The 57671-nt window shown below is 59.6% G+C and carries 54 protein-coding genes and 1 pseudogene (1 of these 55 running past the window's edge); 43 read left to right on the plus strand and 12 right to left on the minus strand.

Going from position 1 to position 57671, the window contains the following annotated elements; translation table 11 throughout:
• From K9857_RS02710 to K9857_RS02725, 4 genes are all read right to left on the minus strand, one after another.
• Positions 1 to 402 (minus strand): SufE family protein (locus K9857_RS02710; protein WP_224533373.1); only part of this gene is annotated, 402 nt, incomplete at its 3' end.
• Complete coding sequence (locus K9857_RS02715) at positions 399 to 1604, minus strand: aminotransferase class V-fold PLP-dependent enzyme (protein WP_224533374.1); 1206 nt, start codon at positions 1602 to 1604, stop codon at positions 399 to 401. The genes K9857_RS02710 and K9857_RS02715, both read right to left, overlap by 4 nt.
• 162 nt (positions 1605 to 1766) lie before the next feature.
• Positions 1767 to 2801, minus strand: coding sequence for a 2,3,4,5-tetrahydropyridine-2,6-dicarboxylate N-succinyltransferase (dapD, locus tag K9857_RS02720; RefSeq protein WP_224533375.1), 1035 nt, complete (start codon positions 2799 to 2801; stop codon positions 1767 to 1769).
• Positions 2802 to 2832: 31 nt separating this feature from the next.
• Entirely contained in the window at positions 2833 to 3195 is a 363-nt protein-coding gene (locus tag K9857_RS02725; protein ID WP_224533376.1) for an ArsC family reductase, read from the minus strand.
• Between the two features lie 302 nt (positions 3196 to 3497).
• On the opposite strand from K9857_RS02725, the gene K9857_RS02730 reads away from it, so the two are divergent.
• On the plus strand, positions 3498 to 5129 hold the full coding sequence (locus tag K9857_RS02730; RefSeq protein ID WP_224533377.1) for a Na+/H+ antiporter: 1632 nt from the start codon (positions 3498 to 3500) through the stop codon (positions 5127 to 5129).
• A 122-nt stretch (positions 5130 to 5251) separates the two neighbouring features.
• On the opposite strand, the gene dapC is transcribed toward K9857_RS02730, so the two are convergent.
• The 3 genes from dapC to map form a co-directional block, all read right to left on the minus strand.
• Positions 5252 to 6451 (minus strand): succinyldiaminopimelate transaminase, encoded by a 1200-nt coding sequence (gene dapC / locus K9857_RS02735; protein WP_224533378.1) that lies wholly within the window; start codon positions 6449 to 6451, stop codon positions 5252 to 5254.
• A 193-nt stretch (positions 6452 to 6644) separates the two neighbouring features.
• Complete coding sequence (locus tag K9857_RS02740; RefSeq protein WP_224533379.1) at positions 6645 to 9347, minus strand: [protein-PII] uridylyltransferase; 2703 nt, start codon at positions 9345 to 9347, stop codon at positions 6645 to 6647.
• A gap of 39 nt (positions 9348 to 9386) precedes the next feature.
• The gene (gene map / locus K9857_RS02745; protein ID WP_224533438.1) at positions 9387 to 10226 is read right to left on the minus strand and encodes a type I methionyl aminopeptidase; all 840 of its coding nucleotides are present in this window, start codon (positions 10224 to 10226) and stop codon (positions 9387 to 9389) included.
• Positions 10227 to 10543: 317 nt separating this feature from the next.
• Here map and rpsB point away from each other — a divergent pair, with 317 nt between their 5' ends.
• From rpsB to ispD, 23 genes are all read left to right on the plus strand, one after another.
• Positions 10544 to 11281, plus strand: a complete 738-nt coding sequence (gene rpsB, locus K9857_RS02750; protein WP_224533380.1) for a 30S ribosomal protein S2 — start codon at positions 10544 to 10546, stop codon at positions 11279 to 11281.
• Positions 11282 to 11469: 188 nt separating this feature from the next.
• A complete protein-coding gene (gene tsf / locus K9857_RS02755) occupies positions 11470 to 12333 on the plus strand; it encodes a translation elongation factor Ts (RefSeq protein WP_224533381.1) in 864 nt (287 codons plus the stop codon).
• Positions 12334 to 12546: 213 nt separating this feature from the next.
• Positions 12547 to 13290: a UMP kinase gene (gene pyrH / locus K9857_RS02760; RefSeq protein ID WP_224533382.1), complete on the plus strand. Its 744-nt coding sequence runs from the start codon at positions 12547 to 12549 to the stop codon at positions 13288 to 13290.
• The gene (gene frr / locus K9857_RS02765; protein WP_008000041.1) at positions 13287 to 13844 is read left to right on the plus strand and encodes a ribosome recycling factor; all 558 of its coding nucleotides are present in this window, start codon (positions 13287 to 13289) and stop codon (positions 13842 to 13844) included. The genes pyrH and frr overlap by 4 nt, the downstream gene beginning before the upstream one ends.
• A 13-nt stretch (positions 13845 to 13857) precedes the next feature.
• Positions 13858 to 14613, plus strand: a complete 756-nt coding sequence (uppS, locus tag K9857_RS02770; protein WP_175375066.1) for a polyprenyl diphosphate synthase — start codon at positions 13858 to 13860, stop codon at positions 14611 to 14613.
• Positions 14613 to 15419, plus strand: coding sequence for a phosphatidate cytidylyltransferase (locus K9857_RS02775; RefSeq protein ID WP_224533383.1), 807 nt, complete (start codon positions 14613 to 14615; stop codon positions 15417 to 15419). Before uppS ends, K9857_RS02775 begins: the two co-directional genes overlap by 1 nt.
• Positions 15416 to 16606: a 1-deoxy-D-xylulose-5-phosphate reductoisomerase gene (gene ispC, locus K9857_RS02780; protein ID WP_224533384.1), complete on the plus strand. Its 1191-nt coding sequence runs from the start codon at positions 15416 to 15418 to the stop codon at positions 16604 to 16606. The genes K9857_RS02775 and ispC overlap by 4 nt, the downstream gene beginning before the upstream one ends.
• A 53-nt stretch (positions 16607 to 16659) precedes the next feature.
• Positions 16660 to 18012: a sigma E protease regulator RseP gene (rseP, locus tag K9857_RS02785; protein WP_224533385.1), complete on the plus strand. Its 1353-nt coding sequence runs from the start codon at positions 16660 to 16662 to the stop codon at positions 18010 to 18012.
• Positions 18013 to 18084: 72 nt separating this feature from the next.
• Positions 18085 to 20460, plus strand: a complete 2376-nt coding sequence (bamA, locus tag K9857_RS02790; RefSeq protein WP_224533386.1) for an outer membrane protein assembly factor BamA — start codon at positions 18085 to 18087, stop codon at positions 20458 to 20460.
• 45 nt (positions 20461 to 20505) lie between these two features.
• Entirely contained in the window at positions 20506 to 21009 is a 504-nt protein-coding gene (locus K9857_RS02795) for an OmpH family outer membrane protein (RefSeq protein ID WP_007990260.1), read from the plus strand.
• Positions 21010 to 21012: 3 nt separating this feature from the next.
• Positions 21013 to 22068 carry a UDP-3-O-(3-hydroxymyristoyl)glucosamine N-acyltransferase gene (lpxD, locus tag K9857_RS02800; RefSeq protein WP_224533387.1) on the plus strand — a complete coding sequence of 352 codons (1056 nt, stop codon included), beginning with the start codon at positions 21013 to 21015 and terminating at the stop codon, positions 22066 to 22068.
• Positions 22069 to 22176: 108 nt separating this feature from the next.
• On the plus strand, positions 22177 to 22617 hold the full coding sequence (gene fabZ / locus K9857_RS02805) for a 3-hydroxyacyl-ACP dehydratase FabZ (protein ID WP_224533388.1): 441 nt from the start codon (positions 22177 to 22179) through the stop codon (positions 22615 to 22617).
• Positions 22614 to 23390, plus strand: a complete 777-nt coding sequence (lpxA, locus tag K9857_RS02810; protein ID WP_175375060.1) for an acyl-ACP--UDP-N-acetylglucosamine O-acyltransferase — start codon at positions 22614 to 22616, stop codon at positions 23388 to 23390. Before fabZ ends, lpxA begins: the two co-directional genes overlap by 4 nt.
• Positions 23391 to 23392: 2 nt before the next feature.
• The gene (lpxB, locus tag K9857_RS02815; protein WP_224533389.1) at positions 23393 to 24523 is read left to right on the plus strand and encodes a lipid-A-disaccharide synthase; all 1131 of its coding nucleotides are present in this window, start codon (positions 23393 to 23395) and stop codon (positions 24521 to 24523) included.
• Positions 24524 to 24534: 11 nt separating this feature from the next.
• On the plus strand, positions 24535 to 25161 hold the full coding sequence (gene rnhB, locus K9857_RS02820; RefSeq protein WP_224533439.1) for a ribonuclease HII: 627 nt from the start codon (positions 24535 to 24537) through the stop codon (positions 25159 to 25161).
• Between the two features lie 74 nt (positions 25162 to 25235).
• Positions 25236 to 28757 carry a DNA polymerase III subunit alpha gene (dnaE, locus tag K9857_RS02825; RefSeq protein ID WP_224533390.1) on the plus strand — a complete coding sequence of 1174 codons (3522 nt, stop codon included), beginning with the start codon at positions 25236 to 25238 and terminating at the stop codon, positions 28755 to 28757.
• Positions 28758 to 28896: 139 nt separating this feature from the next.
• A complete protein-coding gene (locus tag K9857_RS02830; RefSeq protein ID WP_224533391.1) occupies positions 28897 to 29844 on the plus strand; it encodes an acetyl-CoA carboxylase carboxyltransferase subunit alpha in 948 nt (315 codons plus the stop codon).
• A gap of 133 nt (positions 29845 to 29977) precedes the next feature.
• The gene (tilS, locus tag K9857_RS02835; protein WP_224533392.1) at positions 29978 to 31306 is read left to right on the plus strand and encodes a tRNA lysidine(34) synthetase TilS; all 1329 of its coding nucleotides are present in this window, start codon (positions 29978 to 29980) and stop codon (positions 31304 to 31306) included.
• 274 nt (positions 31307 to 31580) lie between these two features.
• Positions 31581 to 33212: a CTP synthase gene (locus K9857_RS02840; RefSeq protein WP_224533393.1), complete on the plus strand. Its 1632-nt coding sequence runs from the start codon at positions 31581 to 31583 to the stop codon at positions 33210 to 33212.
• 5 nt (positions 33213 to 33217) lie between these two features.
• A complete protein-coding gene (kdsA, locus tag K9857_RS02845) occupies positions 33218 to 34063 on the plus strand; it encodes a 3-deoxy-8-phosphooctulonate synthase (protein ID WP_224533394.1) in 846 nt (281 codons plus the stop codon).
• Positions 34064 to 34219: 156 nt separating this feature from the next.
• Positions 34220 to 35509, plus strand: a complete 1290-nt coding sequence (gene eno / locus K9857_RS02850) for a phosphopyruvate hydratase (protein ID WP_224533395.1) — start codon at positions 34220 to 34222, stop codon at positions 35507 to 35509.
• A 170-nt stretch (positions 35510 to 35679) separates the two neighbouring features.
• Positions 35680 to 35958, plus strand: coding sequence for a cell division protein FtsB (ftsB, locus tag K9857_RS02855; protein ID WP_175375052.1), 279 nt, complete (start codon positions 35680 to 35682; stop codon positions 35956 to 35958).
• Entirely contained in the window at positions 35955 to 36662 is a 708-nt protein-coding gene (ispD, locus tag K9857_RS02860; protein WP_224533396.1) for a 2-C-methyl-D-erythritol 4-phosphate cytidylyltransferase, read from the plus strand. Before ftsB ends, ispD begins: the two co-directional genes overlap by 4 nt.
• On the opposite strand, the gene K9857_RS02865 is transcribed toward ispD, so the two are convergent.
• Positions 36659 to 37558: a LysR substrate-binding domain-containing protein gene (locus tag K9857_RS02865; RefSeq protein ID WP_224533397.1), complete on the minus strand. Its 900-nt coding sequence runs from the start codon at positions 37556 to 37558 to the stop codon at positions 36659 to 36661. The genes ispD and K9857_RS02865 overlap by 4 nt on opposite strands.
• 107 nt (positions 37559 to 37665) lie before the next feature.
• Between K9857_RS02865 and K9857_RS02870 the strand changes: the two genes are divergently transcribed.
• The 8 genes and pseudogenes from K9857_RS02870 (at position 37666) to rpoS (ending at position 44883) form a co-directional block, all read left to right on the plus strand.
• Positions 37666 to 38778: an S-(hydroxymethyl)glutathione dehydrogenase/class III alcohol dehydrogenase gene (locus tag K9857_RS02870; protein WP_047526341.1), complete on the plus strand. Its 1113-nt coding sequence runs from the start codon at positions 37666 to 37668 to the stop codon at positions 38776 to 38778.
• 89 nt (positions 38779 to 38867) lie between these two features.
• Entirely contained in the window at positions 38868 to 39716 is an 849-nt protein-coding gene (gene fghA, locus K9857_RS02875; RefSeq protein ID WP_224533398.1) for an S-formylglutathione hydrolase, read from the plus strand.
• A 41-nt stretch (positions 39717 to 39757) separates the two neighbouring features.
• Positions 39758 to 40231: a 2-C-methyl-D-erythritol 2,4-cyclodiphosphate synthase gene (gene ispF / locus K9857_RS02880; RefSeq protein ID WP_175375047.1), complete on the plus strand. Its 474-nt coding sequence runs from the start codon at positions 39758 to 39760 to the stop codon at positions 40229 to 40231.
• Positions 40228 to 41286: a tRNA pseudouridine(13) synthase TruD gene (gene truD, locus K9857_RS02885; protein ID WP_224533399.1), complete on the plus strand. Its 1059-nt coding sequence runs from the start codon at positions 40228 to 40230 to the stop codon at positions 41284 to 41286. The genes ispF and truD overlap by 4 nt, the downstream gene beginning before the upstream one ends.
• Positions 41274 to 42023, plus strand: a complete 750-nt coding sequence (gene surE, locus K9857_RS02890; RefSeq protein WP_224533400.1) for a 5'/3'-nucleotidase SurE — start codon at positions 41274 to 41276, stop codon at positions 42021 to 42023. The genes truD and surE overlap by 13 nt, the downstream gene beginning before the upstream one ends.
• 41 nt (positions 42024 to 42064) lie before the next feature.
• On the plus strand, positions 42065 to 42700 hold the full coding sequence (locus K9857_RS02895) for a protein-L-isoaspartate(D-aspartate) O-methyltransferase (RefSeq protein ID WP_224533440.1): 636 nt from the start codon (positions 42065 to 42067) through the stop codon (positions 42698 to 42700).
• 212 nt (positions 42701 to 42912) lie between these two features.
• Positions 42913 to 43770 (plus strand): peptidoglycan DD-metalloendopeptidase family protein, encoded by an 858-nt coding sequence (locus K9857_RS02900; protein WP_224533401.1) that lies wholly within the window; start codon positions 42913 to 42915, stop codon positions 43768 to 43770.
• Positions 43771 to 43874: 104 nt separating this feature from the next.
• A pseudogene (rpoS, locus tag K9857_RS02905) lies at positions 43875 to 44883 on the plus strand (RNA polymerase sigma factor RpoS).
• Positions 44884 to 45405: 522 nt separating this feature from the next.
• On the opposite strand, the gene fdxA reads toward rpoS, so the two are convergent.
• Positions 45406 to 45729 carry a ferredoxin FdxA gene (gene fdxA / locus K9857_RS02910; RefSeq protein ID WP_150769711.1) on the minus strand — a complete coding sequence of 108 codons (324 nt, stop codon included), beginning with the start codon at positions 45727 to 45729 and terminating at the stop codon, positions 45406 to 45408.
• A 141-nt stretch (positions 45730 to 45870) separates the two neighbouring features.
• Positions 45871 to 48450: a DNA mismatch repair protein MutS gene (mutS, locus tag K9857_RS02915; RefSeq protein ID WP_224533402.1), complete on the minus strand. Its 2580-nt coding sequence runs from the start codon at positions 48448 to 48450 to the stop codon at positions 45871 to 45873.
• A 210-nt stretch (positions 48451 to 48660) separates the two neighbouring features.
• Between mutS and K9857_RS02920 the strand changes: the two genes are divergently transcribed.
• The 8 genes from K9857_RS02920 (at position 48661) to recX (ending at position 54158) form a co-directional block, all read left to right on the plus strand.
• Positions 48661 to 49395 (plus strand): XRE family transcriptional regulator, encoded by a 735-nt coding sequence (locus tag K9857_RS02920; protein ID WP_175375280.1) that lies wholly within the window; start codon positions 48661 to 48663, stop codon positions 49393 to 49395.
• A 486-nt stretch (positions 49396 to 49881) separates the two neighbouring features.
• The gene (locus K9857_RS02925) at positions 49882 to 50298 is read left to right on the plus strand and encodes a tail fiber assembly protein (RefSeq protein ID WP_224533403.1); all 417 of its coding nucleotides are present in this window, start codon (positions 49882 to 49884) and stop codon (positions 50296 to 50298) included.
• A 143-nt stretch (positions 50299 to 50441) separates the two neighbouring features.
• A complete protein-coding gene (locus tag K9857_RS02930; RefSeq protein ID WP_224533404.1) occupies positions 50442 to 50795 on the plus strand; it encodes a phage holin family protein in 354 nt (117 codons plus the stop codon).
• Between the two features lie 83 nt (positions 50796 to 50878).
• On the plus strand, positions 50879 to 51442 hold the full coding sequence (locus tag K9857_RS02935) for a glycoside hydrolase family 19 protein (RefSeq protein WP_224533405.1): 564 nt from the start codon (positions 50879 to 50881) through the stop codon (positions 51440 to 51442).
• Positions 51424 to 51960 carry a lysis system i-spanin subunit Rz gene (locus tag K9857_RS02940; RefSeq protein WP_224533406.1) on the plus strand — a complete coding sequence of 179 codons (537 nt, stop codon included), beginning with the start codon at positions 51424 to 51426 and terminating at the stop codon, positions 51958 to 51960. The genes K9857_RS02935 and K9857_RS02940 overlap by 19 nt, the downstream gene beginning before the upstream one ends.
• A 79-nt stretch (positions 51961 to 52039) precedes the next feature.
• Complete coding sequence (locus K9857_RS02945) at positions 52040 to 52540, plus strand: CinA family protein (RefSeq protein WP_175375023.1); 501 nt, start codon at positions 52040 to 52042, stop codon at positions 52538 to 52540.
• An 83-nt stretch (positions 52541 to 52623) separates the two neighbouring features.
• A complete protein-coding gene (recA, locus tag K9857_RS02950) occupies positions 52624 to 53682 on the plus strand; it encodes a recombinase RecA (protein WP_224533407.1) in 1059 nt (352 codons plus the stop codon).
• Positions 53683 to 53690: 8 nt separating this feature from the next.
• Positions 53691 to 54158, plus strand: coding sequence for a recombination regulator RecX (gene recX / locus K9857_RS02955; protein ID WP_224533408.1), 468 nt, complete (start codon positions 53691 to 53693; stop codon positions 54156 to 54158).
• Positions 54159 to 54206: 48 nt separating this feature from the next.
• Here the strand turns inward: recX and K9857_RS02960 are convergent, their stop codons facing one another.
• Positions 54207 to 55349: a TIGR00730 family Rossman fold protein gene (locus K9857_RS02960; RefSeq protein ID WP_224533409.1), complete on the minus strand. Its 1143-nt coding sequence runs from the start codon at positions 55347 to 55349 to the stop codon at positions 54207 to 54209.
• 479 nt (positions 55350 to 55828) lie between these two features.
• Here K9857_RS02960 and K9857_RS02965 point away from each other — a divergent pair, with 479 nt between their 5' ends.
• A complete protein-coding gene (locus K9857_RS02965) occupies positions 55829 to 56029 on the plus strand; it encodes a hypothetical protein (RefSeq protein ID WP_175375019.1) in 201 nt (66 codons plus the stop codon).
• Here K9857_RS02965 and K9857_RS02970 read toward each other — a convergent pair whose 3' ends face one another.
• Positions 56030 to 56452: a PA3611 family quorum-sensing-regulated virulence factor gene (locus tag K9857_RS02970; protein WP_224533410.1), complete on the minus strand. Its 423-nt coding sequence runs from the start codon at positions 56450 to 56452 to the stop codon at positions 56030 to 56032. It abuts the gene before it with no gap.
• Positions 56453 to 56641: 189 nt separating this feature from the next.
• On the opposite strand from K9857_RS02970, the gene K9857_RS02975 reads away from it, so the two are divergent.
• Both K9857_RS02975 and erdR read left to right on the plus strand, forming a co-directional pair.
• Positions 56642 to 57385, plus strand: a complete 744-nt coding sequence (locus tag K9857_RS02975) for a tRNA-uridine aminocarboxypropyltransferase (RefSeq protein WP_224533411.1) — start codon at positions 56642 to 56644, stop codon at positions 57383 to 57385.
• A 189-nt stretch (positions 57386 to 57574) separates the two neighbouring features.
• Positions 57575 to 57671, plus strand: partial view of a response regulator transcription factor ErdR gene (gene erdR, locus K9857_RS02980; protein ID WP_224533412.1) — the 5' end (the start) only. The gene runs 554 nt beyond the window's last position; only the first 97 of its 651 coding nucleotides appear in the window; the start codon lies at positions 57575 to 57577; the stop codon falls past the right edge of the window.

Here is a 57671-nt window from a genome sequence, read left to right on the forward strand (position 1 = left end):
AGCGGCCAGTTCGCGCATCCGCTCAAGCACGGCATTCAAGCCATTACTGCGCGACGGCGACAACTGCCGTGACAGCCCAAGCTGCTCGAACCACCCCGGCAAATCCACCTGCTGCAACTCAGCCGCCGACAGCCCATTGACCCGCGCCAGCAGCAACGCCACCAGCCCACGAATCAACCGCGCATCGCTATTGGCCCGAAACTGCCAGTGGCCGTCCTGCAACTCGCCCATCAGCCACACCTGGCTTTCGCAGCCATGCACGCGGTTGGCGTCGACTTTATCCACATCACTCAACGCCGGCAGGCGCTCGCCCCACTGCATCAGCAGGCGCGCCCGTTGCTCCCAGCCCGGCAGGTTCTGAAAGGCTTCCAGCGCAGTCACGGCGTCGGCAGGCAGATTCATCGCAGCAGCTCCAGCGCCTGATCCAGCGCGCTGAAGAAGCGCTCCAGGTCTTCGGAATCGTTGTACAACGCCAGCGAAACCCGAATCGCCCCGGCCAGCTCATAGCTTTTGAGCAGCGGCATGGCGCAGTGGTGACCGGCGCGTACGGCAATGCCTTGCTCGGTCAGCAGATGCGCCAGATCCGAGTTATGCACACCCTCGACGGTAAAACTGGCCAGCGCCACCTGCGGCTTGCCCAGCAGGCGAACGCCGGTGCGTGATTGCAGACCCTTGAGCAGGCAGTCATGCAGCGCCGCTTCATGGGCGGACACGGCGTGTTGATCCAGATTGCTCAGGTAATCCAGGGTCGCGCCCAGGCCGATGACGCTGGAAACCGGCGGAGTGCCCGCCTCGAAACCCAGCGGCGCCGGACGAAAGCGTGCGTCGTGGTAGTTGGCGTCCAGCACCATCTCGCCGCCGAACTGCCAGGGGCGCAGTTGCTGCAGGGCTTCGTTGCGCCCGAACAGCACGCCCAGGCCATCGGGGCCGTAGAGCTTGTGGCTGGAAAACACATAGAAGTCGCAACCCAGCGCCTGCACGTCATGACGGCCATGGACCACGCCCTGGGCACCATCGATGACGGTCAGCGCGCCATGGGCCTTGGCCATCGCCAGCAGCGCGGGCAGCGGTTGCCAGGCACCGATCACGTTGGACAACTGGCTGACCGCCAGCAGACGGGTGCGCGGGCCGATCAATTGGCTCGCTGCGTGGAGGTCGATCACGCCATCGGCATCCAGCGGCAGCACCACCAGTTTCAGGTCGCGACGATGCGCCAATTGCTGCCAGGGCAGCAGGTTGGCGTGATGCTCCAGGGCGCTGATGACAAGTTCATCGCCCGGTTGGAATAGAGATTCCAGGCCATAGGCCAAGAGGTTCAGCGCAGACGTCGCGCCGTGGGTAAAGATGATTTGCCCGCAATCACCGGCATTGAGCCATTGCGCGGCCTTGCGCCGGCTGTCTTCGAACGCCTGGGTGGCGTGGGCGCCGGGCAGGTGTTGCGCGCGATGCACGTTGGCGGCGCCATTGGCGTAGTAATGCGCCAGGGCGTCGAGCAGGGCTTGGGGTTTTTGCGTGGTGGCGGCGTTGTCCAGATAGGTCTGGGCTTGCCGTTGCAGCGCGGCGATGGCCGGAAAGTCGGCGCGCCAGGGGGAGAGAATCATCATGCTATGCAGCCCTGCCGGGTGTGCGCATCACCCTGTACTGTAGGAGCGAGCATGCTCGCGATGGTCGTTAACGATAACGCTGGCAGTCTGGATGCCAGCGGTGTTCTTGAATCCATCGCGAGCATGCTCGCTCCTACAGGTACGGCGGTGATCGCGTGACGCTTAGTTGTGAGCGTGCAGCGCTTCGTTCAGTTCGATGGCCGACTTGTGGGTCTTGCATTCCACGGCGCCGGTTTCCGAATTGCGGCGGAACAGCAGGTCGGTCTGACCGGCCAGTTCGCGAGCCTTGACCACTTTGACCAGCTGGTTGTTCTCGTCCAGCAGCGCCACTTTGGTGCCAGCGGTCACGTACAGGCCCGATTCAACGGTGTTGCGGTCGCCCAGCGGGATGCCGATACCGGCGTTGGCGCCGATCAGGCAGCCTTCGCCGACCTTGATCACGATGTTGCCGCCGCCCGACAGGGTGCCCATGGTCGAGCAGCCGCCGCCCAGGTCCGAACCCTTGCCGACGAAGACGCCCGCCGAAACGCGGCCTTCGATCATGCCCGGGCCTTCGGTGCCGGCGTTGAAGTTGATGAAACCTTCGTGCATCACGGTAGTGCCTTCGCCCACGTAGGCGCCCAGGCGCAGCCGTGCCGCATCAGCGATACGCACGCCGGCCGGAACCACGTAGTCGGTCATTTTCGGGAACTTGTCCACCGAGAACACTTCCAGCAGGTCACCGCGCAGGCGGGCTTCAAGTTGCAGTTCGGCCAATTCGCTCAGGTCTACCGCGCCCTGGCTGGTCCAAGCCACGTTCGGCAGCAGCGGGAAGATGCCGGCCAGGTTCAGGCCGTGCGGCTTGACCAGACGGTGGGACAGCAGGTGCAGCTTGAGGTACGCCTCCGGGGTCGACGACAGCTGGGCGTCTTCGGCCAGCAGGGTGGCGACCAGCGGCTTGTGGCTCTCGGCCAGACGGGTCAGCAGGGCAGCCTGGGCAGCGTCGACGCCTTTGACCACTTCAGCCAGTTGCGCAGCCTGAGCGTTGGTGAATGTGATGGCCTGGTTGCCTTCGCTGTAGCCCAGGATCGGGGCAATGGCGGCGACCAGCTCGGCCGAAGGGTTAAGCAGTGGCTGTGCGTAGAACACTTCCAGCCATGCGCCTTGACGGTTTTGAGTGCCGACACCGAAGGCCAGGCTGAACAGAGTAGTGGACATGTTGATACCTCTAAAAATTTAAACGGGCTGCTTACTTGAGCGCGGCCGCGTAGATATCTGGCTTGAAGCCAATCAGGGTTCGGTCACCGAGATCGAGCACCGGGCGCTTGATCATCGAGGGTTGCGCGAGCATCAGTTCGATGGCTTTCGACTGGTCGAGATCGGCTTTGCGTTCGTCGTCGAGCTTGCGAAAGGTCGTGCCTGCACGGTTCAACACCGTTTCCCAGCCGTGCTCGTTGCACCATTGGGTCAGGTGTTCACGGTCGATGCCGACCGCCTTGTAATCATGAAAGTCATAGCTGACAGCGTGTTCATCGAGCCAGGTGCGCGCCTTCTTCATGGTGTCGCAGGCTTTGATGCCGAAAAGGTGCAACGTTTTGCTTGAAACGGTCAAGGAATCGCCCCCTTTACAGGTGCTGGAGAAAAAAGGTGACGGATTATGCCATGACCGGATGGTTTCGCGGCGCTCCAGGTCGAATTGCCTCCGTTTTACCTGTGGGAGCGGGCTTGCTCGCGAATGCGGTGGATCAGTGAAAAGGATGTTGACTGACACGCCGCCTTCGCGAGCAAGCCCGCTCCCACAGGTAATATGTTGTTACTGGGTTGCCGTGTGCGACATAGGTGCAAGGGGCTTGCGCAGTCTATGCGTCTAATATGGCACTTCAACGCTGTCGATCGTCCGGGGAACTCCGCTTTATGCAAACCGCTTACACCGTCCTGATCCTCTTGATGCTGGTGGGCGTTTCGCGCCTGATCGGACGGGTGGTGCCGCTGCCGTTGCCGCTGGTGCAAATCGCCGCAGGCGCCTTGCTCGCCTGGCCGACGCTGGGGCTGCATGTGGCGCTGGACCCTGAATTGTTTCTATTTCTGTTTCTGCCGCCGCTGCTGTTTTCCGATGGCTGGCGCATGCCCAAGCGCGAGTTCTGGCGACTGCGCGGGCCGATCCTGACGCTGGCGGTGGGGTTGGTGCTGTTTACCGTGGTCGGTGCCGGCTATTTCATTCACTGGCTGTTGCCGAGCATTCCGCTGCCGGTGGCCTTTGCCCTGGCGGCCGTGTTGTCGCCGACCGACGCCGTGGCGGTGTCCGCGATCGCCCAGAACCGCCTGCCCACGCCGCTGATGCACATGTTGCAGGGCGAGGCGTTGATGAACGATGCCTCGGGCCTGGTGACCTTCAAGTTTGCGCTGGTGGCAGCGGTGACCGGCGTGTTCTCCCTGACCAATGCCAGCATGACTTTTGTGTTGGTGGCCGTCGGCGGGCTGGCCATCGGTGTGGCCCTGAGCTGGCTTGTCGGGCGTTTGCGTTTCTGGATGATCGCCCGGGGTTGGGACGATCCGGCCACCCACGTGGTATTCATGTTGCTATTGCCGTTTGCCGCTTACGTGCTGGCAGAGCGCGTGGGCGCATCGGGCATTCTCTCAGCGGTGGCGGCGGGGATGATGCAGAGCTGGCTCGACCTGCTGCCGCGCCAGACCAATACCCGTCTGCTCAATCGCAGCGTCTGGTCATTGCTCGAATTTGCCTTCAATGGCCTGATCTTTCTCCTCCTCGGTTTGCAACTACCCGACATCATTAAAGCGGTAGCCAGCCACGAAGATTCACTGTGGCCGACACTGCTGTATCGCGGCTTCGACGTGCTGGCGATCTTTCTGGTGTTGCTGGTGTTGCGGTTTGTCTGGGTACAAAGCACCTGGCGCCTGTCCATTTTTGTGCGGCGCTGGCGTGGAAAGGAAGACATCACCCAGGTGCCGAACGCGCGCTCCTGCTGGCTGCTGACCGTCGGCGGCGTGCGCGGTGCGGTGACTTTGGCGGGTGTGATGTCGGTGCCGATGCTGATGGGCGCCAGTGCCTTTCCCGAACGTGATCTGCTGATCTTTATCGCTGCCGGGGTGATCCTGCTGTCGTTGATCGCGGCGTGCATCGTCTTGCCGTTGCTGCTGCGCGGCATCGAGACAAGTCCCGACGACAAGCGCCGCAACGAAGTGCGAGAGGCCTGGCGCAAGACGGCGGAGGCGGCGATTCACGCCCTGGAAACCGAAGAGGTCAATCCGCAGGATGCGGCTCAGGCAGCGTTGGCGGCTGAACTCAAGGCACAGATCATGTCCGAGTACCGGCATCAGCTGGACGTGTTCAACGACTCCGCCGAAGCCCAGGCCCTGGCGTTTCAGATGGATCTGCTGGAACGGCGACTGCGGTTGAAGGCGCTACGGGCGCAGCGTCTGGAGTTGTACAGCCTTAGCCGGCATCACCAGATTGGTGATGATGTGTTGCGAGAGGTGTTGGGGGAGCTGGATTTGAGCGAGGCGAAGCTGGGGCAGGTGAAATAACACGTCCCCCTGTAGGAGCGAGCACGCTCGCGATGAACGACAGAACACCGCGGGGTGTCAGGCCGCCAGCGTTATCGTTGGCGACCATCGCGAGCGTGCTCGCTCCTACAGGAGAAGCGGAGTTATTTACGGCGCTGGATGAAGTCGCGGATGCGCTCCGCTGCTTCCACGCACTCCGCCAACGGCGCAACCAGCGCCATACGCACACGCCCGGCACCCGGGTTCACGCCATCGACATCCCGGGACAGGTAGGAGCCCGGCACCACGGTCACGTGCTCCTGTTCGAACAGATCGCGGCAGAAGGCGGCGTCGTCACCGGCCACGTTCGGCCACAGGTAGAAGCTGCCGTCCGGGCGTTGCACGTCCAGCACCGGGCTGAGGATTTCCAGTACCGCATCGAACTTCTCGCGATACAGCGCACGGTTGGCGCGTACATGCACTTCGTCGTTCCACGCGGCAACGCTGGCCAACTGCGTCTGAACCGGCATCGCGCAGCCGTGGTAGGTGCGATAGAGCAGGAAACCCTTGAGGATGTCCGCGTCACCGGCGACAAAGCCCGAACGCAGGCCCGGCAGGTTGGAGCGCTTGGACAGGCTGTGGAACACCACGCAGCGCTTGAAGTCCTTGCGACCCAGTTCCGCGCAGGCGCTGAGCAGGCCCGGCGGCGGGGTTTGTTCGTCGAAATAGAGCTCGCTGTAGCACTCGTCCGCGGCGATCACGAAGTCATGCTCGTCGGCCAGGGCGATCAGCTTTTTCAGGGTCTCGACCGGGATCAGCGCACCGGTCGGGTTGCCCGGCGAGCACAGGAACAGGATCTGGCAGCGTTTCCAGATGTCCGGCGAAACCGCATCGAAATCCGGGTTGAAGCCGTTTTCGTCCAGGCACGGCAGGTAGTGCGGCTGGGCGCCGGCGAGGAACGCCGCACCTTCGTAGATCTGATAGAACGGGTTCGGGCTGACGATCAGCGCGTCGTCACCACGGTTAACCACGGTCTGGGTGAACGCGAACAGTGCTTCGCGGGTGCCGTTGACCGGCAGCACGTTGCGCGCCGGATCGATCCAGCCGCTCGGAACATTGAAACGACGCTCGCACCAGGCAGCGATCGACTCACGCAGCTCCGGAATGCCGAGGGTGGTCGGGTACACCGCCATCTTTTCCAGATTGCTGGCCAAGGCTTCGGCGACGAAAGTCGGCGAGCGGTGTTTCGGCTCGCCGATGGACAGCGCGATCGGACGCTTGTCCGGATTGGGCGTGACGCTGCCGAGCAGGGCGCGGAGTTTCTCGAACGGGTAGGGCTGCAACTGGGACAAAGCGTTGTTCATGGGGGCCTCATTTAAAGCGGGACAGTCTTTGTGGCGAGGGGGCTTGCCCCCGTTCGGCTGCGAAGCGGCCGTGAAACCAGCATGCGAGATGCATCTGATGCACCGCGCTGCCTGGTTTTGGGGCCGCTTCGCGACCCAGCGGGGGCAATCCCCCTCGCCACAGGGATCTGTTCCCACAGGGAGAAATGTTAAGTCAGATACTGATGCGCGACAGTTTGATATCCGGTTCCATATTGACGCTCAGTTGCTCGACGATCGCATCCTGCAGGCGGCTGCACAGCAGCGGGTCGGACAACGGCTGGTTGTTGGCGTCGGTGATGAAGAACACGTCTTCCACGCGTTCGCCCAAGGTGGCGATCTTGGCGTTCTGCAGTGACAGGTCGAACTCCAGGAAGATTCCCCCGACCCGCGCCAGCAGGCCCGGGCGGTCGGGGGCGGTCAGTTCCAGGATGGTCACCGGGCGCTGCGCATCGTTGTGGATCGTCACCTGCGGCGCGAAGGCGAAATGCTTGAGCTGGCGCGGCACCCGACGCTGAATGATGGTCGGGTAGTCGTCCGGGTTGCGCAGGGCTTCGGTCAGGCCGTCGCGGATCTGCTTGACCCGTGCCGGGTTATCGCCGATCGAGTCGCCGTCGGTATCGAGCACGATGTAGGTGTCGAGGGTGAACTGGCTGCTGGAGGTGATGACCCGCGCGTCGTGAATGTTCAGGTTGAGCTGGTCCATCGCGGCCACGGTCACGGCGAAGAAGTCGTGCTGGTCCGGGGCATAGATGAAGATCTGCGTGCCGCCCTCGAACTCCCGTTGAGTGGTTTCCTTGATCAGCACCAGCGGCCCGCCGTCGGCCGGCTGCTGCAGGATCGCATCGGTGTGCCAGGCGACATCGCCGGCGGTGTGACGCAGGAAATAGTCATCGCCCAATTGCGACCACAACTGCTCGACATCGTCCGGGTCGGTACCGCCGCGGGCCAGGATATCCAGGGCCGCGCTCTGGGTCTGGCGGATCTGCTCTTCGCGGTCCACGGGGTTTTCCAGGCCGCGACGCAGCGCGCGCTTGGTTTCGGTGTACAGCTGGCGCAGCAGGCTGGCGCGCCAGGAGTTCCATAGCGTCGGGTTGGTGGCGTTGATATCGGAGACGGTCAGCACGTACAGGTAATCGAGGTGAGTTTCGTCGCCGACGATCTGGGCGAAGTCGTGGATCACCTGCGGGTCGGACAAGTCCTTGCGCTGGGCGGTGGTCGACATCACCAGATGGTTCTGCACCAGCCAGACGATCAGACGGCTGTCCCAGACCGGGAGCTGATGGCGCTGGCAGAACGCTTCGGCGTCCACCGCACCGATTTCCGAGTGGTCGCCATGCCGGCCCTTGCCGATGTCGTGGTACAGGCCGGCCAGATAGATCAATTCCGGCTTGGGCAGCTTGCCCATGAGCTTGCTGGCCAGCGGGAATTTTTCCGACACCTGGGTGTACTGCAGCTTACGCAGGTGTTTGATCAGGTTCAGGGTGTGCGCATCGACGGTATAGATGTGGAACAGGTCGTGCTGCATCTGTCCGACGATGAAGCCGAACTCTGGCAAGTAGCGGCCGAGAATGCCGTAACGGTTCATCCGGCGCAGGTTGCGGTGAATACCGATCTTGCACTTGAACAGTTCGATGAACAGGCTGGTGTTGCGGATGTCATTGCGGAAATCGTCGTCGATCAGGTGGCGATTTTCCCGCAACAGGCGAATGGTGTCGGCACGTACGCCTTTGATTTCCGGCTGCTGGGCCATCAGCACGAAGATTTCCAGCATGGCAAACGGCGTGCGGCGGAACACGTTGTCGCTGCGCGCTTCGATATAGCCGTCGTGGAGCTGGAAGCGCGAGTTGATCGGCTGTGGCGGCGCCTCGTCTTCCGGGGCGAGGATGACTTCCTCGAAGTGCTGGATGATCAGGTCGCTGAGCTGGGCGATGCTCATGACCACCCGGTAATACTGCTGCATGAAGTTTTCGACGGCCTGTTTGGCGTCGTCGCCTTCGAACCCCAGCAGCTTGGCGATAGTGCGCTGGTGATCAAACAACAGGCGGTCTTCACAGCGCCCGGCCAGCATGTGCAGGGCATAGCGCACTTTCCACAGGAATTCCTGAGACGAGGCGAGCAGGGCGTTTTCACTTTCGACCAGGAAACCTTCGCCGGCCAGTGCCCGCAGATTCAGGGTGCCGTACTCGCGACGGGCTACCCAGAGAATCGTCTGGATATCCCGCAGGCCGCCGGGCGAGCCTTTGACGTTGGGCTCCAGGTTGTATTCGGTGTCGAAATACTTGTGATGGCGGGCCTTCTGTTCGGCGTGCTTGGCGAGGAAGAACTCCTTGCTCGGCCACATGTGCGCCGTGCTGGTGACATCCAGCATGCGCTGGCGCAGGTGTTCGGGGCCGGCGATGGTGCGGCTTTCCATCAGGTTGGTGATCACCGTCAGGTCGGCGCGGGCCTCGATGGCGCATTCATCGACGGAGCGAACGCTCTGACCGACTTCCAGGCCGATATCCCACAACAGCGTCAGAAAACGCTCGATGGAATCGCGGAAAACTTCGTGGTCGGCGCTGTCCAGCAGGATCAGCAGATCGATGTCGGAGTAGGGGTGCAGCTCGCCACGGCCGTAGCCGCCGACCGCGACCAGCGCGATGTCGGCGTCTTGGCTCCAGTTGAACTGGTCCCAGGCCTTTTGCAGGATGTTGTCGACGAACCAGGCGCGATCCTCGATCAATCGACGAATGTCGCGGCCGTTGCGAAAGCGCGTGTCGAGCACTTCCCGTGCCTGACGGATCGCCTTCTTGAAAGCCGAAATCGGGCTTGCCTTCAGGGCCAGCTCGGCCTGGAACTGGCCGCGGTCGAAGAGTTCGGGGTCCACCTGCGGCATCGATTGGCTTTCCTGTCTATAAAAGGCTGTGGGTCCGGGTCAGGCAGAAACGCGGGGAATGGTGTCGTCGCTGCGCAGGGTGAAGATCTCGTAACCGGTTTCGGTCACCAGCAGGGTGTGTTCCCACTGGGCCGACAGCTTGCGGTCCTTGGTGATCGCGGTCCAGCCATCGCCCAATACCTTGGTGTCGGCACGGCCCTGGTTGATCATCGGCTCGATGGTGAAAGTCATGCCGGCCTTCAGTTCCATGCCGGTACCGGCGCGGCCGTAGTGCAGGACTTGCGGCTCTTCGTGGAAGACCTTGCCGATACCGTGACCGCAGAACTCGCGAACCACCGAGAAACCATTCTTCTCGGCGTGCTTCTGGATCACTTCGCCGATATCGCCCAGGCGGCAGCCGGGCTTGACCAGCTCGATGGCCTTGTACATGCATTCCTGAGTGACTTGCGACAGGCGTTCGGCCCAGACCGGCACGGTGCCGACGTGGAACATGCGGCTGGTGTCGCCGTGGTAGCCGTCCTTGATGACGGTGATGTCGATGTTCAGGGTATCGCCATCCTTCAACGGTTTATCGTTCGGGATGCCGTGGCAGACCACATGGTTGATCGACGTGCAGATCGACTTCGGGTAACCCTTGTAGTTGAGCGGGGCAGGGATGGCTTTCTGCTCGTTGACGATATAGTCGTGGCAGATCTGGTTCAGCTGATCGGTGGTCACGCCCGGTTTGACATGTTCGGCAATCATTTCCAGCACGTCGGCGGCGAGTTTGCCGGCAACGCGCATTTTGGCGATGTCCTCGGGGGTTTTGAGGGTGACGGTCATACAGGCTCTCTCTCTGCGCTCGACGGCGCTTCTCGAACTTGAAGGGCATTGCGCGATCGAACTTCGCAGCCCTGAAAAACGCGATTCTAACAGACGATCAGCGCAAAACCGCGCCTCTGTACATCGCTTCTCTCTATAGAATGGTGCATTCGCGGCGGATTCCAAGGGCTCAGCGCCGCGTGCGGCTGGATTTCATATTCCGGGTTCCGTTTTTTTCGGCCCTGTGATATAAAATGCGCCGCTTTCCGGGGATACCCCCGAGAGGCTTAAATCCACACACGTGTCGACACGATGACCTGGGTGCCTTCAGCTGATGCTGACTGGTTGGTCATTGGGATACGTGGAGGCCAAACCCGACTTATTAAGGAACTATCATGTCCCAAGTCAACATGCGCGATATGCTGAAGGCCGGTGTGCACTTCGGTCACCAGACCCGTTACTGGAACCCGAAAATGGGCAAGTACATTTTCGGCGCGCGTAACAAGATCCACATCATCAACCTTGAAAAAACCCTGCCAATGTTCAACGAAGCTCTGACTTTCGTAGAGCGTCTGGCCCAGGGCAAAAACAAGATTCTGTTCGTCGGCACCAAGCGTTCCGCTGGCAAGATCGTTGCTGAACAAGCAGCACGTTGCGGCTCGCCGTACGTCGATCACCGCTGGTTGGGCGGCATGCTGACCAACTTCAAAACCATCCGTGCTTCCATCAAGCGTCTGCGTGACCTTGAAGTGCAAGCCGAAGACGGTACTTTCGCCAAGCTGACCAAGAAAGAAGCGCTGATGCGCTCCCGTGACCTGGAAAAGCTGGATCGTTCCCTCGGTGGTATCAAGGACATGGGCGGTCTGCCAGACGCTCTGTTCGTTATCGACGTTGACCACGAGCGCATCGCGATCACCGAAGCCAACAAGCTGGGTATCCCGGTCATCGGCGTAGTCGATACCAACAGCAGCCCGGAAGGCGTTGACTACATCATCCCAGGTAACGATGACGCCATCCGCGCAATCGAGCTGTACATGGGTTCGATGGCTGACGCTGTTATCCGTGGTCGCAACAACGTTTCCGGCGGCACCGAAGTTTTCGTTGAAGAAGCTCCGGCAGCTGCAGCTGAGTAATTGACGCCCTGGCGTTGACTCAGTAAGCAAAAAGGGGGCTTGGCCCCCTTTTTGCCACCTTGAAAACCGTTTGTCGGTGCCCACTGCCTTATTTGTAACGTGCGGCAGCTAACAAGGTCTTTCGGGAAGAATTGAACGCCCGTTCGATCGGGTGGAATGGTTGAAAACCTATCCAAGAGGAATTTGAAATGGCAGCAATTACTGCGGCGCTGGTCAAAGAACTGCGCGAGCGTACCGGCGAAGGCATGATGGATTGCAAAAAGGCCCTGGAAAAGGCCGGCGGCGACATCGAAAAAGCAATTGATGACATGCGTGCTTCGGGCGCCATCAAGGCTGCTAAAAAGGCTGGCAACGTTGCCGCTGAAGGCGCTATCGCCATCAAGGCCGACGACAAGGCAGCCGTGCTGCTGGAAGTGAACTCGCAGACCGACTTCCTGGCTCTGCAAGACGACTTCAAAAACTTCGTCAACGCCAGCGTTGAAAAAGCTTTCGCTGAAAAACTGACCGACGCAGCTCCGCTGATCGCCGCTCAGGAATCGGCTCGTGAAGCCCTGGTTGCCAAAGTTGGCGAAAACGTCAACATCCGTCGCCTGGTTCGCGTTGAAGGTGACGTGGTTGGTACCTATCTGCACGGTAACAAGATCGGTGTTGCTGTTGTCCTGAAGGGCGGCGACGTCCAGCTGGCCAAAGAAATCGCCATGCACGTGGCTGCAAGCAACCCTGAGTTCCTGCTGCCATCGCAGGTTTCGCCAGAAGCCATCGAGCGCGAGAAAGCTGTATTCCTGCAGCTGAACGAAGACAAGATGAAAGGCAAGCCAGCTGAAATCGTCGAGAAGATGATCGCTGGTCGTATCACCAAGTTCCTGGCCGAAGCCAGCCTTGTTGAGCAGGCTTTCGTGATGAACCCAGAGCTGACCGTTGGTGCTCTGGCCAAGAAAGCCGGCGCTGAAATCGTTTCCTTCACCTACTTCAAGGTTGGCGAAGGCATCGAGAAGCCAGTTGACAACTTCGCTGAAGAAGTTGCTGCTCAACTGGCTGCTGCCAAGCAATAAGACGGTTTTTTAAACTGTCGCCCTGAAGAGGCTGCCCGCTCACGCGCGCAGCCTCTTTTCAGATGGGGCACCAATTTTTTATTTGGTTTCCGTTTGGAACTGGCTTACAAAGCCATGTTCCGATGGCGCTGAAGCAGCGCCACGCTAGAGTGAACGCTGGCTGAAAACAGCTCGCAAAGAATTTTTTAATATACGCCGCAGGAGAGATTCGCAATGGCTCAGCAGGGCAGTGGCTATCAGGCTCGCTATAAACGCATTCTACTCAAACTTAGCGGCGAGGCCCTGATGGGCTCGGAAGAGTTCGGGATCGATCCGAAAGTTCTGGATCGCATGGCGCTGGAAGTCGGTCAACTGGTTGGCATCGGCGTTCAGGTCGGTCTGGTTATCGGTGGTGGCAACCTGTTCCGCGGTGCGGCGCTGAGCGCGGCCGGCATGGACCGTGTCACCGGCGACCACATGGGCATGCTGGCCACTGTGATGAACGGCCTGGCCATGCGTGATGCGCTGGAACGTGCCAATATCTCCGCGATCGTGATGTCGGCCATTTCCATGGTTGGCGTGACCGATCACTATGATCGTCGCAAGGCCATGCGTCACCTGAACTCCAAGGAAGTCGTGATTTTCGCGGCTGGTACCGGCAACCCGTTCTTCACCACCGATTCGGCTGCCTGCCTGCGTGCCATCGAAATCGACGCCGATGTCGTGCTCAAGGCAACCAAGGTCGATGGCGTCTACACTGCCGACCCGTTCAAAGACCCGCATGCCGAGAAGTTCGATCATCTGACCTACGATGAAGTACTGGATCGCAAGCTGGGTGTGATGGATCTGACGGCCATTTGCCTGTGCCGCGACCACAAAATGCCGCTGCGCGTATTTAACATGAACAAACCAGGCGCCCTGCTGAACATCGTACATGGCGGCGCTGAAGGCACCCTGATCGAGGAAGTTCAACAATGATCAACGAAATCAAGAAAGACGCTCAAGAGCGCATGCAGAAGTCGGTGGAATCGCTGGCGCACAACTTCGGTCGCATTCGTACCGGCCAGGCGCACCCAAGCATTCTGGAAGGCGTGATGGTGCCGTACTACGGTTCTGACACCCCGATCAAACAGGTGGCGAACATCACCGTTAAAGACGCCCGTACCCTGCAAGTCGTTGCGTTCGAGCGCAACATGCTGGGCGCGGTCGACAAGGCCATCGGCAGTGCCGGTCTGAACCTGAACCCGACCAACCTGGGCGAGTTGCTGCTGATCTCCATGCCGGCCCTGACCGAAGAAACCCGCAAGGGCTTCACCAAGCAGGCTCGTGATGTGGCTGAAGATGCTCGTGTTGCCGTGCGCAACATCCGCCGCGACGCCAACAGCCAGCTGAAGGACCTGGTCAAGGAAAAGGAAATCAGTGAAGACGAAGAGCGCCGCGCAACGGGCGAAATCGATGATTTGACCAAAAAGTTCGTGGCCAAAATCGACGCCGATCTGGCGCAGAAAGAAAAAGACCTGATGGCCGTATAAGGGTCACGTGTTAATGGACAAGAGCAAGCAGATTGCGCCGTCCGCGGTGCCGCGCCATGTCGCGATCATCATGGATGGCAATAATCGCTGGGCGAAAAAACGCTTTATGCCGGGTGTAGCCGGGCATAAAGCGGGTGTGGACGCTGTTCGTGCGGTCATCGAGGTGTGTGCCGAGTCCGGGGTCGAGGTCTTGACCCTGTTCGCGTTCTCCAGTGAGAACTGGCAGCGCCCGGCCGATGAGGTCAGTGCCTTGATGGATCTGTTCTTCAAGGCATTGCGTCGTGAGGCCAAGCGGCTGAATGAGAACAACATCAGTCTGCGCATCATTGGCGATCGTTCGCGCTTTCATCCCGAGCTTCAGGCTGCCATGCGTGAAGCCGAGGCCATGACTGCCGGCGCCAATCGTTTCGTCCTGCAGATCGCCGCCAACTACGGCGGTCAGTGGGATATCGCGCAGGCCGCCCAGCGGCTGGCCCGTGAAGTCCAGGCCGGGCATCTGCGTCCGGAAGACATCACTCCGGACCTGCTGCAGACCTGCCTGGCAACCGGTGATCTGCCGTTGCCGGACCTGTGCATTCGCACCGGTGGCGAGCACCGCATCAGTAACTTCCTGCTGTGGCAACTGGCTTATGCCGAGTTGTACTTCTCCGACCTGTTCTGGCCGGACTTCAAACACGACGCCATGCGTAACGCACTGGCCGATTTTGCATCCCGCCAGCGTCGCTTCGGTAAAACGAGCGAGCAGGTCGAGGCTGGAGCCCGGGTTTAATGCTTAAACAACGAATCATCACCGCGCTGATCCTGTTGCCGATCGCCCTGGGCGGGTTTTTCCTGCTCGAAGGCTCCGGCTTCGCCATGTTCATCGGGCTGGTCGTGACCCTCGGTGCCTGGGAGTGGGCGCGTCTGGCAGGGTTCACTGCACAATCCTTCCGCGTCGGTTTTGCCGCGGTGGTCGCGTTGTTGCTGTTCATCATGTACATCATGCCCGGGCTCGCGCCGTGGGTGCTCGGCGCCTCGGTACTCTGGTGGGCCGTGGCGACGTACCTGGTGCTGACCTATCCGCGCTCCAGCGAACACTGGTCCAGTGCGGTCTGCAAGCTGGTCATCGGTTTGCTGATCCTGTTGCCGGCCTGGCAAGGTCTGGTGCAGATCAAGCAGCAGCCTCTGGGCAACTGGCTGATCATGGCGGTGATGGTGCTGGTCTGGGGTGCCGACATCGGCGCCTATTTTTCCGGTCGGGCTTTCGGCAAGCGCAAGCTGGCGCCGCAGGTCAGCCCAGGCAAAAGCTGGGAAGGCGTTTACGGTGGTCTGGCACTGAGTCTGGTCATCACCGTGCTCGTCGGATTTTTCCGGGACTGGACTGTTGCTGAACTGTTCAAGGGTCTGATTGGCGCTGCGCTGATCGTGTTCGTCTCGGTGGTCGGTGATCTGACCGAAAGCATGTTCAAGCGTCAGTCCGGGATCAAGGACAGCAGTAATCTGCTGCCCGGCCACGGCGGCGTGCTGGACCGGATCGACAGCCTGACCGCAGCCATTCCCGTGTTTGCCGTACTGTTGTGGATGGCCGCACCGTGAGCCGCCCTCAGCAGATTACCGTTCTGGGGGCGACCGGTTCGATCGGTCTGAGTACCCTCGATGTCATCGCGCGTCATCCCGATCGTTATCAAGTCTTCGCCCTGAGCGGTTTTTCCCGCTTGAGTGAACTGCTGGCGCTGTGCGTACGGCACGTGCCGCGGTTCGCCGTGGTGCCTGAAGTCGCCGCCGCTCGTGGTTTGCAGGATGATTTGCGTGCAGCCGGCTTGCCGACCCGTGTACTGGTAGGTGAAGAAGGACTGTGCCAGGTGGCTGCCGACCCTGAGGTCGATGCAGTGATGGCGGCTATCGTTGGCGCGGCGGGCTTGCGTCCGACGCTGGCGGCCGTCGAGGCGGGCAAGAAAATCCTCTTGGCCAACAAAGAGGCGCTGGTGATGTCCGGCGCCTTGTTCATGCAGGCTGTGCGCAAGAGTGGCTCGGTATTGTTGCCGATCGACAGCGAACACAACGCGATTTTCCAGTGCATGCCACAGGATTTCGCCCGTGGTCTGGGTGCGGTCGGCGTGCGTCGGATTTTGCTGACGGCCTCCGGCGGCCCGTTCCGGCAAACGCCACTGGCGGAGCTGGCGCATGTCTCGCCTGAACAGGCCTGTGCCCACCCCAATTGGTCCATGGGACGCAAGATTTCGGTCGACTCCGCCAGCATGATGAATAAAGGCCTGGAGTTGATCGAGGCTTGCTGGCTGTTTGATGCCAAGCCGTCCCAGGTTGAAGTGGTAATTCATCCGCAAAGCGTGATTCATTCCCTGGTCGACTACGTCGATGGCTCGGTATTGGCCCAGTTGGGCAACCCGGACATGCGTACGCCGATCGCCAATGCCTTGGCGTGGCCTGAACGAATCGATTCGGGCGTGCCGCCGCTGGACCTGTTTGCCATCGCCCGTCTGGACTTCGAGGCGCCGGATGAAGAACGTTTCCCTTGCTTGCGCCTTGCGCGACAGGCAGCCGAGGCGGGCAACAGTGCCCCGGCGATGCTCAACGCGGCAAATGAAGTCGCTGTTGCTGCGTTTCTCGACGGACGGGTTCGTTACCCGGAAATCGCGAGTATCATCGAAGAAGTATTGAATCTTGAGCCTGTAGTGGCTGTAGACGATCTCGACGCGGTGTTCACCGCCGATGCCAAGGCCCGCGAGCTGGCCGGGCAATGGTTGAGTCGTCACGAGCGGTAAGTGCTGCAATGCGTTGGCCCTTGCGGCACCTGACTGGAATGCGGAGAAAGTAGATGAGCGCACTCTATATGATTGTCGGCACCCTGGTTGCACTGGGTGTGCTGGTTACCTTCCACGAGTTCGGCCATTTCTGGGTCGCGCGTCGCTGTGGGGTCAAAGTGCTGCGTTTCTCCGTGGGCTTCGGCATGCCGTTGTTGCGCTGGCACGACAAGCAGGGCACCGAGTTCGTAGTGGCGGCCATTCCGCTGGGCGGCTACGTGAAGATGCTCGATGAGCGTGAGGGCGAAGTTCCGGCGGATCAGGTCGAACAATCCTTCAATCGCAAATCGGTTCGTCAGCGCATCGCCATCGTGGCGGCCGGACCGATTGCAAACTTCCTCCTGGCTCTCGTCTTCTTCTGGGTGCTGGCCATGCTCGGCAGTCAGCAGGTGCGTCCTGTCATCGGTGCTGTTGAGTCCGGCAGTATTGCCGCGAAGGCGGGATTGAGCGCGGGACAGGAAATCGTTTCGATCGATGGTGAGCCGACCACCGGCTGGTCCTCGGTGAATCTGCAACTGGTCCGTCGACTTGGTGAGAGCGGTACCTTGCAGGTGTCGGTGCGTGAGCAAGGGTCTACGGTCGATTCACCGCGTGAACTGGCACTGGATAAATGGCTCAAGGGTGCTGACGAGCCGGATCCGACTCGTTCGCTGGGTATTCGTCCTTGGCGTCCGGCATTACCGCCGGTCCTGGCCGAGCTTGATCCGAAAGGTCCCGCGGCGGCTGCCGGGTTGAAGACGGGCGATCGCCTGCTGGCCCTTGATGGCAAGGCGCTGGATGACTGGCAGCAGGTGGTCGATACCGTCCGTATGCGTCCTGATACCAAAATCCTGCTGCGTATCGAGCGCGATGCTGCTCAAATCGACGTCCCTGTGATGCTCGCTTCGCGCGGCGAGAAAAAGGCACCGAGCGGTTACCTGGGGGCAGGGGTGAAAGCGGTGGATTGGCCGCCGGAAATGGTTCGCGAGGTCAGTTACGGTCCTTTGGCTGCGATTGGCGAGGGGGCTCAACGTACCTGGACCATGAGCCTGCTGACTCTCGATTCATTGAAGAAAATGTTGTTCGGCGAGCTCTCGGTAAAAAACTTGAGTGGACCGATAACCATTGCTAAAGTGGCGGGCGCTTCGGCCCAGTCGGGTGTCGCTGATTTCCTGAATTTCCTTGCTTATCTGAGTATTAGCCTGGGGGTTCTGAATTTGCTGCCCATTCCTGTGCTGGATGGGGGGCATTTGTTGTTTTATCTGATTGAGTGGGCGCGTGGTCGTCCCTTGTCGGATCGGGTGCAAGGTTGGGGGATACAGATCGGTATCAGTTTGGTGGTTGGAGTGATGCTTCTCGCTCTGGTCAATGATCTAGGCCGTCTGTAACGTCGCTGAATTGCGAATCTGCCGCATTTTGCGGCAGTTTGTTTATTGCCAGTTGGAATAAGAAAGGACTTCATGAAACGTCTGCTGCTAACTGCGGTTCTCACCGTATTGATGATCGCCGAAGTTCACGCCGAGTCCTTCACTATCTCTGATATTCGCGTCAATGGCCTCCAGCGGGTCTCCGCGGGTAGCGTCTTTGGTGCTTTGCCGCTCAACGTCGGTGAACAGGCGGATGATCATCGCCTGGTGGAAGCCACTCGTGCATTGTTCAAAACCGGTTTCTTTCAAGATATCCAGCTGGGTCGTGATGGCAACGTTCTTGTCATTACGGTAGTCGAGCGTCCGTCGGTTGCCAGTATCGAGATCGAAGGCAACAAGGCGATCTCCACTGAAGACCTGATGAAAGGCCTCAAGCAATCCGGTCTGGCCGAAGGCGAGATCTTCCAGCGCGCCACCCTCGAAGGTGTTCGTAACGAGCTGCAGCGCCAGTACGTTGCCCAGGGCCGTTACTCCGCAACCGTCGACACCGAAGTGGTGCCTCAGCCGCGCAACCGCGTTGGACTGAAGGTCAACATCAACGAAGGCACCGTTGCCGCTATCCAGCACATCAACGTGGTGGGCAACACCGTCTTCCCTGATGAAGATCTCATCGACCTGTTCGAGCTCAAGACGACCAACTGGCTCTCGTTCTTCAAGAACGACGACAAGTATGCTCGTGAAAAACTCTCCGGTGACCTGGAGCGTCTGCGTTCCTACTACCTGGACCGTGGCTATATCAACATGGATATCGCTTCGACCCAGGTGTCCATCACTCCGGACAAGAAACACGTCTACATCACCGTCAACATCAACGAAGGCGACAAGTACACCGTACGTGACGTCAAGCTGAGCGGTGACCTGAAAGTGCCGGAAGACCAGGTCAAGTCCCTGCTGCTGGTACAGAAAGGCCAGGTGTTCTCGCGCAAGCTGATGACCACCACCTCCGAACTGATCACCCGTCGTCTGGGTAACGAGGGTTACACCTTCGCCAACGTCAATGGCGTGCCGCAGCCTCACGATGACGATCACACCGTAGACATTACCTTCGCTGTCGATCCGGGCAAGCGTGCCTACGTCAACCGCATCAACTTCCGTGGCAACACCAAGTCCGAAGACGAAGTGCTGCGTCGTGAAATGCGTCAGATGGAAGGCGGCTGGGCTTCGACCTACCTGATCGACCAGTCCAAGACCCGTCTGGAGCGTCTGGGCTTCTTCAAGGAAGTAAACGTAGAAACCCCGGCCGTACCGGGTGTCGACGACCAGGTTGACGTGAACTACAGCGTGGAAGAGCAGGCCTCCGGTTCGATCACCGCCAGCGTCGGTTTTGCCCAGAGCGCCGGTCTGATCCTCGGTGGTTCGATCACCCAGAACAACTTCCTCGGTACCGGTAACAAGGTCAGCATCGGTCTGACCCGAAGCGAATACCAGAGCCGCTACAACTTCGGTTATGTAGACCCCTACTGGACCGCTGATGGCGTGAGCCTGGGTTACAACGCCTTCTACCGCACCACCGACTACAAAGACCTCGACGTCGACGTAGCAAGCTATGCCGTAGACAGCCTGGGTGCGGGCGTGAGCGTCGGTTATCCGATCAGCGAGACTTCGCGTCTGACCTTCGGCCTGACTGCACAGCAGGACAAGATCAATACCGGTATCTACACCGTTGACGAGATCTTCGACTTCGTTAACAAGGAAGGCGATCAGTACCTGAACTTCAAGGCGTCGGCCGGCTGGTCCGAGTCCACCCTGAACAAGGGCGTGCTGGCAACCCGTGGCCATTCCCAGAGCCTGGTTCTGGAAACCACGACCCCGGGCAGCGACCTGTCGTTCTTCAAGCTCGACTACCGTGGTCAGTTGTTCCAGCCTCTGAGCGAAAACTACACCATGCGCCTGCACACAGAGTTGGGCTATGGTGATGGTTACGGTTCAACCGACGGCCTGCCATTCTACGAAAACTATTTCGCGGGTGGTTTCAACTCGGTTCGTGGCTTCAAGGACAGCACCCTGGGTCCTCGCAGTACGCCAAGTACCGGCAAGAACCCTGGCACCCAGTTCGACCCGGACCAGGATCCGCTGCCGTTCGGTGGTAACGTTCTGATCCAGGGTGGTGTTGAAGTTCTGTTCCCGCTGCCGTTCGTCAAGGATCAGCGTTCCCTGCGTACTTCGGTATTCTGGGATGTGGGTAACGTGTTCGACTCGTCCTGCTCGGATACCACAAACGCTGACGGCACGAAGTCCAACACCAAGTGCAACGACATCAGCTTGAGCAACATGGCCAGTTCCGTCGGTGTGGGTGTGACCTGGGTCACCGCACTGGGTCCTCTGAGTTTCGCGTTGGCCATGCCGGTCAAGAAACCGGATGACGCTGAAACTCAAGTGTTCCAATTCTCCCTCGGTCAGACGTTCTAAGCGTCTGACCCAAGATAACGACAATGGATTTTGTAGGAGTGCATCGTGCGTAAGTTGACTCAATTGGTTCTCCTGGCTTCCGTACTGGTAGCAGGTCCGGCGTTCGCCGATATGAAAATCGCCGTTCTGAACTATCAGATGGCCCTGCTGGAATCCGATGCGGCCAAGAAATACGCCGTGGATGCAGAGAAAAAGTTCGGTCCTCAACTGACCAAGCTCAAGACTCTGGAAAGCAGCGCCAAGGGTATTCAGGACCGCCTGATGGCCGGTGGCGACAAGATGCAGCAAGGCGAGCGTGAGCGTCTGGAGCTCGAGTTCAAGCAAAAGGCCCGTGACTTCCAGTTCCAGTCCAAGGAACTGAACGAAGCCAAAGCCGTTGCCGACCGTGAAATGCTCAAGCAGCTCAAGCCGAAACTGGACAGCGCTGTTGAAGAAGTCATCAAGAAAGGTGCTTTTGACCTGGTCTTCGAGCGTGGCGCAGTGATTGATGTCAAGCCTCAGTACGACATCACGCGCCAGGTTATCGAGCGCATGAATCAGCTGAAGTAATCCATGACAGCGACCATTAAACTCGGCCAATTGGCCGAGTTCCTCGGCGCCACCCTGCGTGGCGACCCCGAGAAGGCAATCACTGGGCTAGCCACCTTGCAGGAGGCTGGCCCAGCTCAGTTGAGCTTTCTCGCAAATCCCCAATACCGAAAGTATCTGGCAGGCAGCCAGGCCGCAGCCTTGTTGCTCAAGGCCGCCGACGCCGAAGGTTTTGCCGGTAATGTGCTGGTCGTACCTGATCCGTACGCGGCCTACGCGCGGGTATCCCATCTGTTCGATCCGAAGCCCAAGGCGGCTGCCGGCATTCACCCCACAGCGGTGATTGCGGCGGATGCCGTGGTCGATCCTGCAGCGAGCATCGGCGCTTTTGTCGTCATCGAAAGCGGGGCGCAGATCGCAGCGGGTGCCACCATCGGCGCGCATTGCTTCATCGGCGCACGCAGCACCATCGGTGAAGGCGGCTGGCTCGCTCCACGGGTGACCCTGTATCACGACGTACGCGTCGGCAAGCGGGTGGTCATTCAGTCCGGCGCCGTATTGGGTGGGGAAGGTTTCGGATTCGCCAACGAAAAAGGTATCTGGCAGAAGATTGCGCAGATTGGTGGCGTCCTGGTCGGTGATGACGTGGAGATTGGCGTGAATACCGCCATCGACCGCGGTGCGCTGGCTGATACCATCATCGGCAACGGCGTGAAGCTCGATAACCAGATCCAGATCGCCCACAACGTTCAGATCGGTGATCACACGGCCATGGCGGCCTGCGTGGGTATCTCCGGCAGCACCAAAATCGGCAAGCACTGCATGCTTGCCGGCGGTGTCGGCCTGGTGGGGCATATCGATATTTGCGACAACGTATTTATCACCGGGATGACCATGGTGACCCACTCGATCACCGAGCCGGGTGCCTATTCTTCCGGTACGGCGATGCAGCCGGCAGCCGAGTGGCGCAAAAGCGCGGCACGTATCCGTCAGCTCGATGACATCGCGCGACGTTTGCGACAACTGGAAAAGCAGGCAGGGGAAGTGACCCCTGACGGTAATGCTTCATCAGAAGGCTGATACCATTTCCATATCATGTGTGCGCAGCCGCTAGACTGCGTCCTTGATTTGCTAGAGGAGTGTGCGTCAGTCGCGCGCTCCCAATCTTTACATAGGCTTCCCCCCGAAATGATGGACATCAACGAGATTCGCGAATACCTGCCTCACCGTTACCCGTTCCTGCTGGTGGATCGGGTCGTGGATCTGGATGTGGAAGAGAAGCGCATTCGCGCCTACAAGAATGTCAGCATCAATGAACCGTTCTTCAATGGTCACTTCCCCGCGCATCCAATCATGCCGGGCGTGCTGATCATCGAGGCGATGGCTCAGGCCGCCGGGATCCTTGGGTTCAAAATGCTGGATGTGAAGCCGGCCGATGGCACCCTCTACTACTTCGTTGGTTCCGACAAGCTGCGCTTCCGCCAGCCGGTGTTGCCGGGCGATCAGCTGATTCTTGAAGCCAAGTTCCTCAGCTGCAAGCGCCAGATCTGGAAGTTCGAGTGCCAGGCCTCGGTCGATGGCAAGCCGGTCTGCTCCGCCGAGATCATCTGTGCGGAACGCAAACTATGAGTTTGATTGACCCTCGCGCAATCATCGATCCGACAGCCGTCCTGGCTGACGGTGTCGAGGTCGGCCCGTGGTCGATCGTCGGCGCAGGTGTGGAAATCGGCGAGGGGACGGTCATCGGGCCGCACGTGATTCTCAAGGGCCCGACCCGCATCGGTAAGCACAACCGCATCTACCAGTTCTCTTCGGTAGGCGAGGACACGCCGGACCTGAAGTACAAGGGCGAGGAAACCCGCCTGGTGATCGGTGACCACAACGTCATTCGCGAAGGCGTGACCATTCACCGCGGGACCATCCAGGACCGTTCGGAAACGACCCTGGGCGATCACAATCTGATCATGGCCTACGCACACATCGGTCATGACAGCGTCATCGGCAACCACTGCATCCTGGTCAACAACACCGCACTGGCGGGCCATGTGCATGTGGATGACTGGGCGATCCTGTCCGGTTTCACCCTGGTTCACCAGTATTGCCATATCGGCGCCCACAGCTTTTCCGGCATGGGAACCGCCATCGGCAAGGACGTCCCTGCCTACGTGACGGTGTTCGGCAACCCGGCAGAAGCCCGCAGCATGAACTTCGAAGGCATGCGCCGCCGTGGTTTCAGCGAAGATGCCATTCACGCCCTGCGTCGCGCCTACAAGGTCGTTTATCGCCAGGGGCTGACCGTTGAACAGGCGCTCGCCGAGCTGGTAGAGCCATCGAACCAGTTCCCGGAAGTGGCGGTATTCCGCGATTCCATCCAGTCGTCGTCCCGCGGCATCACCCGCTGATCATGGCCAATCTGCGTATCGCGCTGGTGGCGGGTGAGGCTTCCGGCGACATTCTCGGCGCCGGACTCATGCGCGCGCTCAAGGCCCGTCATCCTGGAATTGAATTCATCGGTGTCGGCGGCCCGCTGATGCAGGCAGAGGGCATGCAGTCCTACTTCCCGATGGAGCGCCTGTCGGTGATGGGCCTGGTGGAAGTGCTGGGTCGCCTGCGCGAATTGCTGGCCCGCCGCAAGAAACTGGTGGCCGACCTGATCGAAGCGAAGCCGGATGTGTTCATCGGTATCGATGCCCCGGACTTCAACCTCAATATCGAACTCAAACTGCGTCAGGCCGGAATTAAGACCGTGCACTACGTCAGCCCGTCAGTCTGGGCCTGGCGGCAGAAGCGTGTGCTGAAGATTCGCGAGGGCTGCGACCTGATGCTGACGTTGTTCCCGTTCGAAGCCAGATTCTACGAAGAGAAGGGCGTGCCGGTGCGGTTTGTCGGGCACTCCCTGGCCGATGCCATTCCGCTGGAAGCCGATCGCGCCGCTGCGCGAGCTGAGCTGGGTCTGCCCGACGGGCCGCTGGTGGCGTTGATGCCGGGCAGTCGTGGCGGTGAAGTCGGTCGCCTTGGCGCGCTGTTTCTCGATACCGCGCAGCGCCTGCGGGCCATGCGCCCGGGCGTGCGCTTCGTCATGCCTTGCGCCAGTCCCGAGCGCCGTGCGCAGCTGGAAGAACTGCTTGCCGGTCGTGACCTGCCGCTGACCTTGCTCGACGGCAAATCCCATCTGGCCCTGGCGGCCTGCGACGCCGTGCTGATCGCGTCCGGAACTGCAACGCTGGAAGCCTTGCTGTACAAGCGTCCGATGGTGGTCGCCTATCGCCTGGCGCCGCTGACGTTCTGGATTCTCAAGCGCATGGTGAAGAGCCCTTATGTGTCCTTGCCGAACCTGCTGGCCCAGCGCCTGCTGGTGCCCGAATTGCTGCAGGATGACGCGACGGTCGACGCTTTGGCGCAGACCCTTTCGCCGCTGATCGAAGACGGTCAGGAGCAGACCCGCGGCTTCGACGAAATCCACCGTACCCTGCGCCTCGATGCCTCCAATCAGGCAGCGGATGCGGTACTGAATCTGATCGGCCCGAAACAATGAGTAAAACAAACATGCAGATGGGGCTGGATTTCACCCTGGTCGCCGAAGTTGAAGAGCTGGTCGCCGGTGTCGATGAAGTCGGTCGCGGCCCGCTCTGCGGCGCAGTCGTCACGGCTGCCGTGATTCTCGATCCGAACCGTCCGATTCTCGGCCTGAACGACTCGAAGAAGCTCACCGAAGCCCGTCGCGAAAAGCTCTACGACGAAATTTGCGAAAAGGCCCTGAGCTGGTGCATTGCCCGCGCGGAAGTCGATGAGATCGACGAGCTGAACATTCTTCATGCCACCATGCTGGCCATGCAGCGCGCAGTGGCTGGCCTGCATATCCAGCCAAAACTGGCGATGATTGACGGCAATCGTTGCCCGAAGTTGCCGATGCGCGCCGAAGCCGTGGTGCAGGGCGATGCCAAGGTGCCGGCCATCGCAGCGGCATCGATTCTGGCAAAGGTCAGCCGTGACCGGGAAATGGCGGCTTTCGAGCTGATTTACCCGGGTTACGGCATTGGCGGGCACAAGGGCTACCCGACACCCGTTCATCTGGAAGCGCTGGCTCGCCTGGGACCTACGCCGATTCACCGCCGCTCGTTCGCCCCGGTGCGGATGGCGTATGAAGCGTTGGAAATTGCCATCGAGCGCTAGTCGCGAGGCTGATTTTTTCTACCAAGGCCCGGTACAATCCGGGCCTTGTTGTTTTCATGACTTACAGGATCACTATGCCGGCTTCATTCGTTCACCTGCGCCTGCACACTGAATTTTCCCTGGTTGACGGTCTGGTGCGGATCAAACCGCTGGTCAAGACCCTGGTCGGCATGAACATGCCTGCCGTTGCGGTTACCGACCAGAACAACATGTGTTCCCTGGTCAAGTTCTATAAAAACGCCATGGGTGCCGGGATCAAGCCGATCTGCGGCGCCGACCTGTGGCTGTCGAACAAGGACCCTGATGCGCCGCTGAGCAAGATCAGCCTGCTGGTGATGAATCCTCTGGGTTATCGCAATCTGACCGAGCTGATCTCCCGTGGCTTCATCGAAGGCCAACGCAATGGCCTGGTGATCGTCGAGCGTGAGTGGGTGGCAGAAGCCAACGAAGGCTTGATCATGCTGTCGGCCGCGAAAGAGGGTGAGATCGGCATGGCGATGCTGGCCGGCAACCCGGGCGAAGCCGAAACCCTGGCGCGCGAGTGGATGGCGGTGTTTGCCGACCGCTTCTATCTGGAAATCCAGCGTACCAACCGCGTCAACGATGAAGAGCAACTGCACGGCGCGGTGGCCCTGGCTGACAAGCTCGGTGCGCCGCTGGTCGCCACCAACGATGTGCGCTTTATCAAGCAGAGCGATTTCGACGCCCACGAAACCCGCGTCTGCATCGGTGAAGGGCGGGCTCTCGACGATCCGCGGCGTTCGAAGAATTACAGCGATCAGCAATACCTCAAAAGTGCCGAGGAAATGGCCGAGCTGTTCAGCGACATCCCCGATGCGCTGGAAAACACCGTCGAGATCGCCAAACGCTGCAACATCGAAGTGAAGCTGGGCACGCACTTCCTGCCGGACTTTCCTACGCCCAACGGCATGGGCATCGACGATTACCTGCGTCACGTTTCCCACGAAGGCCTGGAAGAGCGTCTGGCGGTGTTGTGGCCCAAGGACACGACCCCGAATTATGAAGAGAAGCGCCAGGTCTACCTCGATCGCCTGAAGTTCGAGCTGGATATCATCATCCAGATGGGGTTCCCCGGTTACTTCCTGATCGTTATGGACTTCATCAAGTGGGCCAAGAACAACGGCGTGCCGGTCGGCCCAGGCCGGGGATCGGGTGCCGGTTCCCTGGTGGCCTACGTTCTGAAGATTACCGACCTCGACCCGCTGGCCTATGACCTGCTGTTCGAACGTTTCCTCAACCCGGAACGGGTTTCCATGCCCGACTTCGACGTCGACTTCTGCATGGACGGTCGCGACCGGGTGATCGAGTACGTGGCCGACGCGTATGGCCGCAACGCGGTAAGCCAGATCATCACCTTCGGCACCATGGCCGCAAAAGCGGTGGTGCGCGACGTGGCGCGGGTGCAGGGCAAGTCCTACGGCCTGGCCGATCGTCTGTCGAAGATGATTCCTTTCGAAGTCGGCATGACGCTGGAGAAAGCCTACGAGCAGGAAGAGATCCTGCGCGATTTCCTCAAGGTCGACGAGGACGCCAAGGAAATCTGGGACATGGCGCTCAAGCTCGAGGGCGTCTGCCGCGGTACCGGTAAGCACGCCGGTGGTGTGGTTATCGCCCCGACCAAGCTCACCGACTTCTCGCCGATCGCCTGTGATGAAGAGGGCGGCGGCCTGGTGACCCAGTTCGACAAGGACGACGTCGAGGCCGCGGGTCTGGTGAAGTTCGACTTCCTGGGTCTGCGGACCCTGACCATTATCAAGTGGGCGATGGAGACCATCAACCGCGAGCAGGCCAAGCAAGGCCTGGATGATCTGAACATCGACTTCATCCCGCTCGACGACAAGAAAACCTACGATCTGCTGCAGAAAGCCGAAACCACGGCGGTGTTCCAGCTTGAATCGCGCGGCATGAAGGAGCTGATCAAGAAGCTCAAGCCCGACTGCCTGGAAGACCTCATCGCACTGGTGGCCCTGTTCCGTCCAGGCCCTCTGCAATCGGGCATGGTGGACGACTTCATCAACCGCAAGCACGGTCGCGCCGAGCTGGCGTATCCGCACTCGGACTATCAGTACGAAGGCCTCAAGCCGGTACTGGCACCGACCTACGGCATCATCCTGTACCAGGAACAGGTGATGCAGATCGCCCAGGTCATGGCCGGCTACACCCTCGGCGGTGCGGACATGCTGCGTCGTGCGATGGGTAAGAAAAAGCCCGAAGAAATGGCCAAGCAGCGCGGCGGTTTCATTGAGGGTTGCGCCACCAACAATATCGATGCGGACCTGGCCGGTAACATTTTCGACCTGGTAGAGAAGTTCGCAGGTTACGGCTTCAACAAATCCCACTCCGCCGCCTATGGCCTGGTGTCGTATCAGACCGCGTGGCTCAAGACCCACCACCCGGCGCCGTTCATGGCGGCGGTGTTGTCGGCGGATATGCACAACACCGACAAGGTCGTGACCCTGATCGAGGAAGTGCGCAGCATGAAACTGCGCCTCGACGCGCCGGATGTGAACGCGTCGGAGTTCAAGTTCACCGTGAATGACGAGGGCCGGATCATTTACGGCCTGGGTGCGATCAAGGGGGTTGGCGAAGGTCCGGTCGAGGCCATCACCGAGGCGCGCCAGGACGGTCCGTTCAAGGATCTGTTCGACTTCTGCGCCCGTGTCGACCTCAAACGTGTGAACAAGCGAACGCTTGACGGTTTGATTCGTAGCGGTGCGCTGGATCGTCTCGGTCCTTACTTCCATGACGAAGTGAAAGCCTATCAGGCCAATATCGACCTTAACCGCGCGGTGCTGCTGACGGCGTTGGAAGAGGCCATCAAGGCGGCCGAGCAAACTGCCAGGACCCATGACAGTGGTCACGCCGACCTGTTTGGCGGCCTGTTCGTCGAAGAAGATTCCGACGTCTACGCCAATCATCGCAAGGCCCGGGAACTGACCCTCAAGGAGCGGCTCAAGGGTGAAAAAGACACCCTGGGCCTGTACCTGACCGGTCACCCGATCGACGAATACGAAGGTGAAATCCGCCGTTTCGCGCGCCAGCGCATCATCGATCTGAAACCTGCCCGTGATACCCAGACTGTTGCGGGCATGATCATCGCCTTGCGGGTAATGAAGAACAAAAAGGGCGACAAGATGGGGTTCATCACCCTGGATGACCGCTCCGGGCGTATCGAGGCGTCGCTGTTTGCCGATGCGTTCCACTCGGCCCAGGCGCTGTTGCAGACCGATGCGATGGTGGTGGTCGAAGGCGAAGTCAGCAACGACGATTTCTCCGGCGGCCTGCGGTTGCGGGTCAAGCGGGTGATGAGCATGGAGGATGCGCGTACCAACCTGGCGGAAAGCCTGCGTCTGAAGGTTCAGACTCAGGATCTCAAGGGCGATCAGCTACGCTGGTTGGGCGACCTGTTCAAGCGTCACCGCGGTGCGTGCCCGATCACCATGGAATACACCAGCCCCGATGCGAAGGCCTTGTTGCAGTTCGGCGAGGGCTGGCGAATCGATCCGGCGGATGCGTTGATTCAAGCCCTGCGTGACCAGTTCGGGCGAGACAACGTCTTCCTCCAATACCGTTAACGGTCAGTGCTATCAGTTTGCCCTGAGCGTGACCTGAATTTTTAATCTCGACCTGAACGCGCCTCTCCCTTAAGGTAGGGCGCGAATAGACAACCGGCCGGCCCAAGCTCTCTTGGACGTCGACCCAAGACGGACGCCTATGAACCCGAATTTCCTGGATTTCGAACAGCCGATCGCCGACCTGCAAGCCAAGATCGAAGAGTTGCGCTTGGTCGGTAATGACAATTCGCTGAATATCGGCGATGAGATCTCCCGCCTGCAGGACAAGAGCAAAACCTTGACCGAAGACATCTTCGGCAAGCTGACCAGCTGGCAGATCGCACGTCTGGCGCGCCACCCCAAGCGCCCGTACACCCTGGACTACATCGATCACATCTTCACCGAGTTCGATGAGTTGCACGGTGACCGTCACTTCTCCGACGACGCCGCCATCGTGGGCGGTATCGCCCGCCTGGAAGACCAGCCAGTGATGGTCATCGGTCACCAGAAAGGCCGTGAAGTGCGCGAAAAGGTTCGCCGCAACTTCGGCATGCCGCGTCCGGAAGGCTACCGCAAGGCTTGCCGCCTGATGGAAATGGCCGAACGCTTCAAGATGCCGATCCTGACCTTCATCGATACCCCGGGAGCTTATCCGGGCATCGACGCCGAAGAGCGCAACCAGAGCGAAGCGATCGCCTGGAACCTGCGCGTCATGGCTCGCCTGAAAACCCCGATCATCGCCACCGTTATTGGTGAGGGTGGTTCCGGCGGCGCACTGGCGATCGGTGTCTGCGATCAGCTGAACATGCTGCAGTACTCGACCTACTCGGTGATTTCGCCGGAAGGTTGCGCCTCGATTCTGTGGAAAACCGCAGAAAAGGCACCGGATGCCGCTGAAGCCATGGGCATCACCGCCGAGCGCCTCAAAGGCCTGGGCATCGTGGACAAGGTGATCAACGAGCCTCTGGGCGGCGCACACCGTGATCCGGCCACTGCGGCAGCTTCGATCCGTGCCGAACTGAGCTCGCAACTGTCGATGCTCAAGAAGCTCGATCACAAGGCGCTGCTGGATCGTCGTTACGAGCGTCTGATGAGCTACGGCCTGTAAGCAGACCTCGCTTCATCCATGTGGGAGCGGGCTTGCTCGCGAAAGCGGTGCATCAGTCAACGATGATGTTGAATGTGATGCCCTCTTCGCGAGCAAGCCCGCTCCCACATTTGATTTGTGCAAAGGGATCGCCATGAGCCAGTCAAAGATTGATCTTGCTGCCCGGCTTCTGCTGAATCTCGCCCCTTGGCGCAACGCCACCACCTGGCGCATCGCCTTCTCCGGTGGTCTCGATTCCACCGTCCTGCTGCATCTGCTCGCACATCTATCCAAAACCGAATCCCTGCCGGCGCTGAGCGCCATCCATGTCCATCACGGCCTTCAGGCGGCGGCCGATGCGTGGCCGCAGCACTGCCAGTCGGTGTGTGATGGCTTGGGTGTGCCGATTCAGATCGTTCGCGTTCAGGTTCGGCCCGGCGCCAGCCTTGAGCGGGCGGCTCGGGATGCGCGTTATGCCGCATTCAGCGAGGCTACGCAGAATGACGAAGTCCTGCTGACCGGCCAGCACCGCGATGATCAAGCGGAAACCCTGTTGTTTCGCCTGCTGCGTGGTACCGGGGTGCGAGGGTTGTCGGGCATGCCACGCCAGCGTGCGCTGGGTCGTGGTCATCTCTTGCGGCCATTGCTCGATGTCAGTCGAACGGAGCTGGAGGTCTACGCCACCGAGCACCGGTTGAGCTGGATCGAAGACCCTTCCAACCAGGATCACCAGTTTTCGCGCAACTACCTGCGTCATCAGGTGTTCCCCGCGCTGAACTCGCGCTGGCCGCAAGCGATGGCGACCATGGCTCGCAGTGCGGAGCATTTGCATGAGGCGCAGGGGCTGCTGGATGAGCTGGCGCAGATCGACTTGAGCCAGGCGCGTACCCAAAGTGAATTCGATTGGCTCGGTTTGCCGTCACTTGAACTGGCATCGCTGGAGAAACTTTCCGCCGCTCGTCAGCGCAATGCCCTCGGTCACTGGCTCGCGCCGCTCACGCGCATGCCCGACAGCGACCATTGGTCGGGTTGGGTAAGTCTGCGCGACGCCACTGGCGATGCCCGGCCGATCTGGCGCCTGGCGGATGGCGAGTTGCATCGCGCGGGTGGGCGAATCTGGTGGCTGTCGGGTGCCTGGTTGCGTGCAGCGCCGGCGGTTGGGGGGTGGCCCGATCCCTCGCAAACCCTGACATTACCTGACAATGGCGTGCTCACGCTCACGGGCCAAATCCCCGCTGGCCCCCTGCAGATTCACTATCGTGAAGGGGGAGAGGTGATGGAACTGGCGGGTCGCGGGCACCGTGATCTGAAGCGTTTGCTCAATGAAAGCGCGGTCCCGCTGTTCGTGCGCGGCAGATTGCCGCTGCTGTTCGCGGGCGGGCAATTGCTGGCGGTAGCCAATATCGACGGGCTCGATGGCGGTCCTTCGGGCAGCTGGCGTTTGCACTGGCAGCCACCGGTCGAAGATCAAGGTTTGAGATGAAAGGGGCATTCCGGTAGACTACGCTCCCTTCTTGATACAACTTCTGTGGATTCGCCTGAATTGCAGGAGTTGCCGATTACCAAGCAGTCTTTGCTGGGCGATTCCAAAAAATGTGTAGCGAAAAACGAACCGGAGTTTCATCTCCCGGTCTGTCCCAACGCGGCGGTTTTTTTGAAAGGTGCACTGTGATTAATGCAGGTGATCGGGGGCTTCGGCCTTCCTTCGCTTTCCCGGGCGGCTCGGACCGCTTTAACGCAGACTTCTAGGGTTTTTCATGACGCGCTACATATTCGTCACGGGCGGTGTTGTTTCTTCATTGGGGAAAGGCATTGCATCGGCATCATTGGCGGCCATCCTGGAGGCGCGGGGACTTAAGGTCACCATGCTCAAGCTGGATCCGTACATCAACGTCGACCCGGGCACCATGAGCCCGTTCCAGCACGGCGAAGTGTTCGTCACCCATGACGGCGCCGAGACCGACCTGGACCTGGGCCACTACGAGCGGTTCATCCGCACGACCATGACCCAGAACAACAACTTCACCACCGGTCGCGTCTACGAGCACGTGCTGCGCAAAGAGCGCCGTGGCGACTATCTGGGTGCAACCATCCAGGTGATTCCGCACATCACCGACGAAATCAAGCGCCGCATCATCAAGGGCGCCGGCGATGCCGACGTGGCCATGGTCGAGATCGGTGGCACCGTGGGTGACATCGAGTCGCAACCGTTCCTCGAAGCCATCCGTCAACTTCGTTTCGAAGTCGGCGCCAAGCGCGCGATGCTGATGCACCTGACGCTCGTCCCGTACATAGCCACCGCCGGCGAGACCAAAACCAAGCCAACCCAGCACTCGGTCAAGGAACTGCGTTCCATTGGCCTGCAGCCTGACGTGCTGGTTTGCCGCTCCGATCACCCGATCGACGTGTCCTCCCGTCGCAAGATCGCGCAGTTCACGAACGTTGAAGAGCGTGCGGTGATCGGTCTGGAAGACGCCGACACCATCTACAAGATCCCGGGCATCCTGCATTCGCAGGGTCTGGACGATTTCGTCGTCGAGCGCTTCGGCCTGCAATGTGGCGGCGCCGATCTGTCCGAGTGGGAAGCCGTGGTCGACGCCAAGCTCAATCCTGAGCACGAAGTCACCATCGCCATGGTCGGCAAGTACATGGAGCTGCTGGACGCCTACAAGTCGCTGATCGAAGCGATGAGTCACGCCGGCATCAGCAACCGCACCAAGGTCAACCTGCGCTACATCGATTCCGAAGACATCGAAAACCAGGGCACCGCGCTGCTGGAAGGTGTCGACGCGATTCTGGTGCCGGGCGGCTTCGGTCTGCGTGGCGTGGAAGGCAAGATCACCGCCGTTCAATACGCTCGCGAAAACAAGGTTCCATACCTGGGTATCTGCCTGGGCATGCAAGTGGCGGTCATCGAGTTCGCTCGTAACGTCATGGGCTGGAAAGACGCCAACTCCACCGAGTTCGATCGTGCCAGCGGCCACCCGGTCGTGGGGCTGATCACCGAGTGGGAAGACGCCACCGGCGCGGTCGAAACCCGTACCGAAACTTCCGATCTGGGCGGCACCATGCGCCTTGGCGCGCAAGACTGCCTGCTCGAACCAGGCTCCAAAGTTCACGACTGCTACGGCAAGGACGTGATCGTCGAGCGTCATCGCCACCGTTACGAAGTGAACAACAACCTGCTGCCACAAATCATGGAAGCCGGCCTGAAAATTTCCGGCCGTTCCGGTGATGGTGCGCTGGTAGAAGTGGTCGAGGCTGCGGATCACCCATGGTTCGTCGCTTGCCAGTTCCACCCTGAGTTCACCTCGACGCCACGCGACGGTCACCCGCTGTTCAGCGGTTTCGTCAAGGCTGCTTTGGCTCAACACCAGAAGAAGGCGTAAACCTGATGGCGCAGAAGATCATCCGCGTAGGCGACATCGAGATTGCCAACGACAAGCCAATGGTGCTGTTCGGTGGCATGAACGTGCTGGAAAGCCGCGACATGGCGATGCAGGTCTGCGAAGAGTACGTGAAGGTTACCCAGAAGCTGGGTATCCCTTACGTGTTCAAGGCCAGCTTCGACAAGGCCAACCGCTCCTCCGTGACTTCTTACCGTGGCCCCGGCCTGGAAGAGGGCATGCGGATTTTCCAGGACATCAAGCAAGCCTTCGGCGTGCCGATCATCACCGACGTCCACGAGCCTGAGCAGGCTGCGGTCGTCGCTGAAGTCTGCGACATCATCCAGTTGCCGGCCTTCCTGTCGCGCCAGACCGACCTCGTGGTCGCGATGGCGAAGACCGGTGCGGTGATCAACATCAAGAAAGCCCAGTTCCTCGCCCCTCAGGAGATGAAACACATCCTGAACAAGTGCGTGGAAGCGGGTAACGATCAGTTGATCCTCTGCGAACGCGGTTCGAGCTTCGGCTACAACAACCTCGTGGTCGACATGCTGGGCTTCGGCATCATGAAGCAGTTCGAATACCCGGTGTTCTTCGATGTGACTCACGCCCTGCAGATGCCGGGCGGTCGCTCCGATTCCGCCGGTGGTCGCCGCGCACAGGTCACCGACCTTGCCAAAGCCGGCATGAGCCAGTCCCTGGCCGGCCTGTTCCTCGAAGCCCACCCGGATCCGGACAACGCCAAGTGCGATGGTCCTTGCGCCTTGCGTCTGGACAAACTGGAGCCATTCCTGGCCCAGCTCAAAGCCCTGGACGAACTGGTTAAGAGTTTTCCGACGGTAGAAACCGCGTAATCCTCATTTCTCCGGTAAAGTACCGCACGATTAACGCTCAGGCCCTCGGGCCTGAGCCTTATCGTCCGCAAGTCTGCCCCGCTGCACACCACTTGCCGACGGTAAAAGATTTCCTCTAGCTGCGTCGTTTTCGTCAACTTTGGAGTGTTTACAACAATGGCTAAAATCGTCGACATCAAAGGTCGTGAAGTTCTCGACTCCCGTGGCAATCCCACCGTGGAAGCGGACGTGCTTCTCGATAACGGCATCATCGGCAGCGCCTGCGCGCCGTCCGGTGCTTCCACTGGCTCGCGTGAAGCACTCGAGCTGCGTGATGGCGACAAGAGCCGTTACCTGGGCAAGGGCGTTCTCAAGGCCGTTGCCAACATCAACGGTCCGATCCGTGATCTGTTGAAAGGTACCGATCCAAGCGACCAGAAAGCGCTGGACCTGGCGATGATCAAGCTGGACGGCACTGAAAACAAAGGCTCCCTGGGCGCCAACGCGATCCTCGCCGTTTCCCTGGCCGCGGCCAAGGCAGCAGCTCAGGACCAGGACCTGCCGCTGTACGCTCACATTGCCAACCTGAACGGCACCCCGGGTGTTTACTCGATGCCGGTTCCGATGATGAACATCATCAACGGTGGCGAGCACGCCGACAACAACGTCGACATCCAGGAGTTCATGGTTCAGCCGGTTGGCGCCAAGTCCTTCTCCGAAGGTCTGCGCATGGGCACCGAAATCTTCCATCACCTCAAAGCCGTGCTGAAGGCCCGTGGCCTGAACACTGCCGTGGGTGACGAAGGTGGTTTCGCGCCTAACCTGGCTTCCAACGAAGACGCTTTGAAAGTGATCTCCGAAGCCGTCGCCAACGCCGGTTACAAGCTGGGCACCGACGTGACCCTGGCTCTGGACTGCGCAGCGAGCGAATTCTACGAAGACGGCAAGTACAACCTGTCCGGCGAAGGCCAGGTGTTCACCGCTGAAGGTTTCGCTGATTACCTCAAAGGTCTGACCGAGCGCTACCCGATCATCTCCATCGAAGACGGTCTGGACGAGTCCGACTGGGCTGGCTGGAAAATCCTCACCGACAAGATCGGCGAGAAGACTCAACTGGTAGGTGACGACCTGTTCGTGACCAACACCAAGATCCTGAAAGAAGGCATCGACAAGAAGATCGCCAACTCGATCCTGATCAAGTTCAACCAGATCGGCACCCTGACCGAAACCCTGGAAGCCATCCAGATGGCCAAGGCTGCCGGTTACACCGCAGTGATCTCGCACCGTTCGGGCGAAACCGAAGATTCGACCATTGCCGACCTGGCTGTCGGTACTTCGGCTGGCCAGATCAAGACCGGCTCCCTGTGCCGTTCCGACCGCGTTTCCAAGTACAACCAACTGCTGCGTATCGAAGAGCAGTTGAACGGCAAAGCCAAGTACAACGGTCGTGCCGAGTTCCGCGGTTGATCGATGACTGAAAAAAAGACGACAGATTGTGTCGGAAAAATCGCTACGGCGACGTTTTTGCCACTAATCTGATGCCTTATCAGCACAAGCCTGGTTCTTCCAGGCTTCGTGCTGTCAGTAGCTTCATGTTTTGGTGTGGCGGTCTTTTTTCACTGGATACCTGATATTCGATGCGCAGTCCCAATTGGTTGTTCCTCGTCTTGCTTCTGTTGCTGGCCGGCCTGCAGTACCGCCTGTGGGTGGGTAATGGCAGCCTGGCGCAAGTGGCCGAGCTGACGCAGCAGATTGCGGATCAGCATGCCGAGAACGAGGCGCTGCTGGAGCGCAATCGGGTGATGGACGCTGAAGTCAGCGAGTTGAAGAAGGGCATGGAGACCGTTGAAGAGCGGGCTCGCCATGAATTGGGCATGGTCAAGGACGGTGAAACCCTTTACCAGTTGGCACAATGAACCAGTCTCTACCGGCCTTCTGGGCCGTGATTCCTGCCGCGGGCGTCGGTGCCCGTATGGCCGCGGACCGTCCCAAGCAATACTTGCAACTGGGCGGGCGCACAATTCTCGAACACAGCCTTGGCTGTTTCCTTGATCACCCAAGCCTCAAGGGCGTGGTGGTCAGTCTTGCTGTCGATGATCCCTACTGGCCGAACCTGGCCTGCGCCAGCGACCCGCGCATTGCCCGTGTCGAAGGCGGCGCCGAGCGTTCCGGTTCGGTGCTCAATGCGCTGCTGCATCTGCACGGGCAGGGCGCGGGCGATGATGATTGGGTGCTGGTGCACGATGCGGCGCGTCCGAACCTGAGCCGTGACGATCTGGATCACCTGCTGGCCGAGCTTGCCGATGATCCGGTGGGCGGGCTGCTGGCGGTGCCGGCGCGGGACACGCTCAAGCGGGTCGACAAGCACGGTCGTGTGGTTGAGACCGTGGATCGCAGCGTGATCTGGCAAGCCTACACGCCACAGATGTTCCGCCTCGGTGCCTTGCATCGCGCGCTGGCGGACAGTCTGGTGGCGGATGCGGTGATTACCGATGAAGCGTCGGCCATGGAGTGGTCGGGGCAGTCGCCGCGTCTGATCGAAGGCCGCTCCGATAACCTCAAGGTCACTCGACCCGAGGATCTCGACTGGTTGCGTCAGCGCTGGGCTAACCGCCGCTAAAAGATCCTGTATTCAGGCCGCTCGGCCAGCCCCTCTTTCAAATAATCCACCAACTTGCGCACCTTCGGCGACAGATGCCGCTGCTGCGGATACAGCGCCCAAACCGCCGTATTAGGCGGTTGATGAGCTTCAAGCAGCGAAATCAAAGCACCGCTCTTCAGATGCTCCAGCACGTAATAGTCCGGCAACTGACACAACCCGACCCCCTGCAAGGCCGCATCCAGCACCGCCTGCCCACTGTTGCAACGCCAGTTTCCCTGCACCCGCTGCGAAAATTCCCGCCCGTTCTGTTCCAGTTGCCACTGGTCCGAGCTGCCGATGAGGCAGTTATGCCGGCTCAGTTCCGACAAACTGTGTGGGCGACCGTACCGCTCGAGGTAGGAAGGCGACGCACACAAATACATGCGTCGTGGCGCCAGGCGCGTGGCGACCAGTCGCGAGTCCTGCAATCGCCCCAAACGAATCGCCAGATCGAGGCCTTCGTGCACCAGGTCCAGTTGGCGATTGCTCAGTTCAATGTCGATTCGCAACTGTGGATACAACCCCATGAATCGCGTTACCAGCGGCACGATGAACCGCTCACCGTAGGCCACGGCGCAGGTCATGCGCAGCATGCCCTTGGGTTCGCTGGTCAAGTCGCCGACAGCTCGCAGAGCTTCTTCACGACCGTCCTGCAAGCGTTGGCAATGTTGCAGGAAGGTTTGCCCGGCTTCGGTCAGGGTGACCCGACGCGTACTGCGGTAGAGCAGTCGCGTCTGCAAGCGCTCTTCAAGGCGTGCGATTTGTCGACTGATGTGGGAGGAAGAAACCCCCAGTTGTTCGGCCGCCGCCGTGAACTGGCTGCATTCGGCGACGGCGACGAACTCGTCTATACCTTCCCAGCGACTTTCGGACATCGGTGATTATCCCTGTACAGCAATAATGTTTTGCTTTCGCTCGGATTATTCACTGTAGGGCGTCGTATTACACTCCCTGTCTCGTTTTAATTCACTGGAGAAGCACCATGATCAAGTCACGCGCTGCCGTTGCCTTCGAGGCCAAGAAACCTCTGGAAATCGTTGAAGTCGATGTCGCCATGCCCAAGGCCGGTGAAGTGTTGCTGCGCGTGGTGGCTTCCGGTGTCTGCCATACCGACGCCTACACCCTGTCCGGTGCTGATCCGGAAGGTATCTTCCCGTCGATCCTCGGCCACGAAGGCGGCGCGATCGTCGAAGCGATCGGTGAGGGCGTAACCTCCGTCGCCGTGGGCGATCATGTGATTCCGCTGTACACCCCTGAATGCCGCCAGTGCAAATTCTGTCTGTCGGGCAAAACCAACCTGTGCCAGGCGATTCGCGCCACTCAGGGCAAGGGTCTGATGCCGGACGGCACCTCGCGTTTTTCCTACAAGGGCGAGACGATTTTCCACTACATGGGTACTTCGACGTTCTCCGAGTACACCGTGCTGCCGGAAATCTCCGTGGCCAAGATCGCCAAGGAAGCACCGCTGGAAAAAGTCTGCCTGCTGGGCTGTGGCGTCACCACCGGTATCGGCGCCGTGCTGAACACCGCCAAGGTGAAACCGGGTGACACCGTGGCCATCTTCGGTCTCGGCGGCATCGGCCTGTCGGCGGTGATCGGCGCAGTCAAGGCCAAGGCGGCTCGCATCATCGCCATCGACATCAACCCGGCCAAATTCGAAATCGCCAAGCAGCTGGGTGCAACCGACTGCGTAAACCCTAAAGACTTCGATCGTCCGATCCAGGAAGTCATCGTCGACATGACCGATGGCGGCGTCGACTTCTCCTTTGAATGCATCGGCAACGTGCAACTGATGCGTGCCGCGCTCGAGTGCTGCCACAAGGGCTGGGGTGAGTCGGTGATCATCGGCGTCGCCGGTGCCGGCCAGGAAATCTCGACCCGTCCATTCCAGCTGGTGACCGGCCGCGTATGGCGCGGTTCGGCCTTCGGTGGCGTGCGCGGTCGTACCGAGCTGCCAAGCTATGTGGAAATGGCCGAAACCGGCGAGATCCCTCTGGATACCTTCATCACCCACACCATGGGCCTGGAAGATATCAACAAGGCTTTCGACCTGATGCACGAAGGCAAAAGCATCCGTACCGTCATTCATTTCTAAGAAGCAGCTGTGAGCTACAAGCTGCAAGCTGCAAGTGGGTGCGCCTTCTTGCAGCTCGCGGCTCGTGGCTTGTCGCTGGGAGAACTCCCATGACTCTGGAAAATATTTCTTGCCAGAAAAGCTTCGGTGGCTGGCACAAGCGTTATCGCCATCGCTCGGAAACCCTCGGCTGCGACATGGTGTTCGCCGTGTATCTGCCACCGCAGGCGGAGCAGGGCGGCAAGTTGCCGGTGCTGTATTGGTTGTCGGGCCTGACCTGCACCGATGAGAACTTCATGCAGAAGGCCGGCGCAATGCGCGTGGCGGCCGAGCTGGGATTGATCATCGTCGCGCCGGACACCAGTCCACGCGGTGCCGACGTGCCGGGTGATCCGGACGGTGCCTGGGACTTCGGCCTGGGCGCCGGGTTCTACCTCAATGCCACTCAGGAACCCTGGTCGCGTCACTATCGGATGCATGATTACGTCGTGCAGGAATTGCCGGCCCTGGTCGAAGAGCATTTCCCTGCGTCGGACAAGCGCGGCATCAGCGGGCACTCCATGGGTGGTCACGGGGCGTTGGTCTGTGCGTTGCGCAATCCGGGGCGTTATCTGTCGGTGTCGGCGTTCTCGCCGATCAACAATCCGATGGACTGCCCCTGGGGGCAAAAGGCCTTTTCCCGCTACCTGGGCGAAGACCGTTCGAAATGGCGCGAGTGGGATGCCTGTGCCTTGATCGCCGAGGCGGATGAGAAGCTGCCGCTACTGGTGGATCAGGGGGACCGTGACGATTTCCTCGCCACTCAGCTCAAGCCCGAAGCCTTGCAACAGGCGACCAAAATGGCCGGTCATCCGCTGACGTTGCGCCTGCAACCGGGCTACGACCACAGCTATTTCTTCATCGCCAGTTTCATCGAAGATCACTTGCGGCATCACGCGCATGCTCTAGGTGCCCAATAGCAGGTAGAATCACGCCCTGACAAAAATCGGGGCGTTTTTTTATGCGTATTGGCCACGGCTACGATGTACACCGTTTCGCTGAAGGCGATTTCATTACTCTGGGCGGCGTGCGTATCGCACACGGCTTCGGGCTGCTCGCTCATTCCGACGGTGACGTCCTGCTGCACGCCTTGAGCGATGCCTTGCTTGGCGCCGCCGCGCTGGGCGATATCGGCAAACACTTCCCGGACACCGACCCGCAGTACAAGGGCGCCGACAGCCGCGCGCTGCTGCGTCATGTCGTCGCACTGATCCACGCCAAGGGCTGGAAGGTCGGCAACGTCGACAACACCATCGTCGCCCAGGCACCGAAAATGGCTCCGCATATCGAATCCATGCGCGCACTGATTGCCGCGGATCTTCAAGTCGAACTCGATCAGGTGAACGTGAAAGCCACCACCACCGAGAAGCTGGGCTTCGTCGGTCGCGAGGAAGGCATTGCCGTGCATTCCGTTGCCTTGTTGCTTCGCGCATGAACGAACTGCAATTACTCGGCCCGCGTGCCTATGGCGAGGCCCTCGGCACTGCAGTATTGAAAGCCATCGCCGAAGATTTCCAGGTCGATGAAGTTCTCGACATTCCCTTGAGCGGCGACGGCGAACACCTGTGGATCTGGGTGGAGAAGCGTGGCCTGAACACTGAGGAAGCGGCGCGGCGCATTGCCAAGGCCGCCGGCGTGCCATTGCGCACCGTCAGCTATGCGGGGCTCAAGGACCGTCAGGCGCTGACCCGCCAGTGGTTCAGTGTGCAACTGCCGGGCAAGGCCGATCCGGATCTTTCGGCAGCGGAAAACGAGACGCTGAAAATCCTCAAGACCAGCCGACACAAGCGCAAGCTGCAACGCGGTGCCCATTCGGCCAATGGCTTCACCTTGCGCCTGACCCAGTTCGACGGCGACAAGGCCGCCATTGACGCGCGCCTGCAACTGATCTCCAAACAAGGCATCCCCAATTATTTCGGCGCCCAGCGTTTCGGGCATGACGGTGGCAACGTGGTCGACGCCCGTGCCTGGGCCGCGCGCAAGGCTTTGCCGGAGCAGCGCAATGTGCGCTCGCGTCTGCTCTCGACGGCCCGCAGTTTTCTGTTCAACCAGGTCTTGGCCGCCCGCGTCGCCGACGGCACCTGGCAGCAAGCACAGGTTGGCGATCTGCTGGCGTTCACTGACAGTCGCAGCTTCTTTCCCGCCGGTGAGGCCGAGTGCAGCGACCCGCGCCTGGCGATTCTCGATCTGCACCCGACGGGACCGCAGTGGGGCGAAGGTGACTCGCCGGCCACGGGCGCTGTCCATGAACTGGAGCAGGCTATCGCCGCTCGCGAAGCCGACCTTCGCGATTGGTTGATCAACGCCGGAATGAGCCACGAACGTCGTATCCTGCGGCTGCCCATCGCCGGGTTGACGTGGCATTATCCCGAGCCTGACATTCTGCAACTGGAATTCGTCCTGCCGGCCGGATGCTTCGCCACCGTATTGGTGCGCGAGCTTGTCGATCTGGTGCCGGTAGGGCAGACGGACAGCCCATGCGTATTCTGATTTCTAACGACGATGGGGTAACCGCACCCGGTCTCGCCGCGCTTCATGCTGCGCTGGCGGATTACACCGAATGCGTGGTTATCGCCCCGGACCAGGACAAAAGCGGCGCCAGCAGCTCGCTGACGCTCGACCGCCCGTTGCATCCGCACACGTTGGCCAACGGCTTCATCAGCATCAACGGCACCCCGACCGATTGCGTGCACCTGGGCCTCAATGGCCTGCTGGAGCGCGACGTGGACATGGTGGTGTCCGGGATCAACCTGGGCGCCAATCTGGGGGACGATGTCCTGTATTCCGGGACCGTGGCCGCAGCGCTTGAAGGGCGTTTCCTCAGCCGTCCCGCATTTGCCTTTTCGCTGGTCTCGCGCCAGGTCGACAACCTGCCGACGGCCGCCTACTTCGCACGAAAACTGGTCGAGGCCCAGGGCGATCTCGACCTGCCGCCGCGCACGGTTCTGAACGTGAACATCCCCAACCTGCCGCTGGAGCACATTCGCGGTGTGCAATTGACGCGCCTGGGTCATCGCGCCCGCGCCGCCGCACCGATGAAAGTGGTCGACCCGCGCGGCAAGGCCGGGTACTGGATCGCCGCCGCAGGTGACGCCGAAGACGGCGGACCGGGCACCGATTTCCATGCGGTGATGCAAGGCTATGTGTCCATCACGCCCCTGCAGCTGGATCGCACCTTCAATGACGCCTTCAGAAATCTGGATGGCTGGCTGGAGGGCCTGCGCTGATGTCTCGTGAGCAAGACGATATGCTGCGCCGCGGCATCGGCATGACCTCCCAGCGGACTCGCGAACGCCTCATCCAGCGTCTGTATGAAGAAGGGGTGTCCAACCCCAAGGTGCTGGAAGTCATCCGTCGCACGCCGCGTCACCTGTTCGTCGATGAAGCGCTGGCGCACCGGGCCTACGAGGACACCGCGCTGCCGATCGGACACAACCAGACCATCTCCCAGCCTTATATGGTGGCGCGCATGAGCGAGCTGCTGCTGGAGGCGGGGCCGCTGGACAAGGTTATGGAGATCGGCACGGGATCGGGGTATCAGACGGCTGTGCTGTCGCAGCTCGTCGAGCGGGTCTTCTCGGTCGAACGCATCAAGGTATTGCAGGATCGGGCCAAGGAACGTCTGGTCGAGTTGAATTTGCGCAACGTGGTGTTTCGCTGGGGCGATGGCTGGGAGGGGTGGCCGGCGCTGGCGCCTTACAACGGCATCATCGTCACCGCGGTGGCGACCGATGTGCCTCAGGCGTTACTCGATCAGCTTGCTCCCGGGGGGCGTCTGGTGATCCCGGTGGGGTCCGGTGAAGTGCAGCAGTTGATGTTGATCATTCGCGAGGAACAGGGTTTTTCCAGGCGCTTTCTGGGGTCAGTTCGCTTCGTCCCGCTGCTCAACGGACCACTCGCCTGAGCATTTATTCAGGCACGCTGAATTCTCTTCGATGGCCTTTGTCTTACACCGGCATCGATGGTTTAAACAGGATGTTTTGTGTAACGGCAAACGTGTGCGTGAAGCCATTTCGCTTCATTAAGAGTAAAGCCTGCACGGGCCGTTATACTTGCGACATTTCGTGCCGACACATGGGCAAATCAAATTTTCAGCCACCACAAAGGGAGCGGCGGGTGAGTCTCACAGTCATTGCGCAGCGTATGGGTAAAACGAGCTTTCAGCGCTTGGTGACTGGCCTTGTCATGAGCACCTTGCTGGTCGGTTGTTCCAGCAACAAATCCAGCGACGTTCGCGTCGTCGACCGCAACAATGCCGTCGCCCAGCGCCCGGCAGTTACCACCGGACAGTACGTGGTCCGACCGAAAGACACCCTGTTCTCGATCGCCTTCCGCTACGGCTGGGACTACAAGGCCCTGGCCGCGCGCAACAACATTCCGGCGCCGTACACGATCCATCCGGGTCAGACGATTCGCTTCGATGGGCGCACCGGTTCAACGCCGACGACGGTGGTCAGTTCGACCAATACAACTCCGTCATCCTCGAGTAAAACCACGGTGATTCGCCGTCCGGTAGACGGTGCCACTACCCCCGCTCCGGTGGTTGTACCGTCCGTCGCCAACAAGCCGGCAACCGCACCTTCGCCGCCTCCCGGCCCGGCCCCGACCGGCTGGGGATGGCCTTCTAGTGGCATTTTGATTGGAAAATTCTCTTCAAACGGTAGTTTGAATAAAGGAATTGATATCGCCGGAGATTTGGGACAGCCTGTTTTAGCTGCGTCTGATGGGACAGTCGTATACGCCGGGAGTGGCTTAAGGGGCTACGGCGAATTAGTCATCATCAAACACAGCGAAACCTACGTCAGTGCCTACGGACATAACCGCAGGCTGTTGGTTCGGGAGGGGCAGCAGGTCAAGGTCGGACAGACAATTGCCGAAATGGGGTCAACGGGTACAGACCGGGTGAAACTGCATTTTGAGATTCGCCGCCAAGGTAAACCTGTAGATCCGCTGCAATTCCTGCCACGCCGTTGATCGCTACCAGCCTGTTCCGTCACGTAGAGGGGACAGGCTCCAGCGTTGCCAAGGATAAAGGCGCCGCTTGAGCTTGGGGTCGAACTCACCAAAGGACTATAACAATGGCTCTCAGTAAAGAAGTGCCGGAGTTTGACATCGACGATGAGGTTCTCCTGATGGAGACCGGCATCGATACGGATTCGATGTCGAATGATGAAGGGGCGGCTTCACCTTCCGTTCGTGCCAAATCCAAACACTCCGCTTCGCTAAAGCAACACAAATACATTGATTACACGCGGGCGCTCGATGCCACGCAGCTGTATCTCAATGAAATCGGCTTTTCCCCCGTTATTGTCCCCCGAAGAAGAAGTTCATTTTGCGCGTCTGTCGCAAAGTGGCGATCCGGCCGGGCGCAAGCGCATGATCGAAAGTAACCTGCGGCTGGTGGTGAAAATCGCCCGGCGTTACGTCAATCGTGGTCTGTCGCTGCTCGATCTGATCGAAGAGGGCAACCTGGGCCTGATCCGGGCGGTGGAGAAATTCGACCCTGAACGCGGCTTCCGCTTCTCGACCTACGCAACCTGGTGGATTCGTCAGACCATCGAGCGCGCGATCATGAATCAGACCCGGACCATCCGGTTGCCGATCCATGTGGTCAAGGAACTCAACGTGTACCTGCGGGCCGCACGGGAGCTGACGCAAAAACTCGATCATGAACCCTCACCCGAAGAAATCGCCAACCTGCTGGAAAAACCGGTGGGAGAGGTCAAGCGCATGCTCGGCTTGAACGAGCGGGTTTCTTCGGTCGACGTCTCGCTGGGTCCGGATTCGGATAAAACCCTGCTGGACACCCTCACTGACGATCGCCCAACCGATCCATGCGAACTGCTGCAGGATGACGACCTGTCCCAGAGCATCGATCAATGGCTGTCCGAACTGACCGACAAGCAGCGCGAGGTGGTCGTTCGCCGCTTCGGTCTGCGCGGCCACGAGAGCAGCACTCTGGAAGATGTAGGCCTGGAAATCGGTCTGACCCGCGAACGGGTACGGCAGATTCAGGTAGAAGGCCTGAAGCGTCTTCGGGAGATCCTGGAGAAAAATGGCCTGTCGAGCGAGTCGCTGTTTCAATAACAGGCTCGTGTAGCTGGCAACAAAAAGCCCCGACTGTTCGGGGCTTTTTGTTGCCCCGGAAAAAGCTGCCAGGGCCTTTGGTGGGAGCGAGGCTGCTCGCGCGAAAGCCAAGCCCACCACGCGCGGATTTGCAGCGCCTGGCTGTAAGCCTTCTCTCACTCTTAGCGTAGGTGTTCGTTATTTTTACACTGATGCAGTCGGCCCAAGGCGGCTCTGTTTAAATCTAACCACCTGAAAAATAACAGCTATTTTTTAGATTAAGGGCATATGACAGATAGTATTAGTCCAGAAGCACGGTTGCTCTGAACGGGAATCGGCCTAGTATCTGGGTTGTGTCAACGGACAGACACGCCCTTCAAGGATCGAGGGGAAAAGGACATCGCAGGACGCGATTCATCAGGATGATGAAAAAGGAAACACAGGGAATAGGGAAAGAAAGTGGGCGGGTCATACCGCCCCTTTTTTTGCCCGCAGAAAAGCAAAAAGGCCCTTGTGGGGCCTTTTTCGGGAACGCGCGGGTAATCAGCGTTCGAGGTGTTCGATCTTGCCTGGCTTGCCATCCCACTCCGCGGAGTCGGGCAAAGGATCTTTGCGCTCGGTGATGTTTGGCCAGACTTCAGCCAATTCCAGGTTCAATGCAAGGAAGTTTTCCATGCCGGCTGGGACTTCATCTTCGGAGAAGATGGCCACAGCAGGGCACTCAGGTTCGCACAGTGCGCAGTCGATGCACTCATCCGGGTGAATCACCAGGAAATTCGGGCCTTCGTAAAAGCAGTCCACCGGACACACTTCTACGCAGTCGGTGTACTTGCACTTGATGCAGTTGTCGGTGACGACGAAGGTCATTTCTAATTTTCTCCTCAGGCGCGGCTTGCTGCGCCCCTTCACGTGGGGGTCGCATGGTTCGGGAGCGATAGTCTGCAGACCAGGCTAAAGCCTGCAGCATCCCAAACCGCGCGAGATTCTAACAGCTTGCAAGCCTGTGCGTTAGATCCGTGTCTTTAGTGTATAGAGCATTTCGAGCGCACGACGTGGTGTCATGTCGTCCAGATCGAGCTTGGCCAACTCATCCAGCACCGGATGCGGCAGGCTGGCGAACAGGTCGCTCTGCTGCGGCGCGGCCGGTTTGCCCTTGGCTGGCTTGGGTGCTTCATGGGGCAAGGCGGTGTCTTCCAGGCGGCTCAAGTGCTCGCGGGCGCGCAGGATCACTTCGCTCGGCACGCCGGCCAGTTGGGCTACCGCCAGGCCATAACTCTGGCTGGCAGGTCCCGGCAGTACGTGGTGCAGGAACACGATGCGCTCGTTGTGCTCGGTGGCATTGAGGTGCACGTTGGCTACCAGCGGCTGCGATTCCGGTAATACCGTAAGCTCAAAGTAGTGAGTCGCGAACAGCGTGTAAGCGCGCAAATGCGCCAGGCGTTCGGCCGCAGCCCAAGCCAGGGATAAGCCGTCGAAAGTACTGGTGCCGCGCCCGACTTCGTCCATCAGCACCAGGCTGCGCTCGGTGGCGTTGTGCAGGATGTTGGCGGTTTCGCTCATTTCCACCATGAAGGTCGAGCGTCCACCCGCCAGGTCATCGCTGGAACCGATCCGGGTGAAGATCCGGTCCACGAGTGACAATTCGCAACTGGCTGCGGGTACGAAACTGCCGATATGGGCCAGCAACACGATCAACGCGGTCTGGCGCATGTAGGTGGATTTACCGCCCATGTTCGGACCGGTGATCACCAGCATGCGGGTGTTGTCATCGAGGCTCAGATCGTTGGCCACAAACGGCGTGGTCAGCACTTGCTCGACCACCGGGTGGCGACCCTGACTGATGCGCATGCACGGTTCGCTGACGAAACGCGGGCAGTTCAGGTCCAGGTTCAGCGCACGTTCGGCCAGGTTGCTCAGCACATCCAGCTCGGCGAGGGCGCCGGCGGTGTCCTGCAGCGGCGGCAATTGTGATATCAGATCTTCGAGCAATGCTTCGTAAAGCATCTTCTCCCGAGCCAAAGCCCGGCTCTTGGCCGATAGCGCTTTGTCTTCGAACTCCTTAAGTTCCGGGGTGATGAAGCGCTCGGCACCCTTGAGGGTCTGGCGACGGATATAGTCCGCCGGCGCCGATTCGGCCTGCTTGCTCGGCAACTCGATGAAGTAACCGTGGATGCGGTTGTACCCGACCTTCAAGTGCGACAGGCCCGTACGGGCTTTTTCGCGAGCTTCGAGATCGATCAGGAATTGCCCGGCGTTTTCACTCAGCGACTGCAACTCGTCGAGTTCGCTGTCGTAACCGGTCTTCAACACGCCACCGTCACGGATCACCGCGGGCGGGTTGTCGATGATGGCTTTTTCCAGCAGCGCCGCCAACTCCGGATAGGTACTGGTGGTGGTCGCCAGCTTCTGCAGGTGCGGGGCTTCCAGTTCGGTCATTGCCACTTGCAGATCAGGCAACGCGCCGAGTGCGTCGCGCAGGCGCGCGAGGTCTCGCGGACGCGCATTGCGCAGACCGATCCGCGCCAGAATCCGCTCGATATCGCCGATTTCCTTCAACTGCGGTTGCAGCTGTTCGAAGCGATAGCGGTCGAGCAGGCAGGAAATCGATGTCTGGCGAGCCAGCAAAACAGTCAGGTCACGCAGCGGACGGTTCAGCCAGCGGGTCAGCAGGCGGCTGCCCATGGCGGTCTGGCAACGGTCGACCACCGATTGCAGCGTGTTGTCGCGGCCACCGGCCAGGTTGGTATCGAGTTCCAGGTTGCGCCGGCTCGCGCCGTCGAGCACCACGGTATCGTCCAGACGCTCATGACGCAGACTGCGCAAATGGGGCAGGGTAGTACGCTGGGTTTCCTTGGCGTAGGCCAGCAGGCAACCGGCGGCACCGATGGCCAGGGTCAGGGTCTCGCAGCCAAAACCTTTCAGATCCTGAGTGGAAAATTGCTGGCACAGGCTTTTATGCGCCGAATCTCGCTCGAAATCCCATGGTGCGCGGCGGCGAACACCACGGCGTTTCTCCGCCGGCAGATCCTTCGGCCAGTCATCCGGGATCAGCAATTCCACCGGATTGACACGCTCGAGTTCCGCCAGCAGGTTTTCCCAACCCTTGATTTCCAGGACGCTGAAGTTACCGCTGGTGATATCCAGCACTGCCAAACCGAACAGGCGCTCGTCTCCAAGAACGGCAGCGATCAGATTGTCGCGACGCTCATCCAGCAGCGCTTCGTCACTCACCGTTCCCGGCGTGATGATCCGCACCACCTGACGCTCCACCGGTCCCTTGCTGGTGGCCGGGTCTCCGACCTGCTCGCAGATCACCACCGACTCGCCGAGCTTCACCAGTTTGGCCAGGTAACCCTCGGCCGCATGATAAGGAATGCCGCACATCGGAATCGCCTGACCTGCCGACTGCCCGCGAGCGGTCAGGGTGATGTCGAGCAACTTGGCGGCCTTCTTCGCGTCCTCATAGAAGATCTCGTAGAAGTCACCCATGCGGTAGAACATCAACTGGTCGGGGTGCTGGTTCTTCAGGCGCCAGTACTGCTGCATCATTGGCGTGTGGGAGGACAGGTCGGTAAGGGCTTTATTCATCGGTGATCGGAAAACTCGTTCAAAGGTGTAGGGCAAAAATGGGGCATCGGCCCGACTTTTCCGCAATGGGCGCAAGATTAACATGGGCGCTCTGCAGGACGCAGGCATGAACGCTGCGTGGTTCTGTTATGCAGCGTCCTTCGCGGCTTATGCGTCATTTATGCAATTGAGCATTTGTCTTCTGTCAATAGAACGAGCAATATGCGCGTTATGCAAAAACGCAATGTTTCTACCGTCCTAAGAGCACTGCTCGACCAGCACGGGATCTCCCCCACGGAGCTCCACCGTCGCACCGGCGTGCCTCAATCCACTCTCTCGCGGATTCTCAGCGGGAAGATCGTCGATCCTTCGGATAAACACATCTCGAAAATCGCCGAATACTTCTCGGTGAGCACCGACCAGTTGCGTGGCCGCGCGGATGTCGCGTCGGCAGCAGTTGGCGGGCGCGATCAATCACATTCGGAACTCAAGGATATAAGTCTGTGGGACGACGACACCCCCGTCGATGACGACGAGGTCTCGGTCCCCTTTCTTCGCGAGGTTGAATTGGCCGCGGGATCAGGAAGATTCGTCATCGAAGAGAGCGAGCGCGCAAGCCTGCGCTTCGGCAAGCGCAGCCTGCGCCACAATGGCGTGCAGTTCGACCAGGCCAAATGCGTGACCGTTCGCGGCAACAGCATGTTGCCGGTGCTGCGCGATGGCGCCACGGTGGGGGTCAACGCTGGGAAGTCCGGGATTGGCGACATCGTCGATGGCGACCTTTATGCGATCAACCACAACGGCCAATTGCGGGTGAAACAACTCTACCGCCTGCCCACCGGCATTCGTCTGCGCAGCTTCAATCGCGACGAACACCCCGACGAGGACTACAGCTTCCAGGAAATGCAGGAAGAACAAATCGTGATCCTCGGCCACGTCTTCTGGTGGGGCATGTACGCCCGCTAACCCGATCACCATTCGACAAAAACCCGCCCTCAGGCGGGTTTTTTTCGCCTTGAAAAAGCTGGCCAAGCCTTTGTTTGCGGGGCTTTTAATGCGCTGGTGCATTTGTCGTGCATAAATAAATGCATTTACGCATTGACTGTATATGCATCCATGCATATTCTTTGTCTCAAGCCGCTACACAAAGTGGCTCGAAACGAAGCTCTTTAGTTACACCAAAAGGCAGCGATGAACCGGCCTCAACGGTTCAGAGGGTTGGCAACTGACCCGGGTGTGCAGCGTAAAGCACCGAAAGCAGTTATCCGGCGGGCAGGGACCGCGGCCGGAAGAACAATCTGAACAGACCCGTACCGCGCCAGTAGCGCCGAAAGGTCGACGCGAAGGACCGCATTACTGAAAAGCCCGGTTCATGCCGGGCTTTTTGGAATGCCTACCTGACAGGGCAGATACCACGTGCCGGGGGACTCCGGCCTCAATAAGGAAATTACGATGAAAAAATACGCACGCGTCGTCGATGGCCAAGTCGACAACATCTTCGAAACCAGCAACCCGATCACCGAGGAATTCCCGACCGATCAGGTCTGGGTGGATGTCACTGCATTGCCCAGGATCGACTACTCCTGGAATGCGGTGAATACCGATGGCGTCTGGACGTTCACGGACAGTAATCCGTGGGCGCAGCCATCCGAACTGGCCTGGCAAATGCGAATGGCAAGAGAGCAACGGTACCTCAAGGTAAACACCACTCTGGATTCCACAGCGCTTCAGTACAAGGTTGATCTGGGAGTCGCCACTGCCGCCGATGAAGCCGCTCTGCTGGCTTACAAGCAGTTCTTCATCGATATGAGCAGCGTGAACAAGCAACCGGGCTACCCGCTGACCGTCACCTGGCCCGAGATTCCGTAAGTTCAACTTCAGCCATCTGTAAATACACCCCGTCAAGCGGAGTGCATTACTGAAAAGCCTGGCTAACACCGGGCTTTTTGGAATGCCTGCCTCGGTCATCTTCGAATCCGGCACACACCATCAATCACCCCAGGAGGTGAGACATGACATACGAGCAACAAGTGTTGCTGGACATGCCGATCTGGCTCGTCATCGTTCTCGCCCTGCTGGGCGGGATATCCGGCGAAATGTGGCGCGCCGACAAGGACGGCGCTCGCGGCTGGTCATTGCTGAGACGGTTGGCCCTTCGTTCTGGTGCCTGCATGGTCTGCGGCGTTTCGGCCGTTATGCTGCTCTACGCAGCCGGTATGTCGATCTGGACCTCGGGCGCCTTTGGGTGTCTTACCGCGATGGCGGGAGCGGACGTGGCAATCGGGCTTTACGAGCGTTGGGCTGCGAAGCGTATCGGGGTTTGTGAGGTGCCGCCGCCCCGAGATTCCCGATCTGACCAGAACTGAAATTCAGGAGGAAGTTCTTGTAATTCACGTCCTGGCCAGACTTCACGCGTTGACGCGTCATTAAGTATTGAGGTTCTTCGACGATGGAGCTCACCTTTGCGCAGTTGCTTGAAATCTATTCCCACGCCCGCATCCATGCGGGCGTTTTCGTTTCCCCCCTCAACACCGCCATGGCTCGCCGCAAAATCAACTCGCCCAAACGCATCGCCGCCTTCCTCGCACAAGTCGGCCATGAATCCGGGCAGTTGCAGTACGTGCGTGAACTGGGTAGCGATCAATACCTGAGCAAATACGACACAGGATCCCTGGCTGCTCGCCTGGGCAATACGCCGGAGCCCGATGGCGATGGTCAGCGTTATCGTGGTCGGGGTCTGATCCAGATCACCGGTCGCAATAACTATCGCCAGTGCAGCCTTGGCCTGTTTGGTGATGAGCGTTTGTTGGCTTTGCCGGAACTGCTCGAGCAACCGCAGTGGGCCGCCGAGTCTGCGGCGTGGTTCTGGGAGCAGAACGGCCTCAATGAACTGGCTGATCGCGACCAGTTCAACAGCATCACGCGGCGTATCAACGGTGGCTTGAACGGATTGCAGGATCGTTTGCAGCTCTGGGCGCGGGCGAGGGCGGTGTTATGTCAGCCTTCGGTTTGAAGCCTGCGGTCTATCGGTGGTTCTGTGCTGCCTTGGTGCTGGTCGTGTTGACCTGCGGTTCGGCGGCGCTGGCCTGGCGGATTCAGGATTGGCGTTATGGTCGGCAGTTGGCGGAGCAGGCTCGCTTGCACAGTGAATCGCTGAATCAGTTGAATCTGGCGGCGGCGATGCAGCAACGAATCGAGCAGAACAAGCGCCTGGCCCTCGAGCAACAACTGTCGACCAGCGAACAAAACCATTTCCGAGTGTTGAGCGATGTCCAACGTGATCAGGATCGCCTGCGCGATCGTCTTGCCACTGCTGATGTGCGGCTGTCAGTCCTCCTCGATGCCGCTGACACGGCTTCAATCCGTACAGTGCCAGCCGCCTCCGGCCCCGGCGGCGTGGATTCTGGCCCCGTACGCGCCCGACTTGACCCGGCGCATGCTCAACGAATTATCGCCATCACCGATGCCGGCGACCGGGGATTGATTGCCTTGCAGGCGTGTCAGGCATATGTGAGGGCGCTAATCCGCTAACATTTTGAGCGACCCTGTAACTTGCAAGCGCGATGCGCTCGTGTACGGTAGGTCTCATTCCGCCCATCAGGAGATGACCGTGAAAGTAACCACTCAACTGGCCGCCGATCTTGGCAGGCACTTGCAGATGCTCAACGCCCATGTCTCCACGGCCGAGTCTTGTACCGGTGGCGGGATCGCCGAGGCCATCACTCGCATTCCTGGCAGCTCGGCGTGGTTCGAGGCCGGTTATGTCACCTACTCCAACTTGCAGAAGAACATGCAACTGGGTGTCCCGGTCGAGTTGTTCACGACGGTGGGCGCTGTCAGCCAGGAGGTGGTCGAGGCGATGGCCAGGGGGGCGCAGGAAAAAAGCCGGGCGTTTTTCTCCGTGGCGGTCAGTGGCATTGCCGGGCCGGACGGCGGTTCGCCGAACAAGCCGGTGGGCACGGTATGGCTGGCCTGGGGCGTGGGCGAGCGGGTATTCAGCGAGTTGCAGCACTTCGCCGGTGACCGCGACGAGGTTCGCCGACAAACGGTGAAGGCCGCGCTAGAGGGGTTGCTGCGGTATGCCGCGGCAGAAATCTCAAATCAGGGGTAGGCGATCCACAATCGCTGTGGAATAATACTGGCTACTTATACAGGTGTTGGCCGTCAGGCCTTATTGATTACGTGAGGACTTTAATGGACGACAACAAGAAGAAAGCCTTGGCTGCGGCCCTGGGTCAGATCGAACGTCAATTCGGCAAGGGTGCCGTAATGCGTATGGGCGATCAGGACCGTCAGGCGATCCCATCCATCTCTACTGGCTCTCTGGGTCTGGACATTGCTCTTGGCATCGGCGGTCTGCCAAAAGGCCGTATTGTTGAAATCTACGGTCCTGAATCTTCCGGTAAAACCACTCTCACTCTCTCCGTGATCGCCCAGGCTCAAAAAGCTGGCGCGACCTGCGCATTCGTCGACGCCGAACACGCCCTGGACCCTGAATACGCCGGCAAGCTGGGCGTGAACGTCGACGATCTGCTGGTTTCCCAGCCGGACACCGGCGAACAGGCCCTGGAAATCACCGACATGCTGGTGCGTTCCAACGCGGTTGACGTGATCATCGTCGACTCCGTGGCGGCGCTGGTACCGAAGGCTGAAATCGAAGGCGAAATGGGTGACATGCATGTGGGCCTGCAAGCCCGTCTGATGTCCCAGGCGCTGCGTAAAATCACCGGTAACATCAAGAACGCCAACTGCCTGGTGATCTTCATCAACCAGATCCGTATGAAAATCGGTGTGATGTTCGGCAGCCCGGAAACCACCACCGGTGGTAACGCGCTGAAGTTCTACGCTTCGGTTCGTCTGGACATCCGTCGCACTGGCGCGGTGAAAGAAGGTGATGAAGTCGTCGGTAGCGAAACCCGCGTCAAGGTTGTGAAGAACAAGGTGGCTTCGCCGTTCCGTCAGGCCGAGTTCCAGATTCTTTACGGCAAGGGCATCTACCTCAATGGCGAGATGATCGACCTGGGTGTTCTGCACGGTTTCGTTGAAAAATCCGGTGCCTGGTATGCCTACAACGGCACCAAGATCGGTCAGGGTAAAGCCAACTCGGCCAAGTACCTGGCGGATAACCCGGATGTTGCCGCTGCGCTCGAGAAACAACTGCGTGACAAGCTGCTGTCTCCTGCGTCGGTAGCAGACGCCAAAGCTTCTGCGGTTAAAGAGACCGAAGACGATCTGGCTGACGCTGATATCTGATTGATCCGATGACGACCGCCGTACTCGATACACTCGTCGCGGTGCGGCGAACCGCCATGGACCTGCTCGCGCGACGCGAGCACGGTCGAGTCGAGCTGACGCGTAAACTGCGTCAGCGCGGCGCTCTCCCAGAACTGATCGAAACAGCGCTCGACCGATTGACGGAAGAGGGCTTGCTCTCCGAATCCCGTTATCTCGAAAGCTTCGTTTCCTATCGTGCCCGCTCCGGCTATGGCCCTTTGCGCATTCGTGAAGAGTTGAGCCAGCGGGGCCTGCAACGCAGCGATATCGAGTTGGCCTTGCGCGAATGCGGTATCGACTGGCAGGCGCAACTGGAAGACACCTGGCGGCGCAAGTTTTCCGAGTTGCCGATAGATGCACGGGAACGCGCCAAGCAAGGCAGGTTCCTGGCCTATCGGGGATACTCCATGGAAATGATCAGCCGCTTGCTCAGTGGCCGAAGCATGGATTACTGACTGAATAAAAACGGCCCGCTATTTCGATAGCGGGCCGTTTTTTTTGCCTCAGATTTCTTTCGAAGTTTCCCGCGATCGTTGCTGCGCTTGGGGTTGGGCCTGAAGTTGAGATTGAGACTGAGATTGTTCCCAGTTTTCCGACAGGTTGATGTAATCCACCAGCTCTCGCAACCGGCCGTGGTTACGGGCGTTGAAAGTGAAGGCCAGCCGAGCCAGATGGCCGAACTGCGCTTCATCATGCTCTTCACCGCTATAGGCGTGCTGATGGAAATGATCGCTCAGGCACAAATCCGCGAACGCCTCCTGCATGTCTTCAAGTGCTCGATCACTGAGCCGGTGATTCATGCGAATCACGAACTGATGCTTGAGCCACCGGCTGGAGTGGAAGTTGCTGTAGAACTGGTTGATGTGCTCGACCGCTTCCTCGACGGTGTGGACCAGTCTCACCAGTTTCATGTCTGTAGGCAGGATGTAGCGATTTTCCTCCAGCTGTTGCTGGATGAAGTCCAGCGCTCCTTGCCAGAATTTGCCGCCAGGTACATCCAGCAACACCACCGGCACCAGTGGGCTTTTGCCGGTCTGGATCAGTGTCAGTACTTCCAGCGCTTCATCAAGGGTGCCGAATCCGCCCGGACAGAGCACCAGGGCATCGGCTTCCTTGACGAAGAACAGCTTGCGGGTGAAGAAAAAGTGGAACGGCAGCAGGTTGGTCGTGCCGTTCACGGTGGGGTTGGCGTGCTGTTCGAACGGCAGGGTGATGTTGAAGCCCAGGCTGTTGTCTCGTCCGGCGCCTTCGTGGGCCGCCGCCATGATGCCGCCACCGGCGCCGGTGATGACCATCATCTCCGAGCGGGCGAGCGCGGCGCCGAGTTCCCGGGCCATGGCGTACAGCGGGTGTTCAATCGGTGTGCGGGCCGAGCCGAACACCGTGACCTTGCGTCGCCCCTTGAACTGCTCGAGTACCCGGAACGCTTGCTCCAGCTCGCGAAGGGCTTGCAGGGTGATCTTGGCATTCCAGCGGTTGTGGTCTTCCTGGGCCATGCGCAGCACGGTCAGGATCATGTCGCGGTAGATGGGGATGTTGGGGCTGTTGGGTGAAACCAGGTTGAGTTGTTCTTCGACCTTGCTGATGAGGTCGTGGCCGCTTTCCTGAAAATGACGGCTCAGGAGGTCATTCGGTTGGTAAGGCATTCAACTTCTCCTTCTGCACAGAACCCAAGGCTTCGACAACGCATTCGTCGACGCCACGACACGTCCTGTGTCGCTGTCTGCCCAGGCCCATGCCTGGGCGATCCACTTGACCCGAACAACATCGGGTCATCCATACAGGCTCTGTTTTTCCCTTGGATGAAAGAAACGTTCGCATGACACAACGGGTATCGGGCAGCCCCCTTCAGCCCTGAAACATAACGATCGATACCTTGAAATCTAGACCCTTGTGGTGATTTGCGCTGACTGGATCATTGCGCCGCAAAGTCTTTTCTGGCAACCGCTTATTGACTGTTTACGAAGTGGTTTCGCCGCTCGTCTGAAGCTGCGCCGTGCGTCTGCCACTCTGATTTACTAATTTACAGGCGTCATACGACAGCTTTGCGTCAAAGCAGGGCTTGGGTTCAAGCGGTACAGGGATTGATCGCTCAACAAGAGCGAGTAGCAAGGAGGCGGGAGCCATGGCCAGAGTCGTTCTGGAAATAGAGATCGATACACAACTGTATCGATTGCTCAAGTCATCGGCCGAGACCAATCATTTGAGTCTTGAAGAAGAGTGCTGCCGACGACTGGAGGGGGGAGAGCATCGTTCGCGCTATTTGCAGGCACTGCTGGCAGAACTGCGCGCCGAGGATGAACAGCGGCGCGCAAAATCCCACTGATTACTTTTTCTTCGGCGTTGCTTTCGGGCAGTCCGATTCCTGGAAGCTTGCCGAGCCTACCGGGCGATTGGTCTTGATCTCGGTGAAGTCGTAACGCATCACCGCGCCTTTTGCCATCAGCTTGCGGAAACCGGGGTTGTTGCAGACCGAGGCGCCGAGCTGGAAATACACCGCCTTTGGATCGGCGCGCATTTTCTGGGCGTGGCTGCTTTGCACGCTCAGGTGGTTGATCAGCGTGTTGCCTTCGACGGTGTAGCCCTGATCAAGAATGTCTTCATTGATCGCCCGTGGAGTGCCAACGCTGCTTTGTGCGGCGACATTGCGCAGCTCTTTGTTCAGATTCTGCTCACTCAGGGACGCAGCCTGAGCGCTGAAGGACGACGCCAGCAGAATGGCAGCGGTTGGGACGATAAGGCGCAGCATGAAACTCTCCTGGTTCAGTGACTGGTGCTTCGACCAGCCACGTGACTGTGCGTTCAGTGGCGGCGAATTATAGGGGAGCCCGTCTGGACGGTACAGGCTTGTGCCGGCGGCTCTGATAAACTGCCGGTCTTTATTGCCCTGCCGAGTCCTGTTCGTGTCGAGTTTCCCAGTCTGCCGGCGTTGCCATTGATGAACCACGCCCAAAACGCCGTCGCCCGTCTGCGTGACCAACGTGAAGATGAAGGTATCAAGCCGATTCAGGCCCGAGGCTGGCGCGCGCCCCGTTGCCGCGCCTGTCGAGTGATCGAGAGTCATTGCCTGTGCGCCTGGCGCCCGCAGGTCGAGAGTCGTTCCGGTATCTGTCTGATCATGACCAGCAAGGAAGTGTTCAAGCCCAGCAATACTGGTTGGCTGATTGCCGATGTGGTGCGCGACAACCATGCGTTCATCTGGTCGCGGACTGAAGTCGATCAGCAGTTGCTGGCGCTGCTGTCCGACCCGCAATGGCAGCCTTACCTGGTGTTCCCCGGCGAGTACGTGGCGCCTGAGCGCGTGACCAACACGGTGACGACCGATAGCCGCAAGCGTCCACTGTTCATTCTGCTGGATGCGACCTGGACCGAAGCCCGCAAGATTTTCCGTAAAAGCCCTTATTTCGACGCGTTGCCGATCCTCAGCCTGCTGCCCGAAAAACTTTCCCGCTATCAGTTGCGTCGTTCGACCCGCAGCGAGCACCTGTGCACGGCCGAAGTCGCGGCGCTGTGCCTGGATCTGGCAGGCGATGTTCAGGCCGCATCGGCCCTGGAAGCCTATTTCGATGTGTTCAGCCAGCATTACCTCGATGCCAAGCGACAACTGGAAATGAATGTTGAAACACCGGCGCATGCCGAGTTGTTGCCGTTTGTGCGAAACGCTGCTGCGGTCATGAGCTGATTGTCGCCCATACTGCAAAAGACTGTACTGGCCATGTAGCTTGACCACCCTGGCTTCGCTGGGCATGCTTGGCGCCGATTAGGGTGCGGCCGAAATTTGATACACCGTGTGTACTGGTGTTGAACGTGCCCTGTTGGTGCAGCTCCGTGGCTGTACTTCGAGTTGTTTGAAAACAGGATCATTTGAAAAATGGCCACATACGAAATCCTGATTGCCGATGACCACCCGCTTTTTCGTTCCGCCTTGCATCAAGCGTTGACCCTGGGCCTTGGCCCGGATGTCCGTC

The sequence above is a fragment of the Pseudomonas sp. REP124 genome (assembly GCF_020164475.1).
Taxonomy (GTDB): Bacteria; Pseudomonadota; Gammaproteobacteria; order Pseudomonadales; family Pseudomonadaceae; genus Aquipseudomonas.

Coding starts and splice junctions, on each gene's coding strand:
- K9857_RS02715 (WP_224533374.1), bottom strand. CDS start 1,604: ATGATGATTCTCTCCCCCTGGCGCGCCGACTTTCCGGCCATCGCCGCG.
- dapD (WP_224533375.1), bottom strand. CDS start 2,801: ATGTCCACTACTCTGTTCAGCCTGGCCTTCGGTGTCGGCACTCAAAAC.
- K9857_RS02730 (WP_224533377.1), top strand. CDS start 3,498: ATGCAAACCGCTTACACCGTCCTGATCCTCTTGATGCTGGTGGGCGTT.
- dapC (WP_224533378.1), bottom strand. CDS start 6,451: ATGAACAACGCTTTGTCCCAGTTGCAGCCCTACCCGTTCGAGAAACTC.
- K9857_RS02740 (WP_224533379.1), bottom strand. CDS start 9,347: ATGCCGCAGGTGGACCCCGAACTCTTCGACCGCGGCCAGTTCCAGGCC.
- rpsB (WP_224533380.1), top strand. CDS start 10,544: ATGTCCCAAGTCAACATGCGCGATATGCTGAAGGCCGGTGTGCACTTC.
- tsf (WP_224533381.1), top strand. CDS start 11,470: ATGGCAGCAATTACTGCGGCGCTGGTCAAAGAACTGCGCGAGCGTACC.
- pyrH (WP_224533382.1), top strand. CDS start 12,547: ATGGCTCAGCAGGGCAGTGGCTATCAGGCTCGCTATAAACGCATTCTA.
- frr (WP_008000041.1), top strand. CDS start 13,287: ATGATCAACGAAATCAAGAAAGACGCTCAAGAGCGCATGCAGAAGTCG.
- uppS (WP_175375066.1), top strand. CDS start 13,858: ATGGACAAGAGCAAGCAGATTGCGCCGTCCGCGGTGCCGCGCCATGTC.
- K9857_RS02775 (WP_224533383.1), top strand. CDS start 14,613: ATGCTTAAACAACGAATCATCACCGCGCTGATCCTGTTGCCGATCGCC.
- rseP (WP_224533385.1), top strand. CDS start 16,660: ATGAGCGCACTCTATATGATTGTCGGCACCCTGGTTGCACTGGGTGTG.
- bamA (WP_224533386.1), top strand. CDS start 18,085: ATGAAACGTCTGCTGCTAACTGCGGTTCTCACCGTATTGATGATCGCC.
- lpxD (WP_224533387.1), top strand. CDS start 21,013: ATGACAGCGACCATTAAACTCGGCCAATTGGCCGAGTTCCTCGGCGCC.
- fabZ (WP_224533388.1), top strand. CDS start 22,177: ATGATGGACATCAACGAGATTCGCGAATACCTGCCTCACCGTTACCCG.
- lpxA (WP_175375060.1), top strand. CDS start 22,614: ATGAGTTTGATTGACCCTCGCGCAATCATCGATCCGACAGCCGTCCTG.
- lpxB (WP_224533389.1), top strand. CDS start 23,393: ATGGCCAATCTGCGTATCGCGCTGGTGGCGGGTGAGGCTTCCGGCGAC.
- rnhB (WP_224533439.1), top strand. CDS start 24,535: ATGCAGATGGGGCTGGATTTCACCCTGGTCGCCGAAGTTGAAGAGCTG.
- dnaE (WP_224533390.1), top strand. CDS start 25,236: ATGCCGGCTTCATTCGTTCACCTGCGCCTGCACACTGAATTTTCCCTG.
- K9857_RS02830 (WP_224533391.1), top strand. CDS start 28,897: ATGAACCCGAATTTCCTGGATTTCGAACAGCCGATCGCCGACCTGCAA.
- tilS (WP_224533392.1), top strand. CDS start 29,978: ATGAGCCAGTCAAAGATTGATCTTGCTGCCCGGCTTCTGCTGAATCTC.
- K9857_RS02840 (WP_224533393.1), top strand. CDS start 31,581: ATGACGCGCTACATATTCGTCACGGGCGGTGTTGTTTCTTCATTGGGG.
- kdsA (WP_224533394.1), top strand. CDS start 33,218: ATGGCGCAGAAGATCATCCGCGTAGGCGACATCGAGATTGCCAACGAC.
- eno (WP_224533395.1), top strand. CDS start 34,220: ATGGCTAAAATCGTCGACATCAAAGGTCGTGAAGTTCTCGACTCCCGT.
- ftsB (WP_175375052.1), top strand. CDS start 35,680: ATGCGCAGTCCCAATTGGTTGTTCCTCGTCTTGCTTCTGTTGCTGGCC.
- ispD (WP_224533396.1), top strand. CDS start 35,955: ATGAACCAGTCTCTACCGGCCTTCTGGGCCGTGATTCCTGCCGCGGGC.
- K9857_RS02865 (WP_224533397.1), bottom strand. CDS start 37,558: ATGTCCGAAAGTCGCTGGGAAGGTATAGACGAGTTCGTCGCCGTCGCC.
- K9857_RS02870 (WP_047526341.1), top strand. CDS start 37,666: ATGATCAAGTCACGCGCTGCCGTTGCCTTCGAGGCCAAGAAACCTCTG.
- fghA (WP_224533398.1), top strand. CDS start 38,868: ATGACTCTGGAAAATATTTCTTGCCAGAAAAGCTTCGGTGGCTGGCAC.
- ispF (WP_175375047.1), top strand. CDS start 39,758: ATGCGTATTGGCCACGGCTACGATGTACACCGTTTCGCTGAAGGCGAT.
- truD (WP_224533399.1), top strand. CDS start 40,228: ATGAACGAACTGCAATTACTCGGCCCGCGTGCCTATGGCGAGGCCCTC.
- surE (WP_224533400.1), top strand. CDS start 41,274: ATGCGTATTCTGATTTCTAACGACGATGGGGTAACCGCACCCGGTCTC.
- K9857_RS02895 (WP_224533440.1), top strand. CDS start 42,065: ATGACCTCCCAGCGGACTCGCGAACGCCTCATCCAGCGTCTGTATGAA.
- fdxA (WP_150769711.1), bottom strand. CDS start 45,729: ATGACCTTCGTCGTCACCGACAACTGCATCAAGTGCAAGTACACCGAC.
- mutS (WP_224533402.1), bottom strand. CDS start 48,450: ATGAATAAAGCCCTTACCGACCTGTCCTCCCACACGCCAATGATGCAG.
- K9857_RS02920 (WP_175375280.1), top strand. CDS start 48,661: ATGCAAAAACGCAATGTTTCTACCGTCCTAAGAGCACTGCTCGACCAG.
- K9857_RS02925 (WP_224533403.1), top strand. CDS start 49,882: ATGAAAAAATACGCACGCGTCGTCGATGGCCAAGTCGACAACATCTTC.
- K9857_RS02930 (WP_224533404.1), top strand. CDS start 50,442: ATGACATACGAGCAACAAGTGTTGCTGGACATGCCGATCTGGCTCGTC.
- K9857_RS02935 (WP_224533405.1), top strand. CDS start 50,879: ATGGAGCTCACCTTTGCGCAGTTGCTTGAAATCTATTCCCACGCCCGC.
- K9857_RS02940 (WP_224533406.1), top strand. CDS start 51,424: ATGTCAGCCTTCGGTTTGAAGCCTGCGGTCTATCGGTGGTTCTGTGCT.
- recA (WP_224533407.1), top strand. CDS start 52,624: ATGGACGACAACAAGAAGAAAGCCTTGGCTGCGGCCCTGGGTCAGATC.
- recX (WP_224533408.1), top strand. CDS start 53,691: ATGACGACCGCCGTACTCGATACACTCGTCGCGGTGCGGCGAACCGCC.
- K9857_RS02960 (WP_224533409.1), bottom strand. CDS start 55,349: ATGCCTTACCAACCGAATGACCTCCTGAGCCGTCATTTTCAGGAAAGC.
- K9857_RS02965 (WP_175375019.1), top strand. CDS start 55,829: ATGGCCAGAGTCGTTCTGGAAATAGAGATCGATACACAACTGTATCGA.
- K9857_RS02970 (WP_224533410.1), bottom strand. CDS start 56,452: ATGCTGCGCCTTATCGTCCCAACCGCTGCCATTCTGCTGGCGTCGTCC.
- K9857_RS02975 (WP_224533411.1), top strand. CDS start 56,642: ATGAACCACGCCCAAAACGCCGTCGCCCGTCTGCGTGACCAACGTGAA.